Origin of the sequence: Nonomuraea sp. NPDC050643, from assembly GCF_040654715.1 — a bacterium.
Lineage (GTDB): Bacteria > Actinomycetota > Actinomycetes > Streptosporangiales > Streptosporangiaceae > Nonomuraea.
In genome coordinates this window covers 1-57671 of the sequence record NZ_JBFAIM010000079.1, presented here as the reverse complement: position 1 = coordinate 57671, position 57671 = coordinate 1, and the positions used below count along the sequence as shown (strand labels likewise).

Annotated in this window: 51 protein-coding genes and 1 riboswitch (1 of these 52 running past the window's edge); of the genes, 27 read left to right on the top strand and 24 right to left on the bottom strand. The window is 71.3% G+C overall.

What is annotated here, in order from left to right; all coding sequences use genetic code 11:
* Together AB0I15_RS56615 and AB0I15_RS56610 are read left to right on the top strand one after the other, a co-directional pair.
* A protein-coding gene (locus tag AB0I15_RS56615) for an ATP-binding cassette domain-containing protein (protein ID WP_358116650.1) crosses the window boundary here: on the top strand, positions 1-1246 show its 3' portion. Its footprint begins 38 nt before the window's first position; the window shows 1246 of its 1284 coding nt (coding positions 39-1284); its start codon lies off the left edge, out of view; its stop codon occupies positions 1244-1246.
* A 127-nt stretch (positions 1247-1373) separates the two neighbouring features.
* Complete coding sequence (locus AB0I15_RS56610) at positions 1374-1997, top strand: NAD(P)H-dependent oxidoreductase (protein WP_358116648.1); 624 nt, start codon at positions 1374-1376, stop codon at positions 1995-1997.
* 108 nt (positions 1998-2105) lie between these two features.
* Here AB0I15_RS56610 and AB0I15_RS56605 read toward each other — a convergent pair whose 3' ends face one another.
* The 7 genes from AB0I15_RS56605 to AB0I15_RS56575 form a co-directional block, all read right to left on the bottom strand.
* On the bottom strand, positions 2106-3293 hold the full coding sequence (locus tag AB0I15_RS56605) for a hypothetical protein (protein WP_358116645.1): 1188 nt from the start codon (positions 3291-3293) through the stop codon (positions 2106-2108).
* Between the two features lie 426 nt (positions 3294-3719).
* Positions 3720-5042 carry an acyltransferase gene (locus AB0I15_RS56600; protein WP_358116643.1) on the bottom strand — a complete coding sequence of 441 codons (1323 nt, stop codon included), beginning with the start codon at positions 5040-5042 and terminating at the stop codon, positions 3720-3722.
* 183 nt (positions 5043-5225) lie between these two features.
* Positions 5226-6305: a cation diffusion facilitator family transporter gene (locus AB0I15_RS56595; protein ID WP_358116640.1), complete on the bottom strand. Its 1080-nt coding sequence runs from the start codon at positions 6303-6305 to the stop codon at positions 5226-5228.
* A gap of 77 nt (positions 6306-6382) precedes the next feature.
* Positions 6383-7546 (bottom strand): acyl-CoA dehydrogenase family protein, encoded by a 1164-nt coding sequence (locus AB0I15_RS56590; protein WP_358116637.1) that lies wholly within the window; start codon positions 7544-7546, stop codon positions 6383-6385.
* Positions 7547-7559: 13 nt separating this feature from the next.
* A complete protein-coding gene (locus AB0I15_RS56585; RefSeq protein ID WP_358116635.1) occupies positions 7560-8072 on the bottom strand; it encodes a MaoC family dehydratase in 513 nt (170 codons plus the stop codon).
* A 62-nt stretch (positions 8073-8134) separates the two neighbouring features.
* The gene (locus AB0I15_RS56580; protein ID WP_358116634.1) at positions 8135-8743 is read right to left on the bottom strand and encodes an ACT domain-containing protein; all 609 of its coding nucleotides are present in this window, start codon (positions 8741-8743) and stop codon (positions 8135-8137) included.
* A 218-nt stretch (positions 8744-8961) separates the two neighbouring features.
* On the bottom strand, positions 8962-12075 hold the full coding sequence (locus AB0I15_RS56575; RefSeq protein WP_358116631.1) for a cytochrome P450: 3114 nt from the start codon (positions 12073-12075) through the stop codon (positions 8962-8964).
* An 82-nt stretch (positions 12076-12157) separates the two neighbouring features.
* Here AB0I15_RS56575 and AB0I15_RS56570 point away from each other — a divergent pair, with 82 nt between their 5' ends.
* Positions 12158-12694: a WHG domain-containing protein gene (locus AB0I15_RS56570; RefSeq protein WP_358116629.1), complete on the top strand. Its 537-nt coding sequence runs from the start codon at positions 12158-12160 to the stop codon at positions 12692-12694.
* Positions 12695-12745: 51 nt separating this feature from the next.
* On the opposite strand, the gene AB0I15_RS56565 is transcribed toward AB0I15_RS56570, so the two are convergent.
* The 9 genes from AB0I15_RS56565 to AB0I15_RS56525 all read right to left on the bottom strand — a co-directional run bounded on the left by AB0I15_RS56565 (position 12746) and on the right by AB0I15_RS56525 (position 20718).
* Entirely contained in the window at positions 12746-13150 is a 405-nt protein-coding gene (locus tag AB0I15_RS56565) for a VOC family protein (RefSeq protein ID WP_358116628.1), read from the bottom strand.
* A gap of 74 nt (positions 13151-13224) precedes the next feature.
* Entirely contained in the window at positions 13225-13533 is a 309-nt protein-coding gene (locus AB0I15_RS56560; protein ID WP_358116625.1) for a hypothetical protein, read from the bottom strand.
* Between the two features lie 5 nt (positions 13534-13538).
* Positions 13539-14093, bottom strand: a complete 555-nt coding sequence (locus AB0I15_RS56555) for a hypothetical protein (protein ID WP_358116622.1) — start codon at positions 14091-14093, stop codon at positions 13539-13541.
* The gene (locus AB0I15_RS56550) at positions 14033-15163 is read right to left on the bottom strand and encodes a hypothetical protein (RefSeq protein WP_358116620.1); all 1131 of its coding nucleotides are present in this window, start codon (positions 15161-15163) and stop codon (positions 14033-14035) included. The genes AB0I15_RS56555 and AB0I15_RS56550 overlap by 61 nt, the downstream gene beginning before the upstream one ends.
* On the bottom strand, positions 15160-16632 hold the full coding sequence (locus AB0I15_RS56545) for a hypothetical protein (RefSeq protein ID WP_358116619.1): 1473 nt from the start codon (positions 16630-16632) through the stop codon (positions 15160-15162). The genes AB0I15_RS56550 and AB0I15_RS56545 overlap by 4 nt, the downstream gene beginning before the upstream one ends.
* Before the next feature lie 84 nt (positions 16633-16716).
* Positions 16717-17979 (bottom strand): right-handed parallel beta-helix repeat-containing protein, encoded by a 1263-nt coding sequence (locus AB0I15_RS56540; RefSeq protein WP_358116617.1) that lies wholly within the window; start codon positions 17977-17979, stop codon positions 16717-16719.
* Positions 17980-18038: 59 nt separating this feature from the next.
* Positions 18039-19706, bottom strand: a complete 1668-nt coding sequence (locus tag AB0I15_RS56535) for a glycoside hydrolase family 13 protein (RefSeq protein ID WP_358116616.1) — start codon at positions 19704-19706, stop codon at positions 18039-18041.
* 5 nt (positions 19707-19711) lie between these two features.
* A complete protein-coding gene (locus AB0I15_RS56530; RefSeq protein WP_358116614.1) occupies positions 19712-20551 on the bottom strand; it encodes a sugar ABC transporter permease in 840 nt (279 codons plus the stop codon).
* Positions 20548-20718 (bottom strand): hypothetical protein, encoded by a 171-nt coding sequence (locus AB0I15_RS56525; protein WP_358116612.1) that lies wholly within the window; start codon positions 20716-20718, stop codon positions 20548-20550. Before AB0I15_RS56525 ends, AB0I15_RS56530 begins: the two co-directional genes overlap by 4 nt.
* Positions 20719-21002: 284 nt before the next feature.
* Here AB0I15_RS56525 and AB0I15_RS56520 point away from each other — a divergent pair, with 284 nt between their 5' ends.
* Positions 21003-22496 carry a glycoside hydrolase family 13 protein gene (locus tag AB0I15_RS56520; protein WP_358116609.1) on the top strand — a complete coding sequence of 498 codons (1494 nt, stop codon included), beginning with the start codon at positions 21003-21005 and terminating at the stop codon, positions 22494-22496.
* Between the two features lie 64 nt (positions 22497-22560).
* On the top strand, positions 22561-23904 hold the full coding sequence (locus AB0I15_RS56515) for a HAMP domain-containing sensor histidine kinase (protein WP_358116607.1): 1344 nt from the start codon (positions 22561-22563) through the stop codon (positions 23902-23904).
* A gap of 177 nt (positions 23905-24081) precedes the next feature.
* On the opposite strand, the gene AB0I15_RS56510 is transcribed toward AB0I15_RS56515, so the two are convergent.
* Positions 24082-25407, bottom strand: coding sequence for a cation:dicarboxylase symporter family transporter (locus tag AB0I15_RS56510; RefSeq protein WP_358116605.1), 1326 nt, complete (start codon positions 25405-25407; stop codon positions 24082-24084).
* Positions 25408-25554: 147 nt separating this feature from the next.
* Here AB0I15_RS56510 and AB0I15_RS56505 point away from each other — a divergent pair, with 147 nt between their 5' ends.
* From AB0I15_RS56505 to AB0I15_RS56485, 5 genes are all read left to right on the top strand, one after another.
* The gene (locus tag AB0I15_RS56505; RefSeq protein WP_358116604.1) at positions 25555-27021 is read left to right on the top strand and encodes a sensor histidine kinase; all 1467 of its coding nucleotides are present in this window, start codon (positions 25555-25557) and stop codon (positions 27019-27021) included.
* A complete protein-coding gene (locus AB0I15_RS56500; RefSeq protein ID WP_358116603.1) occupies positions 27018-27683 on the top strand; it encodes a response regulator in 666 nt (221 codons plus the stop codon). Before AB0I15_RS56505 ends, AB0I15_RS56500 begins: the two co-directional genes overlap by 4 nt.
* Positions 27684-27756: 73 nt before the next feature.
* Positions 27757-29793 (top strand): N-acetylneuraminate synthase family protein, encoded by a 2037-nt coding sequence (locus tag AB0I15_RS56495; protein ID WP_358116602.1) that lies wholly within the window; start codon positions 27757-27759, stop codon positions 29791-29793.
* A 30-nt stretch (positions 29794-29823) separates the two neighbouring features.
* Positions 29824-30807 carry a glycosyltransferase family 2 protein gene (locus tag AB0I15_RS56490; protein WP_358116599.1) on the top strand — a complete coding sequence of 328 codons (984 nt, stop codon included), beginning with the start codon at positions 29824-29826 and terminating at the stop codon, positions 30805-30807.
* Entirely contained in the window at positions 30804-32039 is a 1236-nt protein-coding gene (locus tag AB0I15_RS56485; RefSeq protein ID WP_358116596.1) for a polysialyltransferase family glycosyltransferase, read from the top strand. Before AB0I15_RS56490 ends, AB0I15_RS56485 begins: the two co-directional genes overlap by 4 nt.
* Here the strand turns inward: AB0I15_RS56485 and AB0I15_RS56480 are convergent.
* Positions 32023-33195: a DUF6716 putative glycosyltransferase gene (locus AB0I15_RS56480; RefSeq protein WP_358116668.1), complete on the bottom strand. Its 1173-nt coding sequence runs from the start codon at positions 33193-33195 to the stop codon at positions 32023-32025. The two genes, AB0I15_RS56485 and AB0I15_RS56480, sit on opposite strands and share 17 nt — an antisense overlap.
* 2 nt (positions 33196-33197) lie before the next feature.
* Complete coding sequence (locus AB0I15_RS56475; RefSeq protein ID WP_358116593.1) at positions 33198-34142, bottom strand: hypothetical protein; 945 nt, start codon at positions 34140-34142, stop codon at positions 33198-33200.
* A gap of 97 nt (positions 34143-34239) precedes the next feature.
* On the opposite strand from AB0I15_RS56475, the gene AB0I15_RS56470 reads away from it, so the two are divergent.
* On the top strand, positions 34240-35061 hold the full coding sequence (locus AB0I15_RS56470; protein ID WP_358116591.1) for an aldo/keto reductase: 822 nt from the start codon (positions 34240-34242) through the stop codon (positions 35059-35061).
* A 474-nt stretch (positions 35062-35535) separates the two neighbouring features.
* A riboswitch (cyclic di-AMP (ydaO/yuaA leader) is annotated at positions 35536-35672 on the top strand.
* Positions 35673-35684: 12 nt separating this feature from the next.
* Positions 35685-36398, top strand: coding sequence for a CHAP domain-containing protein (locus AB0I15_RS56465; RefSeq protein WP_358116588.1), 714 nt, complete (start codon positions 35685-35687; stop codon positions 36396-36398).
* 266 nt (positions 36399-36664) lie between these two features.
* On the opposite strand, the gene AB0I15_RS56460 is transcribed toward AB0I15_RS56465, so the two are convergent.
* Complete coding sequence (locus tag AB0I15_RS56460) at positions 36665-37477, bottom strand: alpha/beta hydrolase (RefSeq protein ID WP_358116586.1); 813 nt, start codon at positions 37475-37477, stop codon at positions 36665-36667.
* A gap of 59 nt (positions 37478-37536) precedes the next feature.
* Here AB0I15_RS56460 and AB0I15_RS56455 point away from each other — a divergent pair, with 59 nt between their 5' ends.
* Complete coding sequence (locus AB0I15_RS56455) at positions 37537-38400, top strand: LysR family transcriptional regulator (RefSeq protein ID WP_358116584.1); 864 nt, start codon at positions 37537-37539, stop codon at positions 38398-38400.
* Here the strand turns inward: AB0I15_RS56455 and AB0I15_RS56450 are convergent.
* Positions 38390-39892, bottom strand: coding sequence for an MDR family MFS transporter (locus AB0I15_RS56450; protein ID WP_358116581.1), 1503 nt, complete (start codon positions 39890-39892; stop codon positions 38390-38392). The two genes, AB0I15_RS56455 and AB0I15_RS56450, sit on opposite strands and share 11 nt — an antisense overlap.
* A complete protein-coding gene (locus AB0I15_RS56445) occupies positions 39889-40479 on the bottom strand; it encodes an NAD(P)H-dependent oxidoreductase (protein WP_358116579.1) in 591 nt (196 codons plus the stop codon). Before AB0I15_RS56445 ends, AB0I15_RS56450 begins: the two co-directional genes overlap by 4 nt.
* Positions 40480-40591: 112 nt before the next feature.
* Here AB0I15_RS56445 and AB0I15_RS56440 point away from each other — a divergent pair, with 112 nt between their 5' ends.
* The 11 genes from AB0I15_RS56440 to AB0I15_RS56390 all read left to right on the top strand — a co-directional run bounded on the left by AB0I15_RS56440 (position 40592) and on the right by AB0I15_RS56390 (position 51871).
* The gene (locus AB0I15_RS56440; protein ID WP_358116577.1) at positions 40592-41317 is read left to right on the top strand and encodes a TetR/AcrR family transcriptional regulator; all 726 of its coding nucleotides are present in this window, start codon (positions 40592-40594) and stop codon (positions 41315-41317) included.
* A 133-nt stretch (positions 41318-41450) separates the two neighbouring features.
* On the top strand, positions 41451-41885 hold the full coding sequence (locus AB0I15_RS56435; protein WP_358116576.1) for a YciI family protein: 435 nt from the start codon (positions 41451-41453) through the stop codon (positions 41883-41885).
* An 87-nt stretch (positions 41886-41972) separates the two neighbouring features.
* On the top strand, positions 41973-43214 hold the full coding sequence (locus AB0I15_RS56430) for an RNA polymerase sigma factor (RefSeq protein ID WP_358116574.1): 1242 nt from the start codon (positions 41973-41975) through the stop codon (positions 43212-43214).
* A 178-nt stretch (positions 43215-43392) separates the two neighbouring features.
* Positions 43393-43923 carry a hypothetical protein gene (locus tag AB0I15_RS56425; RefSeq protein WP_358116571.1) on the top strand — a complete coding sequence of 177 codons (531 nt, stop codon included), beginning with the start codon at positions 43393-43395 and terminating at the stop codon, positions 43921-43923.
* A 443-nt stretch (positions 43924-44366) separates the two neighbouring features.
* Positions 44367-45704 carry an extracellular solute-binding protein gene (locus AB0I15_RS56420; RefSeq protein ID WP_358116569.1) on the top strand — a complete coding sequence of 446 codons (1338 nt, stop codon included), beginning with the start codon at positions 44367-44369 and terminating at the stop codon, positions 45702-45704.
* Positions 45705-45761: 57 nt separating this feature from the next.
* Positions 45762-46718 (top strand): sugar ABC transporter permease, encoded by a 957-nt coding sequence (locus AB0I15_RS56415; RefSeq protein WP_358116567.1) that lies wholly within the window; start codon positions 45762-45764, stop codon positions 46716-46718.
* Entirely contained in the window at positions 46715-47545 is an 831-nt protein-coding gene (locus tag AB0I15_RS56410) for a carbohydrate ABC transporter permease (protein WP_358116565.1), read from the top strand. Before AB0I15_RS56415 ends, AB0I15_RS56410 begins: the two co-directional genes overlap by 4 nt.
* A complete protein-coding gene (locus AB0I15_RS56405; RefSeq protein WP_358116564.1) occupies positions 47542-48951 on the top strand; it encodes a GH1 family beta-glucosidase in 1410 nt (469 codons plus the stop codon). Before AB0I15_RS56410 ends, AB0I15_RS56405 begins: the two co-directional genes overlap by 4 nt.
* Positions 48932-49930, top strand: coding sequence for a LacI family DNA-binding transcriptional regulator (locus tag AB0I15_RS56400; protein ID WP_358116562.1), 999 nt, complete (start codon positions 48932-48934; stop codon positions 49928-49930). The genes AB0I15_RS56405 and AB0I15_RS56400 overlap by 20 nt, the downstream gene beginning before the upstream one ends.
* A 60-nt stretch (positions 49931-49990) precedes the next feature.
* Positions 49991-50818, top strand: coding sequence for an aldose epimerase (locus tag AB0I15_RS56395; RefSeq protein WP_358116560.1), 828 nt, complete (start codon positions 49991-49993; stop codon positions 50816-50818).
* A 57-nt stretch (positions 50819-50875) separates the two neighbouring features.
* Positions 50876-51871 carry an aminoglycoside phosphotransferase family protein gene (locus tag AB0I15_RS56390; RefSeq protein WP_358116559.1) on the top strand — a complete coding sequence of 332 codons (996 nt, stop codon included), beginning with the start codon at positions 50876-50878 and terminating at the stop codon, positions 51869-51871.
* Here AB0I15_RS56390 and AB0I15_RS56385 read toward each other — a convergent pair.
* Positions 51815-54043 (bottom strand): M64 family metallopeptidase, encoded by a 2229-nt coding sequence (locus tag AB0I15_RS56385; protein WP_358116556.1) that lies wholly within the window; start codon positions 54041-54043, stop codon positions 51815-51817. The genes AB0I15_RS56390 and AB0I15_RS56385 overlap by 57 nt on opposite strands.
* Before the next feature lie 47 nt (positions 54044-54090).
* Entirely contained in the window at positions 54091-55011 is a 921-nt protein-coding gene (locus AB0I15_RS56380) for an anti-sigma factor (RefSeq protein WP_358116554.1), read from the bottom strand.
* 119 nt (positions 55012-55130) lie between these two features.
* On the opposite strand from AB0I15_RS56380, the gene AB0I15_RS56375 reads away from it, so the two are divergent.
* The 3 genes from AB0I15_RS56375 to AB0I15_RS56365 all read left to right on the top strand — a co-directional run.
* The gene (locus tag AB0I15_RS56375; RefSeq protein ID WP_358116551.1) at positions 55131-55316 is read left to right on the top strand and encodes an FAD-dependent monooxygenase; all 186 of its coding nucleotides are present in this window, start codon (positions 55131-55133) and stop codon (positions 55314-55316) included.
* 32 nt (positions 55317-55348) lie between these two features.
* Positions 55349-56149: an FAD-dependent monooxygenase gene (locus AB0I15_RS56370; protein ID WP_358116548.1), complete on the top strand. Its 801-nt coding sequence runs from the start codon at positions 55349-55351 to the stop codon at positions 56147-56149.
* Between the two features lie 91 nt (positions 56150-56240).
* The coding region (locus AB0I15_RS56365) for a class II 3-deoxy-7-phosphoheptulonate synthase (protein WP_358116545.1) at positions 56241-57671 on the top strand (1431 nt) is incomplete at its 3' end.

Sequence of the window (57671 nt, the reverse complement as noted above, 5' to 3'; positions counted from 1 at the left end):
TCCGGGCGACTACCTGGCAGTCGACCGGCTGAGCCTGCGGGCTGAAGACGGCGAGTTCCTCGTCCTTCTCGGTCCCTCAGGATGCGGGAAATCCACGCTGCTCCGCATGATCGCAGGTCTGGAGGAGATCACCGAAGGGGACCTCTGGCTCGACGGCCAGATGGCCAACCACCTGGCCCCACGTGACCGTGACGTGGCCATGGTCTTCCAGAACGGCGCGCTCTACCCCCACAGGACCGTACGCGGGAACATCGCCTTCCCCCTCGAGATCGCCAAGTCGGACCCCGCGCTGGTGCGCGAGCGGGTGACCGAGCTGTCCAAGGCCCTGCACATCGACGAGACGCTCGACCGCCGCCCGGGCACGCTCTCCGGCGGCCAGCGCCAGCGCGTGGCGATGGGCCGGGCGATCGTCCGGCAGCCGAAGCTGTTCCTCATGGACGAGCCGCTGTCGAACCTGGACGCCGGCATGCGCACCGAACTGCGCATGGAGATCTCGGCGCTGGTCAGGTCGCTCGGGGTCACCACCATTTACGTGACACACGACCAAGTGGAGGCGCTGACGCTGGCGGACCGGATCGCGATCCTGAATCGCGGAGTCCTGCAGGACGTCGGCACTCCGGCCCAGATTTACAACGATCCAGCGACCGCGTTCGTGGCCGCGTTCCTCAATTCTCAGCAGTTGAACCTGCTGGCGGCCACCGTCAGGACGCCGCAGAACCAGTACGTGATGCTCGACTTCGGCCCGCACCGGGTCATGCTGCCGTGGAGCGATCCCAGGGCTTACGCCATTTCCCAGCACACGGGCGGACAGGTCCTCGTGGGACTGCGGCCGGACGGGCTGGCTCCGGTGCCGGAGACGTACGAGGGGCCGTCGTTCTTCGGGCGGGTGCGGGCGCTGGAGTACCACGGGCATGAGTGGCTGGCGTACCTGGAGTGCGGGATACCGCCCGTGCCCGTACCCGAGCCGCCGGACCCGCGCGGGCGTGTCAACGGCGACAAGAAGGGCACGGGCAAGGTGTCGGGGCTGGTGCGGCGGCTGTTCTCGCAGCGCAAGGAGGAGCACCAGGAGCAGGAGCGGGTGGGGCAGCACCCGAACAGTGGCGTCCACCGCCGCTCGGACCTCATCATCCGGCTGGGCAACCGGCCGGTCTGGCGCGCGGGCGACGCCTGCAAGGTGGCCGTGGACCTGTCCCGCATCATGATCTTCACCCTGGACGGCGCCCGCATCGACCCCCCGCGCCGCTAGCCACCTTCCAGACCCTCCGGCCGGGCGCCATCACGGGCACCCGGCCTTTCTCATGCCCTTGACCAACCGGACCGCAGTCCGTATCTTCTAAACGGACCACAGTCCGGAAGCCGAAGGGTTCGAGCACATGAGCAGACTGCTGCACATCTCCGCCTCACCGCGCGGAGCCGAGTCGATCTCGCTGGGGATCGCCACCACGTTCACCGAGGAGTACGAGGCCACGCACCCGGCCTCCCCGATCGACCGGTTCGACCTGTGGGACGGGACGCTGCCGGAGTTCGGCCCCGCCGCCGCTGCCGCCAAGATGACCGTGTTCGGGGGCGGCACACCGGAGGGCGAGCAGGCCGAGGCGTGGGCGGCGGCCGTGCGGACGTTCGAGCGCTTCGACGCCTATGACCGGTACCTGTTCAGCGTGCCGATGTGGAACGCGGGGGTGCCGTACAAGCTCAAGCAGTTCATCGACGTGGTCAGCCAGCCGGCCATGGTCTTCGGCGTGCACCCGGAGACCGGCTACAGCCACCTGCTGACCGGCAAGCGCGCCGCCGTCATCTACACGAGCGCGGTCTGGGGACCGGGGGTGGGGCCGGAGTTCGGGCGCGACTTCCAGTCGACGTACTTCGACGACTGGCTGCGCTGGGCCGGCATCACGGACGTCCAGGAGGTCCGCCACCACCCGACGCTCACGGGGTCGTACGAGCATGAGCGTAAGCGGGCGGACGAGCGGGCCCGCGAGATCGCCAGAACGTTCTAGACGCGCGGGCCCGCGAGGACGGCGGGGTCGAACAAGGGCTTGGTACGAAGGAACGCTACCGCCCCTTCCACGGGCCCGTCGGCGATCCGGGGAAGCCGGTCGCGCCGGTCACGGAGCCGGGGTCCAGCGGGGGCCGTCGGGGGTGTCCTCGACGAGGACGCCGCCCCGGAGCATGGCCGAGCGCAGGGCGTCCGCCACGTCGTAGCACCCCTCCCCCCGCAGGTCCGCCCGCAGCGTGAGCAGGGGCTCGACCAGGGACGGCAGGGCCTGGGAGCGCTGGGTGGCCGTGGCGGCCAGGTCGCCGAGGCGGGCGATCAGGTGGCGCATCAGCTCCCTGGCCTGCTCCACCCCGCCCGCGTCCTCCTCCGTGTCGGCGGCCCACTTGACGATCTCGGCCTCCAGGTCGAGCACCGCCTGCGCCGCCGCCACCAGGTCGGGCCTGGCCACCGCCGATGTGAAGAGCTCCTCGCACGCCTGGACGGACTCCTCCAGGGTCACCTCGGCGGGAGCCGCCTCCGGCTCGGGCGGCGGCGGGACCGGGGTGCCCGTGACGCCTTCGGCGAGACGGCGGAGGCCGGCGAGGGTCGTACGGGTGCCCGCCGGCAGCACCGTCCGCGCGCCCGGCCGGCGCACCGTCAGGCCGCCACGCCCCGTCACGTGCACCGACTCGGCCCGCAGGTCGATGACCAGCGCCGTGTGCTCGTCGAGGCCGAGGACCGCCGTGCCGGGCGGCAGCTCTCGCTCCATCCGCGACAGCCGGCGCTCGCCCAGGTAGCAGAAGCGGGTGTCGTGGGTGCCGCCCTCGGCGTTGTCGAAGTGCGGGATCAGCACCGTCTGCAGCCCGAGCGGCTCCAGCAGGTCGATGCCCTCGCGCCAGTGCGGCTCCGCGCCCACCTTGTAGATCTCGTACACCGGCACGGTGGCCAGCCCCGCCGTGCAGGCCGCCGCCGAGGCCAGCACGGTCACTCCCTCGCGCGCCCGGATCCGGGCCCGCAGGTCGCCGGCCACGCCGGAGCCCGCCCACCGGTCCAGCGCGTAGGTGGGGCTGCCCGGACCCGAGAACACCCAGTCGGCGCCCGTGATCCCGGGCGCCACCTCGACATCCAGGCCGACGCTGTGGGCGAAATACCGGCAGGCGCGGGCCGAGATGTCGGCACGGTTCTCCTGGAAGGCATAGGGGGTGTCCAGCAGCACGGCTCGCGCTCCGGGGCGCAGGGTCCGCGCCGCGGCACGGTGGATCTCGACCATGGTCGGGCTCGTCTCGCCCGACCCCATCAGCACCAGCAAACCGGGCATCGTCTGTCGGCCTCTCTCTCGCACGCCATCGACTACAACCCGGCCCGCCGGTGTGAACAAGAGGGGGAGACATATGCGCGAGGGACGTACCTGCATATGATTGGCAGTAAGTTGTTGGCGGTGACGGGAAGACATGTGGTCTCGGTTGAGACGCTCATGCTACGGGTGGGCAATGACGATCGCTGGGCGTACCGCCATGCCATTACCCAGCCAGGACGTGGCGAAAGCCCGGACGAGGCCGCGCGCAGGCTCGGCGGCGTCGCGGCGGGCGATCAGGACACGGTCGTGCACTCCACGAGCTGGAGACATGAGCCGGACGGGACGATCGTCCTGACGTACGCGGTGTGTCCCGATCCGTCGCCCTGGCTGCCCGCGGTCGAGGTCCCCGTGCTGGAGATCGCCCGGGGGCGGGCCCCGGCGACGCCGTCACCTGAGCGGGTCGCCCTGGCCAACGTGGTCGCGCACGCCGTCAGGCATCTGGCGTTCCTCCTGGCGGAGGACCCCGTCGTGGCCCGCGTCCTGTCCCGGCACCCGGCCGTCGCCGCGCTCCTCGAGGAGCGCGCCGGCGCCCCGGTCTGAGAGCCGCCGGGCCAGACGCCGGCCCAGGTCCTGCGCGGGTTTCTCGACATAGCGGTACGACAGCGCGCTGACGGCCAGCACCACGGCGACGGCCAGCGCCGCCATCCCCACCTGGTACGGCAGATCCGCCCGCCGCAGATCCCCGGTGATCTCCACGAAGTACTTCAGCACCGGATGGTGCACCAGGTACAGCGAATAGCTGATCAGCCCGAACCACACCAGCACCCGGGGCAGCCGCCTCCCGCGCAGCGCCATCCCGCCCGCGAACGTGACCCCGGCCAGCGCGATCGTCGTCAGCCACACGTCGGCCCGCACCCACCACCAGCCGCTCTCGATGGCCCACAGGGGCGAGATCCCCACCAGGGCCGTCGCGACCGCCACCGGCCACAGGGAGCCGGTGCCGCGTTCCCACCGGTGGATCGCCGTGCCCGCGAACATCACGGCCAGCACCGCCGCCCCCAGCCACGGCACCCGGCTGCTCAGCAGCAGCAACACCAGCCCCATCAGGCCGAGCACGCACGCCGCCGCCGTACGGAACCGCCCCAGCACCACGCACCCGAGCCCGACGACGAACACCGCGCACGACACGTACGCCGGCCACCCGCCGACCAGCACCGCCCCCGGCGCGATCAGCCCGACCACCACGGCCGCCACCGCGAACAGCACGGACAGCAGCCCGCTGCGGTCGTGCCCCCGCGTCAGGAACAGCGCCGTGACCAGCAGGTAGAACACCATCTCGTACGAGAGCGTCCACATCGTGTCGGCCACCCCGCCGACGCTGACGACGTCGAGCAGCATGGTCGCGTGCGCCGCCACCGCGCTCCCGTCCCGCGGGACGGCCTCGCGCACCGGGACCCACCAGGCGAGCGCCAGCACGAGGACGATCACGGCCAGGTAGAGGGGGTACAGGCGGAAGAAGCGGCTGATCCAGAACGCGCGCACGTCGCCGTGGCGTTCCAGGGAGGTCGGGATGATGTAGCCGCTGACCAGGAAGAACACCAGGATGCCGTAGACGCCCAGATTGAACCAGTAGGGCCTGAGGGCCGGCAGGAACCAGGGCAGCAGGTGCTCGGCCACCACGGCGAGGGCGCCGATGCCGCGCAGGGCGTCGAGCCAGGCGAGCCTGGCCACGGGTGCGGGCTTGGCGGGCTGCGGGGTGGCGGCGGACACCCGGCCCAACCTACCCGTTCCCGGCCTCCTGATGCCGCCGGACCGGGCACCCCGCCCAGCCATCTCACGGCCCTCCCGCCGCCCCTGCCGGTCCCGTTCACGGCTTTGCCGGGCAGGCCAGGCCGTCGTCCCAGGTCGAGCCCGCGAGAGGCGACGCGCGCGGGCTCGCGAACGAGGGAATTGTCAGGGAGTGCGGTGGGTGGAGAGGGTGGCGTGGTGGTCGGCGCCGGCGGGTCCGTGCGGGTCGGTGTGGACGGTGGCGGCGCGCAACCGGGGCAGTTCGTGGATGAGCCGGTGTTCGGCCTCCACCGCCACCTTGTGCGCGTCGACGACCGACATGCCGTGATCGACCAGGATCTCCACCTCGGCGTGCAGCGCGTGGCCGATCCACCGCAGCCGTACGGACCCCACCCCGCGCACCCCGTCCACCGTGGCCAGGATGCGTTCGGCCTCGTCCACCAGGGCGGGGTCGACGGCGTCCATCAGCCGGTGGTAGATCTCACGCGCCGCGTCGCGCAGGACGAAGCAGATGGCCACCGTGATCAGCAGGCCGACGATCGGGTCCGCGACGGGGAAGCCGAGCGCCGCGCCCCCGGCCCCGAGGAGGACGGCCAGCGAGGTGAAGCCGTCGGTCCTGGCGTGCAGGCCGTCGGCCACCAGCGCGGCCGAGCCGATCTCCCTGCCCACCTTGATCCGGTAGCGGGCCACCCATTCGTTGCCCGCGAACCCGATCACCGCCGCCGCGGCCACCCACCCCACCGCCTGGATCTCCTGGGGGTCCAGCAGCCGCCGGACGGCCTCATATCCGGCCAGGGCCGCCGAGACGGCGATGAGCACGACGATGACGATGCCCGCGAGGTCCTCCGCCCGGCCGTAGCCGTAGGTGAAGCGGCGGGTGGCCGCGCGGCGGCCGACGGAGAACGCGATCGCCAGCGGCACGGCGGTGAGCGCGTCCGCGAGGTTGTGCAGCGTGTCGCCGAGCAGCGCGACCGAGCCCGACGCCACGACGACCACCGCCTGGACGGCGGCGGTGAGCATCAGGACGGCGAACGAGACGGCCAGCACGCGCATGCCCCTGCTGCTGGACTCCAGGGCGCTGTCGGTCTTGTCGTTGGTGTCGTGACCGTGGGGCGCGACGGCGTGCGCGACCCGGCCCAGAAACGCCTTGATCCCACTTCTGCGAGCCGGATGCCCGTGCTCATGACCGTGCCCATGACCGTGCCCGGCGGGCTGCGTAGGGGTGGATTCCCGCTGGTCGGACATGGCATCCCTCGCTCGCGCGCAGTTCGTCCCTTCCCACCAGTGTCGCAGCCCCCACCAGGACCACGGCGGCCGGTCGGCTACCAGCCGACCTTGCCCTTGCCGGAGATGAGCGAGCGGGCGATCACCATGCGCTGGACGTCGTTGGTGCCCTCCCCGATCGCCATCAGGGGCGCGTCCCGGTAGAGACGCTCGACCACGAACTCCTGCGAGTACCCGTACCCGCCGTGGATCCGCATCGACTCGAGGGAGGCCTTGAGCGCCACCTCCGAGGCGAAGTACTTGGCCATGCCCGCCTCCATGTCCACCCGCTTGCCCCCGTCGGCCTGCGACGCCGCCCAGTACGTGAGCAGCCTGGCGGCCTGGATCTCGGTGGCCAGGTCGGCGAGCTTGAGCTGGACGGCCTGGAAGTCGGCGATCGGCTGCCCGAAGGCCGTGCGCTCGCGCGAGTAGCTCAGCGCCGCGTCGTAGGCCGCCTGCGCCACGCCGACCGCGCGGGCGGCGATGTTGATGCGGCCGATCTCCAGCCCGCCGAGCACCTGCTGCATGCCCCGCCCCTCGACGCCGCCGAGCAGGCAGTCGACCGGCACGCGCACCGCGTCGAGCACCACCTCGCACGTCTCGGTGCCCTTGTAGCCGAGCTTGGGCAGGTCGCGGCTGACGCTGAAGCCGGGCGACGACGGGTCCACGAGCAGCACCGACATGCCCTTGTGGGCCGGCTCGGCGATCGAGGTCTTGACGAGCACGGGCAGCGGGTCGGCGTGGCGGGCGTTGGTGATCCAGGTCTTGGTGCCGGTCACGACGTAGTGGTCGCCGGCACGTACCGCGCGGGTCTGGATGCCCTGCAGGTCGGTGCCCGCGCCGGGCTCGGTCAGCGCGATCGCGGTGCGCCGGGCGCCGGTGGCCAGGTCTCGGAGGTGGCGGCGCTTCTGCTCTTCGGTGCCGTGCCGGGCGATCATCCAGCAGGCCAGCGAATGGGACCCGATCGTGCCCGCCACGCCCATCCAGCCCCGCGCGATCTCCTCGAAGACCAGCGCGAACGAGACCATGTCCGCCTCCATGCCGCCGTACTCCTCGGGCACGGACAGGCCGAACAGCCCCATCTGCTTCATCTTGTCGATGATCTCGGCCGGGTAGCGTCCCGAGTGCTCCCACTCGGTGGCGACCGGCAGGATCTCCTTCTCCACGAACGCGCGCAGGGTCTCGCGGAACGCCTTCTGCTCGTCGGTCAACTCGAAGTCCATGTGCCTCCATTCCTCAGAGCGGGCCGTTCTTGGCCTGGGGGAAGTAGCCCTTGTCGTGGGGGGCGTCGCGCCGGTAGACCATGACGGTCCGCGTCCAGGACATGATCTCGTCGCCGTCCTGGTTGAGCCCGCGCGTGTAGCAGGTGACGATCCCGGCGTACGGGCGCGACTTCGACTCCCGTTTCGCGGTCACCTTCGACTCGGCGTAGACGGTGTCGCCCACGAAGACCGGATGGGTGAGCCGGATGTCCTCCCAGCCCAGGTTCATGATGGCCGTCTGGCTGACGTCGATGACGGACAGCCCGAGCACGATGGCCACGGTCAGCCCGGAGTTCACGATGATCTTGCCGGTGGGGGCCTTGGCGGCGAAGTGGGCGTTGAAGTGGTTCTGGTTCGTGTTCATCGTGAGCAGCGTGAACCAGGTGTTGTCCGCCTCGCTGATCGTGCGTCCCATGGGGTGCTGGTAGACGTCCCCGACGACGAAGTCCTCGTAGTAGCGGCCGATGCCGGGCTCGTGAACGGTCACGGGCTGCTCCTGTTCACACGATCAGACCGTTCACGTTAGTGACCAGATGATTGTTCGGTCAATCACCCATGGGCGCGGGCCGCCAGTTTCGAGACCACGTCCACGATGCGGGCGGCGCGCTCCACCTCGGCGCGGTGGAACAGCGGCCCCTCCTCGCGGGCCACCACCACGTGCAGCCCGGCCGCCACCACGGGCAGCAGCATCAGCCGCAGCTTCTCGGCGTCCACGCAGATGGCCCTGGGCGGCGGCTCGGGCAGGTTGAGCTTGTCGGGGGCCGCCATCGAGGCATGCCGTACGGCGCCGTCGGCCACCGCCACCGACCACTCGGCCCCGCACAGGGCGGGCAGCGCGTCCACCAGCGTGGCGAACCCCCGGGCGGGCTCGGCGGCCACGTGCATGAGCAGGTCGTAGTCGGGCGCGGACCCCGGCACGTCCTTGGTGGACCAGACCCCCTCGATCCGCACGCCCGGCACGGCCGACAGCCGGTCGGTCGCCTCCCCCGCCGTCACGAGCCCGGGCCAGGAGACGGTGAAGTCGTCAACCGCCCGCCCGGCCTCGCGTTCGAGCACGGTGACCTGCAGAATGTCGGCGCCAAGCGCGCCCAGCGCCTTGGCCACCTGCCCCAGACCGCCCGGCCGGTCCGGCAGCGACACCCTCAAACGCAGCAGCATAACCGCCCCCTTTCCCGAGGCTCCACAGTGCCGTGGAAAGGTTTCCAGCATGTTCCACGGATATGTCGCACATGCTGCGGTTATATCCCAGGATGAAGGGTTAAGTCCGGATTGTCGACAACGGGCTGTTGCGGTTTTCCCCAGGTCATCGTGCGGTCTGTCCCAATGTCCGTACCCGTCTCCGGACCCTCCCCCTCATCGGGCCCCCTTCGACCCAGCTAGGCGAACACGTCCTGCTGGTAGCGCCCCGCGGCCTCCAGCCCGGCCAGCCAGGCGGCCCCGTCCTCACCCGTCCGGTCCCGGTGCAGATCGAGCAGCGCCTGCCGGACGGCGGGGGCCATCCGCAGGCCGTCGCCGCAGACGTACACGTGGGCGCCCTGTTCGAGCAGCTCCCACACCGCGTCGGCGCGGGCGGCCACGGCGTCCTGGACGAACCGGTACGGGTGCCCCGCCACGGCCGAGTACGCGTGGGTCACGTTCACCCCGTCGGCCGCGCCCCAGGAGGCCAGCTCGTCGGCGTACAGCAGGTCGTGCTCGGGGTGGCGGCAGCCGGTGAACACCTCGGCCCGCCCGGTCGCGCCGGCCAGCGCGCGCTCCTCGAGAAAGCCGCGCAGCGGGGCGAACCCGGTGCCGGGGCCGACGAGGATCACCGGCGTGGCCGGGTCCCGCGGCAGCCGGAACGGCGGGGCGGGCACCCGGACGTAGCCGTAGAACGCCTCGCCCTCCTTCAGGCCCGCCAGGTAGGCCGAGCACATGCCCTGGTAGGTGCCGGCGCCGGACCAGGCCGGGCCCTCGACGAGGCCGACGGTGAGCCGGACCAGGCCGGGGCCGGCCAGCGGCGAGGAGGAGACGGAGTAGTAGCGCGGCTTGATCGGCCCGGCCATCTCCAGGAACGCCGGCAACGGCAGCTCGATCGCCGGGAAGCGCTCGAGCAGGGCCAGCGGGGACACGCGCTTGGCCAGGATCTCGTCGGCGTAGTTCGCGGTCAGCTCGGCGAGCCGGCCCGTGGTCCACGGGCAGGCGGTGTGCGCGGCCAGGGCCTCCAGGTCGGACCGGGTGGTCACCTCCTGCAGCTCGGCGAACTCGGTCAGCAGCAGACCGGCCGTGACGGGCGTGTCCACAGGCAGATGGGTGGCGCCGGCGGCGCGCAGCCGTACGACCTGGTCGCGGGGGACGCGCAGGCAGCGCAGCGCCCACTCCACCAGCTCCGGGTCGTTCTTGGCGAAGACGGCCACGTGGTCGCCGGCCGAGTACGTCACGCCCTCGGGCAGCCGGGCCACGATGGAGCGCGCGCCGGGGCGGGGCGCCTCGATCGAGAAGTCCCAGAGGCCCTCGGGGTCGCCGGTCAGCTCCTCGTTGGACACGACGGTCAGCGGGAAGGCCCGCTCGGAGACGACTGAGGGCCGCACCTCGGCCTCGGTGAGCACCTCCATCTCGTAACGCGGCCCGGCGCTCGCCGCGGACGCGCTGTACTCCTCGGCCAGCGCCGCCCACAGCCGGGACGTCCACAGGGTCACGTCGCCGTCGAAGTCGCCGTCCGTGTCGGCCTCGCCCCGCTCGATGAGCGGCACGGCCCCGGCGGCGGTCAGCTTCTCGAACGCCCGCCGCGGAAAGTCCTGGTACGTCGGCCACTGCGTGTTCCCGCAGCCCAGCACGGCCAGCCGCACCCCGGACAGGTCGGGCAGGCCCTCCAGGGCGTCGAAGCGCTGGGCGTTGTCGGGGGCCTTGCCGTTGTAGGAGGAGGCGACCACGACGAGCAGGCCCGCGGCGGGCGGGGTCAGCTCGTCGAGCGTGGTCAGCGTGGTGGCGAAGCCGGACCGGCCGGCCCGCTCGGCCAGGCGCTCGGCGATGTCGGCGCTGGTGCCGAGGTTGGAGCCGTACGCGACGGTGAGCGGGACGCCGGTGACGGCGATGTCGTGCTGCTCACTCTCCTGCTCCGGCTGCTCGGTCACCACGGCCCGCTCGTGGGCGCGCCGCTCGCGGACCCTGAGCGTGAACCCGTCGGGCTTGAGCGTCAGCATCTGCTTGATCTTCATCCGGTACACGTTCGGGTCCGACAGCGCGAAGCGCCGCAGGATCATCGCCAGCGCCAGCCGGGCCTCGGTGAGCGCGAACTGGCGACCGATGCAGGCCCGTTCGCCGTTGCCGAACGGCTTGTACGCGCCCGGGTGGTGGTCCTTCTTGTTCTCCGGCAGCCAGCGGTCGATGTCGAACTCCTCCGGCCGCTCCCACGCCTTGGGGCTGCGGTGCAGGGTCGGCAGCAGCACCAGGACGGCCTGGCCTTGGGGGATGGGGAAACGTCCGCCGAGCAGGGTGTCCTCGATGGCGTTCACGGCGAAGGCGGGGATCGGGGACCAGACCCGCAGCGTCTCCTCCAGGATGCGCGGGATGACGTCCAGCTTCATGATCTGCTCGTACGTCGGCGGCTCGTCGCCCGGCAGCAGCCGGTCCACCTCGTCGTACGCGCGGGCCAGGGTGTGCGGCTCGCGCAGCAGGTTGTACAGCGCGAAGGAGAGCAGGCCGCTGGTGGTCTCGTGGCCGGCGATGAGGAAGGTGAGCACCTGGTTGCGGATGTTCTCGTCCGACAGGCGGCCGCCGGTCTGCGGGTCGGACGCCTCCAGCATCAGCCCCAGCAGGTCCTTGGTGCCGCCACCGCCCTCGGCCCGGCGCTGCCTGATCACGTCGTCGACGAGCGCCTGCATGGTGGCGATGTCGCGCCGGTAGCCCGCCTCCTGCTTGCGCCGCAGCTTGGTGACGAACGGCAACTGCTGGTTGCGCAGCATGGCCTCGGTCAGCGCGCCGCCCATGGCCTGCAGGAACGGGTGCAGCTCGGGCGCGTCGAAGGAGTTGAACCGGTAGCCGAAGCCGGTGAGCGAGATCGTGTCCAGCGTCAGCCGCGTCATGTCGTCGGCGACGGGCAGGTCCTCCCCCTGGCGACCCGCCCACGACTCGACGAGCTGCTCGCCGACCTCCAGGAACTGCGGATAGTAGGCCTTCATCGAGCGCTGGCTGAAGGCCGGCATCAGGATGCGGTGCGCCTGGCCCCAGACCGGCTCGTGCAGCTCGGCCGTGAACAGGCCGTCGCCGGCGAAGTCACGCACGATGGACAGCGGCGGGTTGATGCGCTTGATGAACCTGCTCTCGTCGCACACCTCCGCGACCAGGTCCGGGTCGTACGCCACCACGATGCTGCGCCCGGCGATCTCGAGCTGGAAGAGGCCCTCCTCGTAGCGGGTGGCCACCTCCGCGAAGTGCTCGATCGGCGCATGCGCGGGGATCTGCAGGGTGTTGCCCAGGATCGGCAGGCCCTGCGGGGCGGGGATCCGTGCCATGAGTGCTCCTTACGTAGCCATACACCGTATGGCGGACGCTACCATACGGCGTATGGCAGTGAGCGCGCGCAGGGGTGCACCCTTGAGCCTCGAAGAGATCAGCTCCACGGCGACGCGTCTGATGGACGAAGGCGGCGTGGAGGGCCTGTCCATGCGCAAGCTGGCGGCCGAGCTGGACGTCAACCCGATGTCGCTCTATCACCACGTGAAGAGCAAGGAGGCGCTGATCGAGCTGATCTGCGCCACGACGGCCGCGCGCATGCACCTGCCGCCCGACGACGGCTCGCCCTGGCAGGAGCAGGTCAGGGCCATGGCACTGTCCTACCGGGACCACGCGCGAGCGCATCCGGCCATGTGGACCTACGTCCACAACCATCCGGAGGCCATCGCGGACCGCAAGCTGGCGCTCTGGCAGGCCCTCTATCGCATCCTGCGCCTGGCCGGGGTGCCCGAGCCGGAGCTGCGGCGGACGAGCGACGTGCTGCACGCGTTCGTGACGGGCTTCGTCATCGCCGAGACACAGGGGCATCTGCCCGACGGCCAGGAGGAGATCGACCGCACCTTCGACACGGCGATCGAGCTGATCGTCCACGGCCTGGCGGGACTGTCGTCCGGCTGACCGCCGGGCCCGGGATGAGCGATCCTCCCCGGCCCCGCGGTCAGTCCGGGCTCACTCATCGCCGGGAGCCTCCTGCAGGATCCAGCCGTTGCCGTCGAGGTCGTTGAAGAAGACGAACGAGTTCCACCGGCCGCCCCTGCCGTCGGCCAGGGTGCCGTCCTGCTCGTAGTGCCGCACGTCGCTGACCTCGACGCCGCGCCCGGCCAGCTCGGCCCTGGCGGCGTCGACGTCGGCCACCACGAGCTGCAGCCCCTGCACGGCGCCCGGGGAGGTGCCCGTGGGCGCCCCGATGACGACCGAGCAGGCGGACCCGCGCGGGGTGAGCTGCACGACGCGTACGCCGGGGCTGATCTGGGTGTCGTGGTCCACGACGAATCCGAGCTGCTCGCTGTAGAAGTGCTTCGCGCGCTCCACGTCCGCCACCGGCACGGGTATCACTTCGAGTCTCCCATCCACGGTCCGCTCCCTTTCCTTGGGTCGTCGTGAACGCGTCGATCGGCCGGCCCCGAATTCGACACCCGGATCGGCGTTCAGTCGGGGTCGGTGGCCTCCCAGACCGCCTCGAACGTCTCCGGCGTGATCTCGGTCAGCTCCCAGATCTCCAGCGGCTGGTCGGACAAGAACCCGTGCTCGTCCTGCAGCCGCCGCCACCAGTAGCGGCGGGCCGCCCGGTCGGCGCCCACCTCGACCTGCCGGACCGCCCAGTGCTCGCCGTCGCCCTCGACGCTCTCGAACAGCCAGGCCCGCCCGTCCTCGTCGCCCATGTGCCAGTAGTGCCGGGCGGATTCGGAGTCGGCGAGCTGCCGCACCAGCGGCCGGCGGAGGTCGTCTTCAAGCACGCCGTTCACTCTAGGGCGTCGAGGGCCCGCAGGCCCCAGCGCCTCCTGATACGGCACAGCGCGTCTCTGGCCTGGTGGTCGGCGCTGCCGATGCGGCTGCCCGCCCTGGCCAGCGTGGTGAAGGAATGCTCGCGCAGCGCCTCCTGGATGCGTGGCGCGTCCAGCCCCGGAGAGAAGACGCCCAGGACCGTGTCGAGGAAGAACAGCCGGTTGGCGATGGTCAGGTCGGTGACCTGCTCCCCCAGCTCGCGCAGGCGACCGTACTCGATCCGCGGCTCCTCCTGGAGGAGCCCGAGCACGCCGGGCGGGATCCGGCCGTCGCCGCTGCCGGCGATCCTGGCCAGCTCGCGGGCCACGAGCCGGCGCGCCGTGGCGGGCAACTCCTCGGCGTACGGCCGCTCGGCGAACAGGATCGCCGCCCTGGCGATGCGCAGCAGGTCGCGCGGGATGCCGCCGGCCAGCGCGTTGAACAGGCCCGTGAACGCCGCCGGCAGCCCGATCACCCGGGAGGCCAGCAGCCGGCCGGCGTCCTCCTGGCCCAGCGGCTCGACCCTGACCACCTCGTCTGCAGATATCCGATCTGCCGCAGGTGCTGGCCCGCCGGCCGGCGCAGGGGGCGGGGGCCGTCCTCGATCACGCGCTTGCACAGCTCGGCGAACAGGTGCAGGGCGAAGTCGCGGCGCTCGTACAGGACGGGGGCGACCACGACGACGCTCAGCCGCACCGGATCCTCGCAGTACGTCGTCAGCAGCTCGGTCTTGCCGACCCCGCGCGGCCCGGACAGGGCGATGCTGCCGTCGTCCATGCCCTCGGCCGCCACGGTGAGCCGCCGCTCGGCGGGCGTGCTGACGTGGCCCTCGCCACGGGCCCGCTTCAGGCTGAGCGTGCCCTGGACCGAGAGCCGGGTCGAGGTCGGGCGCTCGGCCGCGGCCTCGATGTGCGGGCGCAGGAGCTGCCGCATGGTCTCGACCACCGCCTCGCGCCCCAGCCGGCGCAGCACCGCGAGCTGCTCCCGGTCTCTGGCGGCGGCGCGCGGACGCGCCAGGCTCAGCCACCACGTGCGCACGGGGGCGGTGAACGCCAGGGCCCACGCGCCGGCCGCCGGCAGGAGGGCGAGCGCCGCCCAGCCGGGGCCCGCCGGGTAGGTCAGGAAGGTCAGCCCGCCCGTCGTGACCAGGCCGGCCAGCGCGGCGGCGGCCAGGAACGCCGCGTCCGGCGGGCCGCCGCTGCCGGGGTCGGGCGGCGACAGCAGCCACGCCGCCCCGAGCACCACCAGCGCCGCCGCGAGCAGCACGAGCAGCGCGAGTCCCGCGGCCGGCAGCGGCGAGCCGCCGCCGGAGGTCAGGCCCGTCCCGCTCACGGTGGTGCGGCCGTAGAGCAGGCACGCGGCGGCGGTGACGCCCGCGCACGCCAGCAGGACGGCCGCGCGGGCCGCGCCCAGCCACCGTCCGCCGGCGGGCACCCGGGCCGCGACCCTCCGGTAGTCGTCGCCGAGGCCGCTCATCAGGGAGTCGCGCTCGCGCTCCAGCGTGGCGCGCAGTTCGCCGACGGACGGCTGCGCGCCCTGGGCGTGCGCCTCCTTCAGGGTGGCCGCCACCGCCGCGTCGCGCGCCTCGTCGAAGACGTTCATGAGACGCGGAACGGCTTCCAGTCCTTCGGCGGGTCCTTCAGCTCGTCCTCGCCGAGTTGCTTGATGGGGATGACCCGGCCCACGGCCCGGCCCCCGGCCTGGCTGGGGAAGCCGAGCCCACCCGAGGCGCCGCGCACGGCGTAGGCCAGCACGAGGTTGCCGAACTGGGGCGCCACGTCGGCCGGCGTGGGCACCGCCGGTCCCAGCCGGGCGGCGGCGGCCAGGGCGGCGAGCGCGTCGTGGTGCGCGATGGCCATGCCGTCGTTCAGCTCTTTCGTGGCGAAGCCCTGCCGCTGGTAGGCCGTGGCGAAGTCGGCGAATCCGGCGGGCGGCTCGGACGTCTGCCTCTCCCAGCTCGCCGCGTCGGCGGAGGTGGCGTAGATGACGGTGACGTTGCCGTTCTTCAGCACCTGGCGGTAGATGTCGGTGGAGGCGAACCCGGTCGCCGCGGCCAGCACGGTCAGCGGGACGTTCTTGCACTGCCGGTTCTCCAGCGCATGGGCGAAGTAGACGAAGTCGGCGCCGCGCCCGGCGTACAGGACGGTGTCGAGGGGATTCTCCCGGAAATTGACGGCGGTGCAGAGATTGGTGACCACGGCGGCGAAGAGATTGGTGGCGGCCGGCTGGTCGAGGGTGGCGCCCACATACGAAAGGTCGGGGAATTTCAGGTATCCACGGAGTTCCTTGCCGAATGCCGTGAACAGCGAATTGGTATACGGATCGCGATTGCGATCGTAGACCACGATGGCCGATTTGAGGGTTTTGCGGGCGTCCAGATAGTGCCGTAACGCCTGCGCGTATTGCAGATTGCTGGGCGAAACACTCCAGAAATTGGGCAGGCCGGTCAGGCTGTCGGCCGAGGTGATGGCGCTGACCATCGGGATGCCCGCGGCGCCGAGCCGCCGGACCATCGTCTCGGTGTTCGGCACGCTGGAGCCGAGCCCGACCACGCCCACGAGCGGGTGCCGCTCCTCCGAAACGCCCAGCACCTTGCCGGACAGCCGGTCGCCGACGTCTTGCCTGCTGCCCTGGTTGGCGAGCAGCAACTGCAGCCCGACCTGCTTGTAGTCGCCGAAGTTGGTCGTGGTGTTGGCCCGCACCAGCGCGGTGTAGGAGCCCTGGAGCGCGTGCTCGATCTGCTCCAGGGTGATGGCCGAGGACGCGCCCGCGGAGACGGTGAGCGGCATCAGCAGGACGGCCTTGACGTAGGGGCCGGCCTGGGCGACCCGCTGGTTTTCGCGCTGGATCTTCTCCTGGATCCGGTTGATCCGGTTGATGATGGCCTTGCGGCCCGCGTCGGGTTCTTCGGCGGCGTCGTTGAAGAAGACGCCGCCGTCGCTCACGCCGAGCAACTCCTCGTGCGGCGCGCCGCTCCGCCACGTTTGCGCGCTGTTGTCGATGACGGTCCACACCACGCGCACGGTCGCGGCGAGCACCGCCACGAGGGCCACGATAATCGCGACGCGCACCGTGGATTTTCTCGGAGTCGGAGAGCCCACGTCGTCAATTCCCGCTCATGCCCAAGCGGCATGAGCGAGAAAAAGGCGTGCCCGTCAGTATTGGTAGGCGCCGGCGTCCGGAGTGGCGGGCAGGGGCTTGCCGGCGGCGTCTTTGGCGAAGGATTTGCCGCCGTACCACTGCGGGCCGAGGGGCACGCCGCGGTCGAGCGCCGGGGAGCCGGGACGCAGGCGCAGGTCCGTACGGGAGACGAACTTGGGGTCGGCCATCACGGACTTCGGCCCGAGCTTGAACCTGGCCTTGCGGCCCTTGTAGACGCTGCCCGCCTCGTCGGCGCCCTTGCCGTCCTCCCAGCCGGACTCGCCGCCGACCACGATCGCGTTGTTGCGCAACTTCAGGATCGAGGGCGAGCAGCCGTCGTGGCAGGACCAGCCGATGGTGTTCCTGGCCGGCAGGTAGACCGAGTTGTGCGCGGCGATCGTGCCCTTGACGGGGCCCACGATGTGACGGGGGCCGCGGGTGATGAGGAAGGAGCCGCGGCTGTGGGAGGAGGTGACGACGTTGAAGGCGAAGACGTTGCCGGTGGCGGTGCTGCCCTTCTTCGCGCCGAGCTCGGTGAACGTCTCGTTGTTCCTGGAGGTGTTGTGGGTGACCACGTTGCGGTCGCCGCCGAAGATCTCGACGGCGGCGCCGTCCATGCCGTAGTCGGCGCTCTTGGCGAAGCTGCCGGAGATGGTGTTGCCGGTGACCACGTTGTCGTCGCCGTTGAGGAGCACGCCGAAGGCGCCGGAGTCGTTGTCGCCGCCGTCGTCGTTGACGCTCATCTTGTTGTTGTCGGTCAGGACGCTGTCGCGGACGGTGTTGCGGGAGCCGGACGGCGTGACGTGCACGCCGGCGATGTTGCGGTCGGCCTGTACGCCGATCAGCTCGTTGGAGTCGCCGCCGACCTCGAACCCGGCCCAGCGGCAGCCGGAGGCGCGCAGGCCGCTGACGCGCCAGTGGTTGCCGTTGACCACCACGCAGTCGTTCTCACCGCCGCTGATCCTGGCGAGGGCGCCGGTGCCATAGGCCTGGACGACGATGGGCTTGGCGGCGGTGCCCTTGGCGGCCAGCGTGAGCGGGCCGGTGAAGCGGCTGCCGCGCTTGAAGCTGACGGTGTCGCCCGGCTTGAGCTCGGCGGCGTTGACGTTGTCGAGCGACTTCCAGGCGGTGGCGGCGCTGGTTCCGGCCGCGCCGTCGTCTCCCGCCTTCGAGTCGACGTAGTAGGTGGTGCCCGCTTGAGCGCCGCTCTGGGCGAGGGCGGCGGACGGCACGGCAGGCAGGAACGAGGCCAGAACGGCTACGGAGAGCAACCTCATGCGGGCACACCACTATCTAGTTGAATACTGAATTCTGGGCAGAGGCAACCGTAGCGTGGTCAACGCGTGAGACGCCAGAGACGCAACGAAGGTCCATCACCCGGGATGACGTCGCCGTCCTGGGCGTGGTATAGGGCGGTGGCGTGGGCGCCGATCGGCAGCGGCTCGCCGGGCGCGCGGCGTACGCACACGAGGATCGACTCCTCGTACGTCTCGCGCGCGAAGACCAGGCAGTCCGCGTCGGCGTGCAGCCAGCGCAGGCCGCCGCGACGCAGGGCGGGCTCGGCCCGGCGCAGCCCGAGCAGCTCGCGGTGGCCGGCCAGCGTCTCAAGGTCCTGGTCGTGGGGCCGGTTCCAGGGCATCGGGGTGCGGGAGTGCTCGCCGTTCACGCCGGTCAGGCCGAACTCGCTGCCGGCGAAGACCATGGGCGTGCCCGGCAGCGTGGCCTGCAGGCCCAGCGCGAGCAGGTGGCGCTCGCGCGAGCCGGTGACGGTGCGTACGCGAGGCGAGTCGTGGGAGTCGAGCAGGTGCCAGGAGTGCACGAGCGAGCGCCACGACATCCGCGAGCCGAACGCCCGGAACGTGGCCAGCGTGGCCGTGCCGTCGCGCTCGGGCACGCCGCCCGGCACGCCGAGGAAGTGCTCCAGGTCCAGCTCGGGACCGCGCAGCCAGGCCCAGACGGGCCGGGTGAAGCCGCCGTAGTTCATGGTGCCGTGCCAGCCGTCGCGGTCGAGGTCGGCCGAGGCGTCGTGGTTGTGCTCGGCGATGAGGGCGGCCTCGGGCCCGAGCTCGGCCCGCAGCAGGGCGGCGACCTCGTGGTTGTGGTCGTCGCCCGCGCGCCTGCCGGTCATGTTGGCCACGTCGACGCGCCAGCCGTCGAGCGGGCCGAGCCACTTCTTCAGCACCGCCCGCATGCTCGAACGCACGAGCTCGCTGCCCCAGTTGAGCTTGGGCAGCGTCTTGACACCCCACCAGGACTCGTAGTCGCCGGTGTCGGGGTCGAAGTAGAACATCTCGCGTTCGACGGCGTTGACGTCGGACACGGCGGCGGTGAACCACTCGTGCGTGTCGCCGCAGTGGTTGGTGGTGAGGTCGCCGAGCAGCCGCATGCCGCGCCCGTGCAGCGCGGCCGACAAGCGGTGCAGGGCCGCGTCGCCGCCGAGCAGCGGGTCGACGTGCTCGAAGGTGGAGGCGTTGTAGCGGTGGTTGGAGCGGGCCGGGAAGATCGGCGTCAGGTAGACGGTGTCGGCGCCGAGGCTCTGGATGTGGTCGAGCCGCCGGACGACGCCGTCGAGGTCGCCGCCGTAGAGCTGCCGCGAGGTGCCGGGGCCGCTGGGGATGACGGGGTCGCGGTCCCAGTCGCGCGGCAGCGCCCAGTCGGGCAGGTCGGGCAGGTCGCGCGCGGCGGTCCCGGCCGCGGTCAGCCACGCCTGGCCGCCGCGGGTGTGCAGCAGGAAGCGGTACGGGGTGACGGGGTTGACCGCGGTGATCTCGGCTCGCCACCAGACGTCGGTGCCGCCGTACCCGCCCGCGTCCCGGCGGGTGCCGTCCACGGCCGCCGGGAGGTAGCGCGGCTCGCCGTCGTGCACGTTGCGCACGTGCACGCCCGTGACGCCGGCGGCCGGCGGCGCCCGCAGCCAGAGCGTCACCCGTGAGCCGAGCGCGGGCGCCTGGTCGGAGACGTACAGAGCCGAGCCGTCGTGGTGCGGCTCCCCCAGATAACGCAATGCACCTATCCCTTGACGGCTCCGGCGGTCAGGCCGGAGACGATGTGCTTCTGCAACCAGAGGAACACACCGACGGTCGGAATGGCGGTGAGCAGCGTGGCCGCGGCGAACATGCCGAAGTTCGCGTTGCGGTGGTCGCCGGCGATCATGCCGTACATGCCGACGGCGAGGGTCTTGCTCTCGGGGTCGCGCAGGAACACGTTGGCCATGAGGAACTCGCTCATCGTGCCGATGAAGGCCAGCAGCGCGGTGACCGCCAGGATGGGCGTGACCAGCGGCATGATGATCCGCCAGAAGATCTGCGCGTGCGTGGCCCCGTCCACGGTGGCGGCCTCGTCCAGCTCTTTGGGCACGGTGTCGAGGAAGCCCTTCATCAGCCAGGTGTTCACGCCGAGCGCGCCGCCGAGGTAGAGCAGCACCAGGCCCCACACGGTGTTGAAGCCGAAGGCCGGGTAGCGCTCGGTGACCTCGGTGAAGATCATGAAGATCGTCACGATGGCCAGGAACTGCGGGAACATCTGGATGAGCAGCAGCGCCAGCAGCCCGGCGCGGCGGCCGGCGAAGCGCATGCGGCTGAAGGCGTACGCGGCGAACATCGACAGCAGCAGGCTCGCGAACGAGGCCATCAGCGCGATGAACACCGAGTTGAAGAACCACCGGCCGAACGGGTAGGTGTCGGAGGTCAGCAGGTTGACGAGGTTGTTCAGGCTCGCGCCCGACGGCAGCAGGTCGGTGGAGGCCAGCGTGCCCATGGGGTTGATCGCGGCGGAGACCACGAGCACGATCGGGAACAGCGCGAACGCGCACATCACGAGCACGAAGACGTGCCGGAGCGCCATCCTCATGAGTAGACCTCCTCCTGCCTGCGGGTGCGGCGGAACGCGACGGCCGAGATGAGCGCCACGATCGCGAAGATGAACACCGAGATCGCCGCCGCGAACCCGAACTGCGCGCCGCCCGCGCCGAAGGCCAGCCTGAACGTGTAGGTGATGAGCAGGTCGGTGGCCCCCACCTGGGGGCTGCCGGCGGGGAACGGCCCGTGCGCCGCCGCCGAAGAAGTAGGCCGAACGTTTCCGGGACGTTAGCGGCTCTTTGCAAGAATTGGAAGAACTTGCGAAAGAGATTTACCCGATCACCACCCCGCCCCGGCCCCCTGACCTCGCGACTACCTCGATTCCCCGGCTTTCGGGAAGATTTGCAACTTTCCGAAACTTGCGCTTGACCATGATGGGCGATCGCGACATCCTTCACCAGGACATCACCCGACATCTCGGGCCATCAGCGGGAAGGACACCCATGCTCGGCAACGACGACTGGTGGCGTGACGCCGTCGTTTACCAGGTCTATCCGCGCAGTTTCGCCGACGCCGACGGCGACGGCACGGGAGACCTCGAGGGCGTGCGCGTCCGCCTGGACTACCTCGCCGAGCTGGGCGTGGACGCCATCTGGCTGAGCCCGTTCTACACCTCGCCGATGGCCGACGGCGGCTACGACGTGGCCGACTACCGGGACGTGGACCCCATGTTCGGCTCGCTGGCCGACTTCGACGCGCTCGTCGCCGACGCGCACGCCAAGGGCGTCCGGGTCATCGTGGACCTGGTCCCGAACCACTCCTCCGACCAGCACGCCTGGTTCAAGGCCGGGCTGCGCGACCGGTACGTCTTCCGCGACCGCCCCAACGACTGGGAGTCGATCTTCGGCGGCCCGGCGTGGACGCAGGTCGAGGACGGGCAGTGGTACCTGCACCTGTTCGCGCCCGAGCAGCCCGACCTCAACTGGGACAACCCGGAGGTGCGCGCCGAGTTCCGCGACATCCTGCGCTTCTGGCTCGACCGGGGCGTGGACGGCTTCCGGATCGACGTGGCGCACGGCATGGTCAAGGCCGACGGCCTGCCCGACGTGGGGCAGAAGGACGGCCCGCAGGCCGAGATGCTCGGTGACGAGCAGGTGCCCTACTTCGACCAGGACGGCGTGCACGACATCTACCGCGAGTGGCGGCCGATCCTCGACTCCTACCCGGGCGGCCGGATGGCCGTGGCCGAGGCGTGGGTGTCGTCGCCGGAGCGGCTGGCCCGCTATGTGGGCCCGGACGAGCTGCACCAGGCGTTCAACTTCGAGTTCATGATGGCCGACTTCCACGCCAAGTCGTTCCGTACCGTGATCGAGAAGTCGCTGAAGGAGGCCGAGCTGGTCGGCGCGCCCACCACGTGGGTGCTGTCGAACCACGACAAGCCCCGCCACGTCACCCGCCACGGCGGCCTGGCCCGCGCCCGCGCGGCCACGCTGCTCATGCTGGCCCTGCCCGGCTCGGCCTACCTCTACAACGGCGAGGAGCTGGGGCTGCCCGAGGTGCTCGACCTGCCCGACGAGCTGCGCCAGGACCCGGCGTTCCGGCGCCGCGGCCAGAGCCGCGACGGCTGCCGGGTGCCGATCCCGTGGACCGCCTCGGGCGACATGGGCTGGCGGAACCCGTGGCTGCCGATGCCCGCCGCGTGGACGGCGCTGTCGGCCGAGGCCCAGGAGAACGACCCCGCCTCCACGCTGAACCTCTACCGCGCGGCGCTCAGGCTGCGCAAGGCGCACCCAGCCCTCGGCGGCGGCACGCTGACCTGGCTCGACTCTCCCAAGGACGTGCTGGCCATCGAGCGCGACCCCGGGCTGGTGGTGATGCTCAACACGGGCGAGGAGCCGGTGGCCCTCGGCGTGGCCGGGCACACGCTGCTGTCCAGCGGCCCGCTGCCCGGCGACGGCACGCTCCCGCCGGACACCACGGTCTGGCTGCAACGCTGACGATTGGGCGAACCTTTCCCTTAACCCGACAAATCATGGCGATCACCCTCGGTAACCTCAGGGGGTGGCACCCTGGTGGGCCAGGTCCCTGCGCGCACGCGTCACGCTCATCGCGACGGCCGTAGCCGCCCTCGTGCTGATCCCCGTGGGCATCGGCGGGGTGACCGTGTCGAGGTCCCTGGTCGCGGCCAGCGTGTTCGCCGACACCCGGAACACCGCCGAACGGATCGCGTACGAGATGCGCGGCGGCACGCTGCCCATGGGCGCCGCCATCCCGGTGACCGACCCGACCGTGGACCTGATCCAGGTCGTCGGGCCCGACGGGCGCTTCCTGGCCGCCAGCGACGGGGCCAGGAACCTGCCGCCGCTCTCCGACGTGCGTCCCACGTCGGAGGACCAGGTCGTCAGCACGACGAACTGCCTGCCGACCGAGTGCGTGTACCTGTCGGCGGTCAAGGTGACGATGTCGGCCGACTCGCCCATCGTCTACGCGGGCCGCAGCACGCCCAGCGTGCTCGACACCCGCGCCCTCGAGACCATCGTGTTCTCGGAGATCGCCCTCCTCGTCGCGCTGGCCGCGTGGGCGACGTGGCTGGTGACCGGCCGGGCGCTGCGGCCGGTGGCGACCCTGCGGGCCGAGCTGGACGCCGTGCACGCCGGCGACCTGAGCCACCGCGTCGCGCAGCCGCCGGGTGACGACGAGGTGGCCCAGCTCGCCCGTTCCGTCAACAGCACGCTGGCCCGCCTGGAACGCTCGGCCGAGCAACAGCGCCAGTTCGCCTCCGACGCCTCGCACGAGCTGCGCACGCCCATCGCCGGGCTGCGCGCCCAGCTCGAGAGCGCCCAGCTCTATCCGGAGGAGACCGACGTGCGGGCGCTGGTGGAGGGCGCGCTGCGCGACACCGACCGGCTGGAGGCCATCATCACGGACCTGCTGCTGCTGGCCCGGATCGGCTCCCGGGTGGACGTGGCCAGGGAGCGCATCGACCTGGCCGGGCTCGTCCGCCAGGAGCTGGCCGTGCGCAACGACAAGGTGCCCGTGCGGGCCGAACTGGCCGAGGGCGTGGCGGTCGAGGGCGTACGGGTCCAGCTCGCCAGGGTGCTGACGAACCTGCTCGACAACGCCCAGCGGCACGCCGAGAGCCGCGTCCTGGTCACGGTGACCTTGGAGGGCGGCGAGACGGCCGTGCTGGCGGTCGAGAACGACGGCGTGGAGATCTCCGCGGAGGACCGCGATCGCATCTTCGAGCGCTTCACCCGCCTGGACGCCGCCCGCAGCCGCGACACCGGCGGCACGGGGCTGGGCCTGGCCATCGCGCGGGACGTGGCGATGGCGCACCGCGGCCAGATCTGCGTGGAGGACTGCGAGGGTGGCGCCCGATTCGTCCTGCGCCTTCCGGCGGTCTGAAGCGGGCGGGGCGTCCGGGGTCGGGCCCGCCGGCGCGGAGAACGTGCGCGAGGTGGCCCACCGCCACGCCCCCGGGGCCGCGTGGTGGCCAACGCTGGTTCACGCCGCGGCCCGGCGGGGAGATCGCCGCCTTCTTCGGCGACTTCGAGCTCACCCCGCCGGGCCTGGCCGCGATCCCTAGGCGGGCGACATCTCCTTCTCCCGTTCGGCCTGGGGCTCATCGTCGTCGTCCAGCAGCGTGGCCTCGTCGAACGGAGCCTGCCCGGCCAGCACCTGGCCGGCGCGTTCCCGGTCGAACTCGCCGGTCCAGGTGCCGACCAGCACGGTGGCCACGGCGTTGCCGGCGAAGTTCGTCAGCGCGCGGGCCTCGGACATGAAGCGGTCGATGCCCACGATGAGGCCGACGCCGTCGACCAGCTCCGGCCGGTGCGCCTGCAGGCCGCCGGCCAGCGTGGCCAGGCCGGCGCCCGTCACGCCCGCCGCGCCCTTGGACGCGATCATCATGAACAGCAGCAGCGCGAGCTGCTCGCCGAACTCCAGCGGCGACCCGGTGGCCGTGGCGATGAACAGCGTGGCCATCGTCAGGTAGATCGCGGTGCCGTCGAGGTTGAAGGAGTAGCCGGTCGGCACCGTGATGCCGGCCACGGTCTTGCTCACGCCCAGGTGCTCCATCTTGGCGATGAGCCGGGGCAGGGCCGTCTCGGACGACGAGGTGGACAGGATGAGCAGGAACTCGCGGCCCAGGTAGCGCAGCAGCGACCACAGGTTGATCCGGGCGACCAGCCACAGGACCGTGCCGAGCACGACGCCGACGAACAGCACGCAGGTCACGTAGAAGGCGATCATGATGATCGCCAGGCTCTTGAGCGCCTCGATGCCGGTGGCGCCCACCACGGCGGCGATCGCGCCGAACGCGCCCACCGGAGCGGCCCACATGATCATGGCGAGGATCCGGAACACGAGCCGCTGCAGGTGCTCCACCCCGCGCAGGATCGGCGCGCCCTTGGGGCCCATCGCCTGCAGCGCGAACCCGGTCAGCAGCGCCACGAGCAGCGCCTGCAGCACCGAGCCGTCGGTCAGCGCCGAGACCACCGTCTCGGGGATGATGCCCAGCACGAAGTCGACCGTGCTGGACGCCTCGCCCTTGGCCGCCTCGGCCACCGCGGCCTGCCGGGCGGTGTCGGAGATCTGCAGCCCCGCGCCCGGGTCGATGAGGTTGCCCACGACCAGGCCGATCACCAGCGCGACCGTGGACATGGCGATGAAGTACCCTAGGGCCAGCCCGCCCACCTTGCCGACCTGGGCCGCCTGCCGGACCGACCCGACTCCGAGCACGATCGTGCAGAAGATGATGGGGCCGATCACCATCTGGATCAGGGCCACGAACCCGGTGCCGAGGGGCTTGAGCTCCTTGCCGACGTCGGGCCAGATGAACCCGACCATGATGCCGAGCAGGACCGCCACGATGACGGCCAGGTACAGATAACGGGTGCGATCACGCATAGGGGGGTCTCCGGCGGTTTTTGAGGGACCTTCTCGTTGTGCGACTATGCGCCTCACACGTGATGCAGGTCACCATTGCGTAAGTTTCGTTCACGGGAGATGTCAGACGGGGGGTGCCGGATGCGGAGCTGGAGCCTGGCGGGACAGATGCTGGTCCTGCAGCTGCTCGTGGTCGTCGTCACGGTGGCGGGCGGCGCGGCGCTCGCGCTGGTGCAGGCCCACGAGCTGCTCACCGAGGAGGCCGACCGCACGGCCGTCGCCGTCGCGGTCAGCGTGGCGGCCTCCCCCGACGTGCTGGACGCCATCGACGACGCGGACCCGAGCGCGCGGCTGCAGCCGTACGCGGAGCGGGTGCGCCTGGCCACGGGGGTCGACTTCGTCACCATCATGAAGCCGGACGGCACCCGCTACACCCACCCGAACCGGGCCGAGATCGGCAAGCGGTTCCGCGGGCACACCGAGCGGGCGCTGGCGGGCGAGACGTTCACCGAGACCTACACCGGCACGCTCGGCCCGTCCGAGCGGGCGGTGACGCCGGTCGTGGCCGGCGGCCGGATACCGGCGCTGGTCAGCGCCGGCATCACGGTCGACAAGATCAGCGCCAGACTGCGCGACCAGCTCGCCTGGGCCGGGCTGCTCGTGGCGGTCGCACTCTCCCTGGGCGCGGCCGGGACGTGGCTGGTGACCGCGCGGCTGCGCCGCCAGACGCACGGCCTGGGCCCGGTCGAGCTGGGCCGCATCCACGAGCACCACGACGCCGTCCTGCACGCGGTCAGGGAGGGCCTGCTGCTGGTCGGCAGGGACGGCACGCTGACGCTGTGCAACGACGCGGCCCGGCTGCTGCTCGGCCTGCCCGCCGACGCCGAGGGCCGGCACGTGGGCGAGCTGGGCCTGGCGGAGGTGCTCGCCGACGACGAGGAGCGGGTCCACCTGGTCGGCGAACGGGTGCTCGCGGTCAACAGCGCGGCCAGCCGGCTGGGCACGGTCGTCACCGTACGCGACCACACCGAGCTGCAGGCGCTGACCGGCCAGCTCGACGCCGAGCGCGGCTTCGCCGACTCGCTGCGCTCGGCCGCGCACGAGGCGGCCAACCGGCTGCACACGGTCATCACGCTGGTGGAGCTGGGCCGTACCGAGCAGGCGGTGGCCCTGGGCACGGCCGAGCTGCGGGCCGCGCAGGAGCTGACCGACCGGGTGGTGGGCGCGGTCCGCGAGCCGGTGCTGGCGGCGCTGCTGCTGGGCAAGACCGCCGAGGCGGCCGAGCGCGGCGGCGAGCTGGTCCTCACCCAGGACAGCGAGCTCGACGACCTGGGCCTCGACCCGCGCGAGCTGGTCACGATCGTGGGCAACCTGATCGACAACGCCATCGACGCGGCCACCCGCGTGGAGGTGCACCTGCGCGCCGACGAGGCGGGCGTCCTGATCCGGGTGTCCGACGACGGGCCGGGGCCGGCCGACACGGCGGCGTTCGAGAAGGGCTGGACGACCAAGGGCGACGGGCGCGGGCTCGGGCTGGCCCTGGTGGGGCAGGCGGTGCGGCGGCTGGGCGGCAGCATCGAGGTGGCGGGCTCGGCGTTCACCGTCCGCCTGCCCGTGCCGGAGCCGGCGCGATGATCTCCGTACTGGTGGTCGAGGACGAGGAGATCACCGCCGAGGCCAACCGCATCTACGTCGAGCGCGTGCCCGGCTTCGAGGTGGCCGGGGTGGTCAGGTCGGGCGGCGAGGCGCTGCGGTTCCTGCGCCGCCGGCCCGTCGACCTCATCCTGCTCGACCTGTACCTGCCCGACATGCACGGCCTGGAGGTGTGCCGGGCGGTGCGCGCTGGCGGCCTCATGTGCGACGTCATCGCCGTCACCTCCGCGCGCGACCTGGCCATGGTCCGTTCAGCGGTGTCGCTCGGAATCTCCCAATACCTGCTCAAACCGTTCACGTACGCGACACTCGCCGAGAAGCTCACGCGTTACGCCCGGTTCAAGGAGGAGGCGGGGCTGGCCGTCGGGCAGGGCGACGTGGACCGGGTGCTCGGCACCCTGCGCGGCAGCTCGGAGCTGCCCAAAGGCATGGCCAAGGACACCCTCGACAGCGTGGCCGCGCAGCTTCGCGAGCACCCGCACGGGATGGCCGCGCAGGGTGTGGCGGACGCGATCGGAGTGTCCCGTGTGACGGCCCGCCGCTACCTGGAATACCTGGTCGAAAGGGGTACGGCGGTCCGCATTCCCCAGTACGGCGGAGTGGGCCGGCCAGAGTTGCTCTACCGGATCCCCATGGAAAGTTAATGACGGTGACGCTGGCCGTTCAATCCAGCCCTCTAGCTTCTGGGTGCAATCCGATGCACTGAGGAGACACACCTTGCGAGTCCTGGCCGTAGTTCCCGCCCGCGGAGGTTCGGCGGGCGTACCCCTGAAGAACCTCGCCCTGGTCGGGGGCGTCCCGCTGGTCACCAGGGCGGTGCGCGCGTCCCTGCGCGCCGAGCTCGTGGACCAGGTCGTGGTCAGCACCGACCACGACGGGATCGCCGAGACCGCCAGGCAGGCGGGCGCGATCGTGGTGCAGCGCCCCGAGGAGCTGAGCGGCGCCACCGCCTCCAGCGAGTCCGCCGTGCTGCACGCGCTGGACACGCTCGGTGAGGACCCCGAGGTCGTCGTGCTCGTGCAGTGCACGAGCGCGTTCATCGACCCCGAGAACCTCTCCGCCGCGGTGCGCATGGTGCTCGACGGCGAGGCCGACTCCGTGGTGTCCGGCCTGCCGACGCATGAGTTCCTCTGGACCGCGGCCGGGGGCGGGATCAACCACGACCCGGCCGTCCGGCAGCGCCGGCAGGACCGTGAGCCCCAGTTCCGCGAGAACGGCGCCTTCTACGTCATGCGCACCGCGGGCCTGCGCGCGCACGGCCACCGCTTCTTCGGCGAGGTCGCCGTGCAGCCGGTGCCGGCGCAGCACGCCATGGAGATCGACAACCCGGAGGACCTGGAGCTCGTACGCGCGCTCGCCCCGTTCGTGGACACGCCCGAGCCGATCGACGTGGACGCCGTCATCACCGACTTCGACGGCGTGCACACCGACGACCGCGCCTACGTCGACTCCGACGGCCGCGAGATGGTGCTGGTCAGCCGCTCCGACGGGATGGGCGTCTCGCTGCTGAAGCGCTCCGGCGTGAAGGTGCTGATCATGTCCACCGAGCACAACCCGGTGGTGGCCGCCCGCGCCCGCAAGCTGGGCGTGCCCGTGCTGCAGGGCCTGGCGGAGAAGCGCACCGTGCTGCGCGACTGGCTCACCATCGAGGGCCTCGACCCGGCCCGCGTGGCCTACGTCGGCAACGACGTCAACGACCTGGGCCCGATGGGCGAGGTCGGCTGGCCCATCGCCACGCCCGACGCCCACCCGCGCGTGCGCGCCGCCGCCCGCGTGGTGCTGACCAGCGCCGGCGGGTCCGGCGCGGTGCGCGAGCTGTGCGACCGCGTCGTCGCCGCCCGGCCCGAGCCGCCGGTCGCCGAGATCCGCGTCCGGCCGCACTTCGGCCCCGTGGCGATCGGTGACGTCCTGGTCGGCCACGGCGAGCCCGTGTACGTCATCGGCGAGATCGGCATCAACCACAACGGCGACCTCGACCTGGCCAGGCAGCTCATCGACGTGGCGGCCGAGGCCGGCTGCCAGGCGGTCAAGTTCCAGAAGCGCACTCCCGCGATCTGCGTGCCCGAGGAGCAGAAGGGCCAGATCCGGCAGACGCCGTGGGGCGAGATGACCTACCTGGAGTACAAGGAGCGGACCGAGTTCGGCCGCGACGAGTACCGCCAGATCGCGAAATACTGTGACGAGCGCGGGCTGCACTGGTTCGCCTCGCCGTGGGACGTGCCCTCCGTGGAGTTCCTGGAGGAGATGGACGTCCTGGTGCACAAGGTGGCCTCGGCCAGCGTCGCCGACCACGAGCTGCTGCGCGTCCTGGCCGCCACCGGCAAGCCGATCATCCTGTCGACCGGCATGTCCACGCTGTCGGAGATCGACCAGGCCGTCGAGATCCTCGGCACCGGCAAGCTGATCATGATGCACGCGACGTCCACGTACCCGCTGCCTCCCGAGGAGGCGAACCTGCGCACGATCACCACGCTCAAGGAGCGCTACGGCGTCCCCGTCGGCTACTCCGGCCACGAGCGCGGCCTGCAGATCTCGCTGGCGGCGGTCACGCTCGGCGCGGTCTGCGTGGAGCGGCACATCACGCTCGACCGCACCATGTGGGGCTCCGACCACGCGGCCTCGCTGGAGCCCTCCGGCCTCGAACACCTGGTACGCGACATCCGCATCATCGAGCAGGCCATGGGCGACGGCGTCAAGCGCGTCTTCCCCGGCGAGGAGGCCCCGAAGGCCCGCCTGCGCCGGGTGACCGTCTAGACCGTCCGTACCCCCCAGGAGAATCCCACATTGATCACGCTCTCGGTCGTCGTGCCGGTGCTGAACGGCGAGCGGTACATCGCCGACGCGCTCACCTCGCTCTGCCGCAACGCCCGGCGCGACTTCGAGTTCATCGTCGTGAACGACGGGTCCACGGACGCCACAGGGGACATCGCGGACGACTTCGTCCGCGAGCTCCCCGGGCTCACCGTGTTGCGCAACCCCTCCCCCGTCGGGCTGGCGGACGCGCGCAACACGGGCCTGTCGGCCGCGACCGGCCGGTACGTCACGTTCATGGACGCCGACGACTGGCTCGCCCCCGGCTACCTGACACGGCTCGTCGAGGCCATCGACGGGCTCGGCTGCGACTTCGTGCGCGCCGACCACGTCCAGGTGGAGGGCCGTAAACGGGTCGTGCACCGCGCACCGCTGGCGCGGCGGGGCGCGGTGCTCGATCCTCGCGACGCCATCCTGCCCGCGGGCATGCGGACCATGGTCGACTACCCGTACGCGTGGGCCGGCATCTACCGGCGCTCCCTGCGCGACCTGCTGCACTTCCCCGGGTCGCTGCACACCGCCGAGGACCGGCCGTGGATCTGGCGGCTGCACCGCGAGGCCGCCACGTTCGCGGTGGTGTCGCTGGCCGGGCTGTTCTACCGGCGGCTCGTGTCCGGGTCGCTGACGCAGGTCGGCGACGAGCGCCAGCTCCACTTCTTCGACGCGTTCGAGCTGGTCTTCAAGGACCTCGAGCCGGAGTTCCTGCCCAAGGCGGCGCGGAACTTCTGCGCGCTGCTCGCCCACCACCTGGAGATCGCCGACCGGTTCACACCGGCGCTGCGCGCCCGCTTCGAGGAGCGGGGCGCGCAGATGGTGCGGAGCCTGCCGCCGCGGCTGGTGGCCGAGTCGGTGGCGCGGATGTCCGTCGAACGCGAGACCACGCTGCGCGCCCTCGTGCCCGATCTGCCCCCCAGCCCGCACGTCCGGGTCCGCCGCGACCGGGAGGAGACATCGTGAAGGTCTTCTACGCCTCGACGCTGTTCGGAGCGATGTCGCTGGCGGCCGCCATCGACGACGGCCGCTTCGGTGACGGCCGCCGCGTGCTCATCGTCTCGAACAACGCGGCCATCCCCGAGGTGGCCATGCCGCTGGACAAGACGCCCGGCTTCGCCGTGCTGCGCTCCCGCTTCGACGAGATCCACTCGTGGAACGAGCTCATCGCGCCGCTGCACCCGTCGGACTGGCGGGCGCGGGTCATCGAGGTGCCCATGACCGAGCGCCTCATCCGCTCCCACTGGGGGCTGGACCAGGTCGAGGAACTGGTGCTGGAGTCGATCGCGGTGCCTCCGGCCCGGACGATCGCCGGGCTCGTCCGCGACTGCCCCATCACGGTCTACTCCGACGGGCTCATGAGCTACGGCCCCACCCGCGACCCGCTGCCCGCGGAGATCTTCCGCCGCATCACCCGGCTCATCCACCTGGACCTGGTGCCGGGGCTGACGCCGCTGCTGCTCAGCGAGTACGGCGTCGCCCCCGAGATCCTGCCCGACGAGCGCTTCCTGTCGATCGTGCACGAGGTCACCGCCACCGCCCCCGACACGCTTCCCGGGCAGGCGATCATCCTCGGCCAGTACCTGTCGGCGCTGGAGATCGTCACGCCGGAGGAGGAGGCCGGGCTGCACGAGACCATGCTCAAGGCGCTGGCCGCCCGCGGGCACACCAGCGTCGTGTTCAAGCCGCACCCGGCCGCCGGGCGGCGGCACGCCCAGCTCCTGCGCGCCGCGGCCGGGCCCCTGGGCGTCAAGCTCGCGGTGGCCGGGGAGAGCGTGCCGGCCGAGGTGTGCTTCGCGGCGCTGCGGCCGGAGCTGGTCGTGGGCTGCTTCTCCACGGGGCTGGTCACGGCCCGGCGCTACTTCGGGCTGAAGGTGGCCTCGTACGGGACCGAGCTGGTGCTCGAGCGGCTGGCGCCGTACGAGAACAGCAACCGGATCCCCGTCACGATCGTGGACGCGCTGCTGCCCCGGTTGTCGGCCGAAGGCCACATCGACCAGCCGCCCGCCGTGGACCTGCCCGGCCTCGTGCGCTCGGTCGGCTACTGCATGCAGGCCGACACGTATCCGGAGCTGCGGCCGGCGAGCATCACGTTCGACCCGCGCTATTTCAAGCGCAAGCGCCTGGAGACGCTGGGCTTCGCCGACAAGCCCAGCGCCCTGTCCAGGATCCGCAGGAAGATCAGGTCAGCGATCTGAGATAGCGGCGCATGCGGCGCTTGGCCCGGTATCCCACCCGCAGCATCTTCGGCGGGACCTCCACGCGGAGCCGGGCCCTGCGCCGCGCCGCGGCGTGCTCGGGCCCGTCGAGCAGCGACCTCGCGGCCGCCCGCGGCCGGGCGATCACCAGCCCGGCCAGCAGCCCCGCCCAGTCGTTCCGCTCGGCCGGGTGGAAGTAGTTGGCCGCGCACCACGCTTGCGACGCCGTACGGAAGCCGCCCTCGGCCAGCTCCTCCAGCGTGCCCAGCAGGTCGCTGCCCTCGAACACCAGGTTGATCATCTCGGCGCTGACGCCGAAGTCGCTCAGCACCAGCGACGGCACGTCCAGCGCGATCGCCTCCAGCGCCGCCGTCGAGCTCACCGTGACGAACCCGGCCGCCCGCGCGAGCTGGTCGTGCATCGACCCCGCCTCGAACGCCAGCCGGCCCGGCTCGCCCATCTCCCGCCACAGCCGCTGGTAGTGGTGGCGCTCGTTGTGCGTCTGCCGCTCGTCCTCCAGCGCGCGCAGCTTGACCACCACGTCCAGGTCGGGCCTGCGCCCGGCCAGCTCGGCCAGCGCGAGCAGGACGCGCTCGCGCTGCTCCCGCTCGCGCGGCACCTTGGCCTGCGTGGCGAACACCACCCGGTTGCCGCCCTGGGCGACGCTCTCGGGGCGCAGGAACGGCAGCCTGGCCAGGCCCACCGCCCCGCCCCCGCCGAGCCGGGCCGCGATCGAGGAGAACTCGGCCGCCTCGCGCTCGCTGTGCACCACGAACAGGTCGCAGCCGCTGCGGAACACCCACGCCTTCTCCGTGGCCGGGACGGAGATGCCCGGCAGCCCGCTGACGAACACCGGCCGCGGGCGCAGCCCGTCGAGCACCTCGGCCACGAGCACGTCCACGACCGGCCCCGTACAGGCCAGGAGGATCACGTCGGGCCGCGTGCGCTCGGCCAGCCGCCGCACGGACCGCGCCGACAGCACCGGCGGGGGTTCCCCCTCGCCCGTCCGCTCTTTCACCGCCGCGGCGATCTGCTCGGGTGAGGGCGCGATCGGCGTACGCACCACGACCAGCTCCGTCACACAGCCCGCGGGCAGGTCACCGAGCAGGCAGGCCGCCCATTTCAGATACGAGTCGGAGTCGGCGACCGCCAACACTTTCAACTGGACACTCCGGTCAGATGCAAGCGCAGGGCGGGAGCCGCCCTGCTGGTCCACCAGTCTTCGGGAACATCCACGGGCTCGACGGCGACACCGCGCGGGCTGAGCAGCACCCGCAGCGAGGTGATCGCGGTCGAGGGAAGACTGAGCACGCGCTGGCCGGCGTCCAGGCCGCGCAGCGTCAGCTCGGCGGGCGCCCCGCCGTCGTGGACGGTGATGCCGGGACGCTCCCGGATCAGCGCCACGTCCACGGGGTCCTCGCGGCGGTGCGGGTAGTAGGCGAGCGGCTCGCGCGCGGCCAGCTCGGTCAGCCAGCGCAGGTAGTGGTCGCGGTGGACCAGGCCGTTGCGCACGAGCGAGGTGCCGAGCACGACCGTGCGCTCGGCCGGGCCCTCGGCGCTGGGCGGCTGGGCGCGCAGCCAGGCGAAGTCGTGGCGGACGAGGTCGATGCCGGCGCGGCGGACGCCCTCCGCCAGCTTGTCGTCCACGGGCAGGGCGGTGAAGACCGACACGTCGCTCAGGCGCAGCCGCAGCGCGGCGGCCAGCCCCAGCGCGGCGCGCAGCCTGGTCGGCTTGGCGCGGGCGCGCAGCAGCGGCCGGAACGGCCCCGCGGCGAGCAGCTCCAGCAGCCGGAGCGTGGCCAGCCCGTCGTCCACGATGACGATGCGGCCGGGGCTGGAGGTGAGCCAGCGGAGCTGGACCTTGCCGGAGAAGGCGTCACCGATGGCCTGGACGCGCCGGGGCATGCTCTCGCGGGGCTCGGCCAGCTCCAGGCCGTCCGGCAGCCCGAGGGCGCGCAGTTCGCGGCGGGTCGCCTTCAGTGGCCGCAGGCCTGCCCGGGGCACGACGACGGACACCGGGCCGAGGAGCCCGGCATGATGGGCTTCGACGGCGCACAGCATCTGGAGCGGCGACTCCACCCAGGCCGACGCCTGTTTGACCACTCCTGCCCTCCCAGCCGGGTGATAGCCCGTTCACGACCGCTTCAAGCTAGCCCCGCCGCCTTAAGCGCTCAGAAACTGGGCGTGAACAATGGAGGGTATGAATTCGCTCATGCTCAACACGGACGGCGTGCAGATCCCGCAGCTCGGGTACGGCGTCTGGCAGGTTCCGGCCGACGAGGCCGAGCAGGCCGTGCGGACGGCGCTGAAGACCGGCTACCGGCACGTCGACACCGCGGCCGCCTATGACAACGAGGAGGGCGTGGGGCGGGCCGTACGCGAGAGCGGGCTGCCGCGCGAGAAGGTGTTCGTCACCACGAAGCTGTGGAACGGCGACCACGGCCGCGCCGAGGCCGCCTTCGACGAGAGCCTGGCCCGCCTGGGGCTCGACTACGTAGATCTTTACCTCATGCACTGGCCCGTGCCGAAGCAGGACAAGTACGTGCAGGCGTGGAAGGCCATGGAGAAGATCTACCGCGACGGGCGGGCCAAGGCCATCGGCGTCTCCAACTTCACGGTCGAGACGCTCACCCGGCTCATGAACGAGACGGACATCACGCCGTCCATCAACCAGATCGAGCTGCACCCGTACCTGCAGCAGCGGGAGATGCGGCGCTTCCACGAGGCCAACGGCATCCTCACGGAGGCGTGGAGCCCGCTGGGCCAGGGCAAGGGGCTGCTGGACGACCCGGCGCTGAAGGTGCTGTCGGACAAGCACGGCAAGACGCCGGCGCAGATCGTGCTGCGGTGGCAGTTGCAGGTCGGCAACGTCGTCATCCCCAAGTCCGTGACGCCGTCGCGGATCGCCGAGAACATCGACGTGTTCGGCTTCATCCTGGACACCGAGGACCTCGCGGCCATCGGGGCGATGAACAAGGGCCGGCGCTTCGGGCCGGATCCGGACACCTTCAACATGACGTGACGAGGATCCCCGGCGGGCGGGCTCCGCTACGAGCGGCCGCCCGCCGGCGCCCCAGGGAATGAACCCAGAGCGGCCCGTGTTGTCCCCTACCTCGGCCGCCAGGACGCTTTCATGGCGATCACATTGCCCGGGAATTACCCTGGTCAGGCCGGTGTTGTAGCCAGTCGACGCGGACGGAAGCCGCGGACCCCGCGAACGTGGGGCTCCGGTGGCGGATCCCCGGCCACGAACGGATCGGGCACACACCGAACCGCGTCATCCCGGCCGGCAGGCGGAACGAATTTCTCGATCTTGCCTCTTGACGAATCCCTTGCCATGACAGGGGTTCCGGCCGACGCTCACAGGCACGTCGCCTAGCTGGGCTTTTATGGATTTGTAATCCTCTTGCCTCATGTATTACCTTATGGGGCATCTTGAGACATACATCCGGTTTGTCCGGCTATGTCTGACCATCGCACGACACATCACAGGATCGTCCTGTGACCGCTGAATCCGCCTCCGGGCGGAACCGGGGACCCAGTCCTTTGGGGTGAATCGGCACTTCGGTGCCGTAGGGCAGCTTCCACGCCCGAACCCGTCAGCTAACCCGGTAAGCGGCATGGAAGCAAGGAGTAACCCCCTCGATGGCCAAGCATCCTATTACCGCTGCACCCAAGGTCAACATCGCTCGCGCCGTTCTCGGCGCCACCATCATCGCCTCGGCCCTCGGCGGCCACGCCGCCACCGCCAACGCCGACACCCCGACCGGAGTCGCCGCGGCCACCGCCGCGAAGCACCCGACCGCCGCGATCGCCGCCCACAAGGCCGGCGCCAGCACCGACCACTCCGAAGAGACCAAGGTCAACGTCACCGCCAGTCAGGTACTCGCCCTGGCCAAGGCCCAGGTGGGCACCTCCGAGAACGCCAGCGGCGGCGGCACCAAGTTCCAGCAGTGGTACGCCAACTCGCAGCGCGCCGCCGAGACCGTGGCCCGCGACGGCGGCAACCGCGCCGCGTACCTGAACGCCGCCTGGTGCTCGATGTTCGTCTCCTGGGTCGGTGAGCAGACCGGCGCCCGCCCGCAGGTGGGCTGGGACGCCTACACCGTCGCCCACGCCAAGTGGTTCGCGGCCAACAACCGCTTCGGCACCCTCGCCAAGCCCGGCGCCGTCGTCTTCTTCTCGTGGAGCGGCAGCAAGGACATCAGCGACATCCAGCACGTCGGGTTCGTCGTGAAGGACAACCAGAACGGCACCATCTCCACCGTCGAGGGCAACACCGGCAACGGCAAGGTCGAGGAGCGCACCCGGCCCAAGTCGCAGGTCGTCGGCTACGGCTACCCCGAGTACGCCGCCTGACGAGGACGGCCCGAGAGGGCCCCTGCCTTTCCACAAGCGCGCGTCTCCCCACAAGGGAGGCGCGCGCTTGTCGCATTTCCCAACACGACACCGGCGGCCTGGCTCTGGAACGTCATGGCCGTCGGCTGGTCACCGTCCGCTGACGGGTTGAGCGCCGGTAAAGTCACGGTCACGGCCTGACGGACACGTACGCGGGTCAGCGTGCCCCTCCTGCGACGTTCCTTTCGCGGGCAAGGCGCCGGCGTAAGGCCCGTTCAGGGGCTGGGTCAGCTGAGGAAGAAGTTCGCCAGTGCGCCGGCGACCCCGGCCGGGTCGTTCTCCATCGGGATGTGACCGGCCCCCGGGATCCGGACGAGCGTGGTGTTCGGCATCTCGGCCGTGAACCGCTCGGCGTGGCGTACCTCCTGGAACGTGTCGTCCTCCCCCCAGACCAGCAGCTTCGGCGTCTCGTCGGCGCGCAGCGCGGGGACGAGGTCGAGCGTGTAGCGGCTGTCGGCCGCGCCGGCCAGGGCCATCCAGGACCGGCAGACCCGCGCGTCGGTCCACGGGTCGAGGTAGTCGGCCAGCTCGGCCTCCGTCGCCGGTCGGGCCAGGGCCGTCGTGACCGCCGTACGGCGCGCGGCCAGCACGTCCTCGACCGTCGTCGCCGCCACCACGGCCGGGTCGCGGAAGCGGGCCACCCCCGGCACCGGCCACGAGTCGTACGTGACCGAGTTGACCAGCGCCAGCCTGCGCACCTTCAGCGCGTCACCCACCAGCAGGTGCTGCGCGACCGCGCCGCCGATGTCGTGCCCGGCCACGGCGAGCGGCACGTCCGCGCCCAGCGCCGCCGCGAACCTGGCCACCCAGGCCGCCAGCGCGGGCACGGTGGCCGTTTCCGGGGTCAGCTCCCCCTCCGAACGCCCCAGCCCGGGCAGGTCCACCGCCACCGGCCGCAGCCCGGCCGCCGCCAGGTCGCCGAGCACCGGCCGCCACACCCGGCTCCAGTAGGTGCCGTGCAGCAGCAGCACCATCGGGCCTCGATCGCCCGCCGTCAGATATCCGGCCCGCAGCCCGTCCACTTCGATCGTCTTCCGCATGGCCATAACCATGATGTTCTTGAGAGGGCCCGGTCAAATATCATCTAGGGTATGGCGGTATGACATTAGCGCAGCTCCGGGTGCTGATCGCGGTCGCCGAGCGCGGCGGTTTCACGGCGGCGGCCGAGGAGAGCGGCATGTCCCAGCCCGCCGTCAGCCGCGCCATCGCCACGCTGGAGCGCGAGCTGGGCGCGGCCCTGTTCGTACGCCACCGCGACGGCATCGCCCTCACCGAGGCCGGCCGCCGCGCCCTCACCCGGGCCCGCGAGGCGCTGCGCCACTTCGACCTCATCCGCGCCGACGTGGCCGCCGCCAGCGGCCAGATCACCGGCGAGCTGCGCTTGGCCAGCCTCCCCAGCGCCACGGGCACGCTCGTGGCCAGGCTCCTGCGCGCGTTCACCGACCGCTACCCCCAGGTCCGGGTACGCCTGTTCGAAGGCGTCGACGACGACATCCGCGAATGGCTGCACCGGGGCGCCGCCGAGGTCGGCGTGGTCACCCTGCCCGCCCCCGGCCTGCACACCGCGCACCTGAGCACCCACGACATGCTGGCCGTCATGCCCGCCGGGCACCCGCTGGCCGCCCGGAAGGCCGTGCGCCTGGCCGACCTGGCCGGGCGGCCGTTCATCCTCACCACGGCCGGCTGCCGGCCGCTGATCATGAGCGCCGCCCAGGCCGCCCAGGTGCCGCTCGACATCGCCTTCGAGGCCGGCGGCCCGGCCGCGATCCTGGAGATGGTGGCGGCCGGGCTGGGGGTCAGCATCGTGCCCGCCCTGGGCCTGCCCGCCGACCTGGGCGCGGTCGTCACCCGGCCGCTCGATCCGGGCATGACCCGCTCGCTGGCCCTGGCCGTGGCGTCGGTGCACGATTGTGCCCCGACAGCCCGGGCGTTCCTGGACGAGCTCGCCGCCTTTACGCTGTAGATTTCTCAGCGGCGGGGGCCTCCGCGCGCAGCGGCACCTCCCGTACGAACCAGGCGGCGGCGAAGGCGAGGGCGGCCAGGACCGCCGACCCGGCCAGCACCCCCTGCAGCCCCGCGCTGACCGCCTCGCGCACCGCGTCCCGCACGGCCCCGGTCATCGCCGGCATCAGCTCGGGGGTGAGCCCGCCGCCCTCCGTCAGCCGCGTCGCCGCCTCGGACCCGAGTGAGGCGCCGAGCCCGGCCTCCATGCGGGCGCCGTAGACGGCGCCGAGCAGGGAGATGCCCAGGGAGCCGCCGATGGTGCGCAGCAGGGTGACGGTGCCGCTGGCCGCGCCCATGTCGCGGGGGTCGGCGCTGTTCAGGGTGAGCAGCATCGTGCTCTGCGTCAGCAGCCCGATGCCCACCCCGGCGATCGCCGTGAGCCCGGAGACCAGGACGACGCCGGTCCCGACGCCCAGCACGGTGAGCACCAGCACCCCCGCCACCAGCACACCGCCGCCGAGGATCGGATACACGCGGTAGCGCCCGTCGCGGCTGATGAGGCGGCCGGTCACGAGCTGCGCCGCGAGCATGCCGAACAGGAGCGGCAGCAGCAGCATCCCGCCGGCCGTCGGCGTGACGCCCTGGACGAACTGCAGGTACTGCGGCAGGTACGCGGTCACGGCCATCATCACGGCCCCGGCCAGGAAGCTGAGCACCTGGGCGAGCGTGAAGTTCCTGTCATGGAAGAGCCGGGGCGGGATGACGGGCTCCTCGGCCCGCCGCTCGGCCCTGACGAAGGCGGCCAGGCACCCGGCCGCGACCACGCCCAGGCCCAGGATCTGCGGGGACGTCCAGGGGTACGTGACACCGCCCCAGCTCGTCAGCAGCGTCAGCGCCAGGATCGCGGCGGTCAGGAGCACCGCCCCGAGGTAGTCGATCCGGGCTCTGACCCGCTCCCCCGCGAGCCGGATCCCGAACCCCACCACGAGCAGCGCCACGGCCCCGACGGGGACGTTCACGTAGAACGTCCACCGCCAGCTCAGGTGGTCGGTCAGCAGGCCGCCGAGCAGCGGCCCGCCGATGAACGCGACCGGCATCATGGCCCCGACCATCGATTGCACCTTGCCGCTCTCGCGGGGCGGCACCAGCACGCCGATGATCGACAGGGCACCGACCATCAGGCCGCCCGCGCCGAGCCCCTGTACCGCGCGGAAGGCGATGAGCTGGCCGATGTCCTGCGACAGCCCGGCGAGCATGGACCCCACCAGGAAGATCACGATCGCGGTCATGAACGTGCCCTTGCGGCCGTACAGGTCGCCGAGCTTGCCCCAGATGGGCGTGGTGGCCGCCGTGGCCAGCAGGTACGCGGTCACGACCCAGGACAGGTGGTTCAGCCCGCCCAGCTCGCCGGTGATGGTGGGCAGGGCGGTGCCGACGATGAGGCCGTCCAGCATGGCCAGGAACATGCCGAGCATCAGCCCGAAGACGCCGACGTACAGCGAACGGCTCATGGCGTGTACGGGCGGGCGGCCCTGGCCTCGCGCAGGGTCTGCCCCCACCACGCGAGCTGGTCGAGCATGGCCTTGGCCGCCGCGTCGCCGCCCGCGCCGGCGGTGGTGCCGTCGGAGCTTATCTGGGCCCAGGGCGCCTGCAGGCCGACGGCGTCCCGCACGGTCACGGCGTGCAGCTCGGCCAGCACGAGCCGGAGCTGCTCGACCGCCCGCAGCCCCGCCGAGAAGCCGCCGTAGGCCACGAAGCCGACCGGCTTGGCGTGCCACTCGCGGCCGTGCCAGTCGATGGCGTTCTTCAGCGAGGCGGGGAAGCTGCGGTTGTACTCCGGGGTGACGATCACGAAGGCGTCGGCCCGCGCCATCCTCGGGGACACGGCCTCCAGCAGCCTGATCGCCTCCTGCGATTCCGGCGGCTGCCCGAGCACCGGGAACACGGTGGGCAGCGGCGTCTCGACCAGGTCGATGACGTCGGCGGTCATGTCCTCGCGGTGGTCGAGGTGGGCGCGGATCCAGTTCGCGACGGCGGGGCCGAAGCGGCCGTCCCTGGTGCTGCCGAGCAGGACGGCGACGCGCAATGGGGTGGTCACGGGAAACTCCAATGTGTACAACGTATCGATGCGAATACAACGTACACATCACTGTGTACGTTGTCTACTTCTGATACGTTGTACACGACATCGCGCCCAGGAGGACGACTTGATGGCCGCTCAGAAGGACGGGGCTCCGCTGTGGGAGCGCCTCGAACGTCCCGCGCCGACGCCCCGCCAGACCCTGTCGCCGCAGCGGATCGCCACCACGGCCGTGGCCGTCGCGGACGCCGAGGGGCTCGACGCCATCACCATGCGCCGCCTGGCCACGGAGCTGGGAGTGGCGCCGATGGCCGCCTACCGCTACGTGTCGGGCAAGGACGAGCTGCTCGAGCTGATGGTCGACCACGTCTACGCCGAGCTGGAGCTGCCTCCCGCCACGGCCGGCTGGCGCGAGACGCTGCGGGCCATCGCCGTGCGGACGCGGGAGCTGATGCTGCACCACCTCTGGCTCGGCCAGCTCCCGCCGAGCGCGATGCTCGCCCTCACCCCGAACCGCACGGCGGTCTCGGAATGCTCGCTGCGCGCCATGACCGGGGAGGGCCTCGACCCCGACACCGCGATGGCCATGGCCACCACCGTCAGCTCCTTCATCCACGGGATGACCGGCTCGGAGATCGCGATGCGGCAGGTCATGGCCGGTCAGGGCTGGTCCGACGAGCAGCAGGTGTACACGAGCCTGGCGCCGCAGCTCACCTACCTGCTCGGCACCGGCCGCTACCCCTCCTTCTCGCGCTACATCCACGAGGGCCGGTGCAAGAACGATCCGGGCTGGCAGTTCGAGACCGGCCTCGAGTACGTTCTGGACGGCATAGCCGCCCGGATCTCGGCGTCGTGAAAATCTTCCCGGCCGTGTCGATCCGGGCCGCGGCCGTTCGACGCGTTGGCGTGACCGGCCACACGGCCGGCAGCACAGTCGGCAACACAGTCGGCAACACAGTCGGCAGCACGGAACGAAGGAGACGACACCGATGAAGTTCATGATCGTGGGCAAGGCCAACGCGGAGACCGAGGCCGGGGTGCTGCCCAGCCAGGAGCTCGTGGACAACATGCACGCCTACAACGAGTCGCTGGCCAAGGCGGGGGTGCTGCTGGCGGGCGAGGGCCTCTACCCCAGCTCGCAGGGCGCCCAGATCGCCTACAGCGGGGGCAGGGCGAGCGTGATCGACGGGCCGTTCGCGGAGGCCAAGGAGCTCATCGCCGGGTTCTGGCTGATCCAGGTCAAGTCGCGGGAAGAGGCCATCGAGTGGGCCCTGCGCGTGCCGGTGCCGCCGGGGCACGACGGGATCGGGCTGGACGTGTGGCGGGTGTTCGACGCCTCGGACGTACCGGACGACTCGCTGCCCGCCGAGGAGCGCGCGCACGAGGAGGCCATGCGCGAACGCCTGCGCGTCGACGAACCCTGACGAGCCGCGACTGGCGGCGGGTGGCGATGACGAGGCGGCGGCTGGTGCGGGTTGCGATGACGAGGCGGCGGCTGGTCTCATAGGCCGGTGACGGCTACCGACACCCATCGCGCGATCGAGGCGGTCTGGCGGATCGAGGCGGCCCGGCTCATCGCCGGGCTCGCCGGGATGACGCGCGACGTCGGCCTCGCCGAGGAGCTGGCACAGGACGCGCTGGTCGCGGCCCTGGAGCAGTGGCCGGAGTCCGGGGTGCCGCGCAATCCGGGCGCCTGGCTGATGACCGTCTCCAAGCGCCGTGCCATCGACCTGTTCCGCCGCAACGAACGCCTCCAGCACCACCTCACCGAGCTCGGCCACCGCCTCGACACCGAGGAGGAGCAACCCGAGATCGACGAGATCGAGGACGACCTGCTGCGGCTGGTCTTCACGGCCTGCCACCCGGCGCTGTCGGTGGAGGCGCGGGTGGCGATGACGCTGCGCGTGCTCGGCGGCCTGACCACGGACGAGATCGCGCGGGCGTTCCTGGTCTCGGAGCCCACCGTGGCCCAGCGCGTCGTCCGCGCCAAGCGCACCCTCGCCGACAAGAAGATCCCCTTCGAGGTCCCGCAGGGCGCGGAGCTGGCCGGCCGCCTGTCCTCGGTGCTGGAGGTCATCTACCTGATCTTCAACGAGGGCTACTCGGCCACCGCGGGCGACGACTGGATGCGTCCCGGCCTGTGCGAGGACGCCCTGCGCCTGGGCCGCGTCCTGGCGGGCCTGATGCCCAAGGAGCCGGAGGTGCACGGCCTGGTGGCCCTGATGGAGATCCAGGCGTCGAGGTCGGCGGCCCGGGTGGGGCCGTCGGGCGAGCCGATCCTCCTGCTGGAGCAGGACCGGGCCCGCTGGGACCGCCTCCTCATCGGCCGCGGCCTGACCGCCCTCGACCGTGCCGAGTCCCTCGGCGGCACCCCGGGCCCCTACACCCTCCAGGCCGCCATCGCCGCCTGCCACGCCAGGGCCGTCACCCCGCAGGACACCGACTGGGTCCGGATCGCGACGCTGTACGAGGCCCTGGCCAGGCTGTCGCGCTCGCCCGTCGTCGAGCTCAACCGCGCCGTGGCCCTGTCGATGGCCTACGGGCCCGCGGTCGGGCTGGAGCTCCTCGACCAGATCGTGGACGAGCCGGCGCTGAAGGACTATCACCTGCTGCCGAGCGTACGCGGGGACCTGCTGTTCAAGCTGGGGCGGATGGCGGAGGCGCGGGCGGAGTTCGGGCGGGCGGCGGAAATGACCCGCAACGCCCGCGAACGCGCCCTCCTGGAGGAACGCGCCGCCGCCTGCGGCCCTTGATCCGGTAGGCCCCCGCGAACGCCGACCACCGTCCCGCCATCCGGCGGGAGAGCCTCTGGTCGCCGGTGCGCGCGCCGCAGGTCAGGGCGCGAGGGGAGCTTATGACGGACTTATGACGGCCGGGTCCTACGCTGCGGGCGTCCATTCAGTCGAGGCCCCTCGAAGGGAGCCCTGCACCATGGTCGTCATCAAGCGCATTCTCGTCGCCGCCGCGGTCGCCCTCGCCACGATCCTCGGTGCGAGCGGCCCCGCCAACGCCGCCCCCGACCCCGACGACTTCCGGAACATGGGCAACGGAATCTGGTGCCCGCTCCCCTGGCTCGAGACCGGGTACGGCCCGCTCAGTTGGTGCACCGAGATCGCCGGCGACTACGGCGGCACCGGCTGGTACGGGCCCAGCAACGAGGGCCTCCCGACCTGGGCCAACGACTTCCCCATCAGCTCCGCGTTCGCGTGCGTGTCGAAGGCCCAGGAGGCCGGCGGCGGCGTACAGGGGATCTCCAAGACCGTCGGAACCCTGAACGCGGGCGCGTTCGGCCAGATCCGGCCCGGGAACCTCTACAGCTACTTCGGGTTCCAGCCGATCGGCCGCCCCGGGCACACCACGGGGCCCTTCGGCGACCGCCAGTTCCACTCCGTGGGCGACTGGCTGCACGCGAACCGGGACTTCACGCCGAGCACGGTGGACATCTGCTACCGGATCTACTGAGACCGGTTGAGCCCCGCCGGAACCGGGGCTCCGCTCGCCCCCGGCCGCCTCCCGCGTGAGGGCCGCCGGGGGCGAGCTCGCGCGCCGGCCGTGCCCCTGGCCGATCGCCGCGCGGAAAGATTTTTGGGAGCGCTCACATTCCGCGGGTTCCGGGGCGTCTCCGGCCTTCGAGCCTGGGTCGGCGTCGGGTGACATGCCCTTGATGCGACACAAAAGATGTCTCTTGTGGTGGGAGCGCTCCCAATCAGCTCTTTGGGGTGTTTAGGATGAAAAATCCCGTTCCAATGTTATAAACCGCACCATTGGTAACGGTTACGTTTCGCGGGATTGACGTGCAGACCCCGTAAGTGCACCCTTTGTGGGAGCGCTCCCAAAGACTCCCACCGCGGCGGAGCGCGTGCCGCGGTGCACTTCCCCACCATTCACCCGAGAAGGGGTCCACCATGATGATCAGCAAGCGTCGCGGCGGTCTTGCCGCGGCCTCGGCCCTGGCCGCGGCGGCGCTCGCCGTCGCGTCCTGTGGTTCCGGCGGTACGCCGGCAGCCAGCGCTCCCGCCTCCTCCGCGGCGGCGGAGCCGGTCACGATCCGTGTGCAGACCTTCGGCGGCGGCACCAACTTCGGCTACAAGAACGCCATCACCAAGTGGAACGCCGAGCACAAGGACATCCAGATCAAGGAAGAGCACCTGACCGACCAGTTCGAGCAGCAGTACTGGCCCCAGATGATCCAGTGGCTGACCTCGGGCAACGGCGCGGGCGACGTGGTCGGCATCGACGAGGGCGGCATGGGCCTGGCCAAGGCGCGCTCCGAATGGTGGGCCGATCTGAAGGAGTACGGCCTGGAGTCCCGCAAGGCCGACTTCCCCGCCTGGAAGTGGGAGAACGGCGTCAGCGCCGACGGCAAGCTGTTCGGCCTGGGCACCGACATCGGCGGCATGAGCCTGTGCTACCGCACGGACCTGTTCAAGAAGGCCGGGCTGCCCACGGACCGCGAGAAGGTCGGCGCGCTGTGGCCGACGTGGGACGAGTTCATGAAGGTCGGCCAGCAGTTCCAGTCGAAGGTCAAGGACACCAAGTGGGCTGACGGCACCAACACGCTGTACCAGGTGGTCCTGTACCAGGAGGCGGCCAAGAACGGCAACGTCAGCTACTTCGACCAGAGCAACAACCTGATCGTCGACAAGAACCCGGCCGTCAAGACGGCCTTCGACTTCGCCTCGAAGATGAGCCAGCAGGGCCTGACCGCCAAGCTGCGCAACTTCACCGACGAGTGGGCGGCGGGCACCCAGAAGGGCGCGTTCGCCACGGTCGGCTGCCCGTCCTGGATGCTCGGCGTGGTCAGCGGCAACGCCGGCGACGCGGGCAAGGGGCAGTGGGACGTGGCCGCGGTGCCCGGTGGCGGCGGCAACTGGGGCGGCTCCTGGCTGGCCGTGCCCAAGCAGTCGAAGCACCCGAAGGAGGCGGCCATGGTCGCCGACTACCTGACGCAGGCGCAGACCGAGGCGAGCATCTTCACCGACTTCGGGAACATGCCGAGCAACACCAAGGCGCAGCAGGACCCGGCGGTGCAGGGCGCGAAGAACGAGTTCTTCAACGACGCCCCCATCGGCGAGATCTTCGCCAAGTCCGCCTCGAGCCTCCAGCCGGTCTTCCTCGGCGTGAAGCACGCCCAGGTCAAGAACGCCATCGAGTCGGTCGTCCAGGGCATGGACGACGGCTCCGTCCCGCACGACAAGGCCTGGCAGCAGCTGGTCGACGACGCGGTGAAGGCCGCGGGCTGATCTCCCCGCCCGGCCCGCGAGAAGCGGGCCGGGCATGTTGCCGCTGAAAGGTCTGTTATGAGCCTCGACACCCTTCCGCGGGCGGCGCGCAGCACCCATCGCCGTGACCGTCCGCCCGGCCACCGCTGGCGTTCCCGGCTGGACGTCAAAGCGATGCCGTACGCCCTGGTGTCCCCCTACTTTCTCCTGTTCGCCGCCTTCGGGCTCTTCCCGCTGGCCTTCACGCTCTACTACTCGCTCTACGACTACGACCTGTCCGGGACCACGGAATGGGCGGGCCTGGGCAACTACACCGCGCTGCTGGCGGACGACGACTTCTGGCGTGCCGTGGTCAACACCGTGGGCATGTTCGTCATCGCCACCGTCCCCCAGATGCTGCTGGCGTTGTTCCTGGCCAACGCGCTGAACAAGCGTTTCCGGTTCCGCCTGGCGATCCGGATGAGCGTGCTGCTGCCGCTCGTCACGTCGGTGGTCGCGGTCGCGGTGGTGTTCACGCAGCTCTACGCCCGCGACTGGGGGCTGGTCAACTACGTCCTCGGCCTGTTCGGGGTCGAGAACACGAACTGGCGGGCCGAGCGCATCCCGTCCTGGATCGCGATCGCCACCATGGTCGACTGGCGCTGGACGGGCTACAACGCGATCATCTTCCTGGCCGGCATGCAGACGATCCCGCGCGACCTGTACGAGGCCGCCGCGATCGACGGCGCCTCCCGGCGCAGGCAGTTCTGGCAGATCACGCTGCCGATGCTGCGCCCCACCATGATCTTCGTGGTGCTCAACTCCACGATCGGCGGCCTGACGCTGTTCTCGGAGCCGACGACGTTCTACAACGGCAACGTCGACGGCGGGTCGCAGGGCCAGTTCCAGACGGTGGCCATGTTCATCGTCAAGCAGGGCTTCCGCGAGTTCGACTACGGCTACGCCGCCGCGGCCGCCTGGCTGCTGTTCCTGCTCATCCTCATCGGCGCGGCGATCAACTTCCTGTTCGTGCGCAGGATCGGAGGCACGAAGTGACCAACTGGTCTCCGACCACCCTCACCAGGGTCATGCTGGGCCTGGCCGTGTTCCTGTCGGCGTTCCCGCTGTACTGGATGCTGGTCATCGCCTCGCGCACGAACGCCGACGCGGTGGCGGTGCCGCCGCCGTTCCTGCCGGGCGGGAACCTGGGCGAGAACATCGTCGCGGTGCTCAACAACGAGGACGCCAAGTTCCTGCTGGGCCTGACGAACTCGTTCATCGTGGCGAGCGTCGTCACCGTCTCGGTCGTCATCATCTCGACGCTGGCCGGTTTCTCGTTCGCGAACCTGAACTTCAAGGGCCGGAACCTGCTGCTGGTGCTGGTGCTGCTGACCATGGCGGTGCCCCTGCAGCAGATGGGCGTGGTGCCGCTCTACCGGCTCATGGTGAGCCTGGAGTGGACGGGCACGCTGAAGGCGGTCATCCTGCCGTACCTGCTCAACGGGTTCGGCGTGTTCCTGATGACGCAGTACACGCGGCAGGCCGTGCCGATGGAGCTGGTCGAGGCCGCCCGGGTGGACGGCGCCGCCACGCTGCGCATCTGGTGGAACGTCGTACTGCCCGCGGTGCGCCCCGGCATGGCCGTGCTCGGCATCAACACCTTCATGCTCATGTGGAACGACTTCATGTGGCCGCTGATCGTGCTGACCCCGGACAACCCCACCGTGCAGATCGCGATCACCTCGCTCAACGCGCGGTTCTCCACGAACTATACGTTGATCTTCGCGGGGACGGCGTTGTCCATCATTCCGCTCATCGCAGTATTCGTTGCTTTCGGCCGCCAGATCGTGGGCGGCCTCATGGAAGGTGCGGTCAAGGCGTGACGACACAAGAGGAACAGACGCGTGCCGGGCTGCGCTTCCCCGCGGGGTTCGCGTGGGGCGCGGCGACCTCGGCGTACCAGATCGAAGGGGCCGTCTCCGACGACGGGCGCGGCGCCTCCATCTGGGACACGTTCACCAGGACGCCGGGCCGGGTCGTCAACGGCCACCACGCGGACGTGGCCATCGACCACTACCACCGGTACAGGGAAGACGTCGCCATCATGGCGGAGCTGGGCCTGTCGGCCTATCGCTTCTCGGTCTCCTGGCCGCGCATCCAGCCGACCGGCTCCGGCAAGGTCAACCAGAAGGGGCTCGACTTCTACAAGCGGCTCACCGACGAGCTGCGCGGGCACGGCATCGATCCGTGGCTGACCCTCTACCACTGGGACCTGCCCCAGGAGCTGGAGGACAAGGGCGGCTGGCCCAACCGCGACGTGGCGTACTGCTTCGCCGACTACGCCGCGACCGTCCACGAGGCGCTGAAGGACCACGTGCACACCTTCAGCACCGTCAACGAGCCGTGGTGCGCCGCGTTCCTCGGCTACGCCTCGGGTGAGCACGCCCCGGGCAGGCGTGAGCCGCAGAACGCGATCAGGGGCGCGCATCACCTCAACCTGGCGCACGGGCTGGCCGTGCAGGCGATGGGCGCCCGGCGCGTCGGCGGCTGCGTCAACCTGTACGCCGTCACCCCCGCCACCGACAGCGTCGCCGATCTGGACGCGGCCCGGCGCATCGACGGCCTGCAGAACCGGTTCTTCCTGGACGCCCTGATGCTGGGCCGCTACCCGCAGGACGTCCTCGACGACCTGCCGGTCGAGACCGACTTCATCAAGCCCGACGACATGAAGATCATCAGCGCGCCCATCGACGTGCTGCTCGTCAACTACTACAGCCGCTTCACGGTCTCGGGAGAACCGGGCGGCAGGCAGTCGGCGGCGGCGGCCCCCACGGAGACGGGTTCGCCGTGGGTCGGCAGCGAGCACGTGTCGTTCGTCAACGGGGGCCGCCCGGTGACGGCGATGGGCTGGGAGATCGACGAGAGCGGCCTGGTGGAGGTCCTCACCCGGGTGGCGCGGGACTATCCGCGCATCCCGATGGTGGTCTCGGAGAACGGCGCCGCCTTCGACGACGTCCTCGCCGGCGGGCGGATCCACGACCGGGAGCGGCGGGCGTACGTGGAGGCGCATCTCGGCGCCTGCAAGGAGGCCATCGACGCGGGCGTGCCCCTCGAGGGCTATTTCGCCTGGTCACTGATGGACAACTTCGAGTGGGCCTGGGGATACGGCAAGCGGTTCGGCCTGGTTCGGGTGGACTTCGAGACGCAGGAGCGGCTGCTCAAGGACAGCGCGCTCTGGTACTCGGAGATCATCCGGCAGAATAGGCGCCATGAACCGACCGACTCTTGAGGCAGTCGCGGCTCGGGCCGGGGTGGGCCGGGGCACGGTGTCGAGAGTCATCAATGGCTCGCCGAACGTCAGCGCCAAGGCCCGCGAGGCCGTTGAGCTGGCCATCCGTGAGCTGGGCTACGTGCCCAACCGTGCGGCGCGGGCGCTGGTCACGCGCCGCACGGACACCGTGGCACTGGTGGTGTCCGAGTCCCAGTTCCGGGTCTTCGACGAGCCGTACTTCGCGGGAACCATCCGCGGCATCGGCTCGGCGCTGGCCGAGACGGGGTTGCAGCTCATCCTGGCGATGGCGCGCACCCCTGAGGAGCACGCACGGCTCGAGCACTACCTGACAGGGCAGCACGTCGACGGCGTGCTGCTGCTGTCGCTCCACGGTGCGGACCCACTGCCGGGCAGGCTGGAGGCGATGGGCGTGCCGACCGTGCTGGGCGGCCGGCCCGTCGGCCTCGACCCCTACAGCTACGTGGACATGGACAACAGGGCAGGAGCCCGGCAGGCGGTCAAACACCTGCTGGGCCTCGGCCGCACCGGGATCGCCACGATCGCCGGGTCCCAGGACATGGGTGTGGGCGTCGACCGCCTGTCCGGCTACCGCGACGCGCTGCTGCCTTCGGGCCTGCCGGAGCTGGTGGCCTATGGTGACTTCTCGGAGCACAGCGGCGCGATGGCCATGGCCGAGCTGCTGCGCACCCACCCCGATCTCGACGCGGTCTTCGCCGCGTCCGACCCGATGGCCCTGGGCGCGATGCGCGTGCTCAAGGCCGAGGGCCGGTCGATCCCGCGCGACGTCGCGGTGATCGGGTTCGACGACTCCAAGGCCGCGCTGCACGCCGACCCGCCGCTGACCACCGTGCACCAGCCGACCGAGGCCATGGGCCGGCAGATGGCGCAGTTGCTCGTGGCCCGCATCAACGGTGAGGAGCTGCGCCAGCCGGTCGTGATCCTCGACACGCACCTGGTGCGCCGGGAAACCGCCTGACCGGGCATTATCCTGGCGAGACTCCGGGTGCCCCGGAGCCGACACGAAGGGACCCCGGCCGTGCCCAAGCTCGCCGCCGACGGCTACACCGCCCAGATCAGCCGGCGCGGGGCCGGGATCTGCATGCTCAGGCACGGCGACCGGGATCTGCTCACGAGCTGGCCCGAGGACGGGCCGGCCCCCTTCTACGCGGCCACGATCCTGGCCCCGTGGCCCAACCGGGTGGCCTTCGCGCGCTACGTGTTCGCGGGGCACACCCATGTCCTGCCGGTCAACGAGCCGGAGCGCGGCCACGCGCTGCACGGGCTGGTGGCCGAGGCCGACTGGCGGATCACCGACGCCCGCGACGACCTTGTACGCCTGGAGCACACCATCCCCGTCTCCCCCGGCTACCCGTCCTCGCTCGACCTGCGGGTGGAGCACCGGCTCGGCGGCGGCGGCCTGACGACGACGGTGACCGCCCGCAACGTCGGCGGGCACGCGGCCCCCTACGGCTGCGGCACGCATCCCTGGCTGCTCGGCGACGTGCTGGAGCTGCACGCGGCGCAGGTCCTGGAGACCGACGGCGACCTGCTGCCGGTGCGCCTGGCCGACGTGCCCGGCACCCCCTACGACTTCGCCACGCCGCGCCAGGTCGGCGGCCAGGTCATCGACAACGCCTACACCGGCCTGCGGCGCGGGGAGGCGCGGGCCGGCGGCGTGCGGGTCTCGTGGGACCCGGACGTACTGCCATGGGTCCAGGTGTGCACCAGCCACCAGCTCGGCTACGAGGGCCTGGCGGTGGAGCCGATGACGTGCCCGCCCGACGCCTTCAACTCCCAGGTCGGCCTGGTGGTCCTCAGGCCCGGAGACGAGCACGTGGCAAGCTGGACGATCAGCGCAGTGTGAGCCAGAACCGTCTGTGAGAGAGCCGGCGTCAGCGACCGCCGGTGTGAGAGGACCCGCGTGGACAGCAGAACCAAGCGCCGTTTATCCGAGGCCGAGCTCGACGCGCTGGCCAGGCGCGCGCTGGGCACGGGCGTCACGACCGCGACCGAGCTGACCGACGGCTACGCCAACGCGGTCTGGCGGCTGACGCTCGACGACGGGCGCGAGGTGGTGCTCAAGCTGGCGCCCCCGCCCGACCTCGACCAGCTCAGCTACGAGCGCAACCTGCTGCGCATGGAGGCCGCCGCCTACGAGCTGGCGCTGCAGGCGGGCGTGCCGATGGCGACGCTGCTGCGGGCCGGTTTCGACGATCCGGTGCTGGGCGGCGACTACCTGATGCTGAGCGCCCTGGACGGCGTGTCGTGGAACGACGTCAAGCCCGAGGGCGAGAGCGCGCTGCGCCGGGAGTTGGGCCGCCTGCTGGCCCGGTTCAACACGGTGACGGGCGAGGTGTTCGGCTATCCGCACGCCGGGATCGTGGGCGCGACGTGGCCGGAGGCGTTCCTGGCCATGGTGGGGGCGCTGCTGGGCGACACCGAGCGCTATCCGACGCCGCTGCCGCGCCCGGCCGGGGAGATCCTGGCGGTGTTCGAGGCCGCGTCGCCCGCGCTGGCGGAGGTGACGACGCCCCGGCTGGTGCACTTCGACGTGTGGGCGGGCAACGTCTTCCTCGACCTGAGCGGCCCGCCGCGGATCCAGGCCATCATCGACCACGAGCGGGCCTTCTGGGGCGACCCGATCGCCGAGTTCGTCACCCCGACGATCTTCGGTGAGCTCTCCGAGGACGATCCGCTGCTGGCGGGCTACCGCGAGGTGACGCCGCTGGAGCTCACCCCGTCGGCGCTGACCCGGCTCGACCTCTACCGCGCCTACCTCTACCTGATCTTGTTGGTCGAGAACGGACCCCGGCAGTACCCGGAGGACGAGTACGCCAGGATCCGCGATCTCGCGACCAGGTCACTGGATGACGTGCTGGACCGCCTCGTACGCGCGGCCCCGGGGTCCGGGGGCTAGGCCGACGCACTGGCCCGCGCCCTTGATCGTGTTCGGCACGCCGAGGTCCACCGGCGCGGGGGCGTTGCCCGCGCAGGCGAGCGCGCCCTTGACCGTGGTGCCGGACAGGATCGGCGCCGTGTTGCCGGTGAGCAGCGCGGCGCCGCGCACGTCGGCGCCCACGATCGTGAGCGACGCCGCGCCGGTGACGCTGAGGGCACCGGTGACGCGGGCGCCGAGCAGGTGGAAGGCGGCGGGCTTGACCGCGTTCAGCGCGCCGGTGATCCGGCCGCCGGTGACCACCAGGGAGGCGCCGGGCCTGACGGTGACCGCCCCGGTGACCTGGGCGCCGTCGAGGCAGGTGACGCCGCCGTCGACGGTGAGCGGGCCGCGGTGGGCGCCGGTGACGGTGCGGGTGCAGGCGGGCGGCGGGGCGATGGTGGTGACGGTGAAGCTCCGGGCGCGGCCGTAGTTGCCGGCGGCGTCGATCGAGCGGTACTCGATCGTGTGCCGGCCGCGCGGCAGCTTGCCGTAGACCAGGGAGTCGATCACCGTGCCCTGCTCGGTGAACGTCCAGGGCAGCTCGGAGGAGGTGGGCCAGCCGAAGTAGTTGAACCAGCCGTCGCCGTCCACCCTCGACTCCGAGACCACGTAGCCGTCGCGGTCGTCGGAGCCGGTGAGCCGCATGGAGAACGGGCCGTTGTAGACGTAGGTGTCGCCGGACCTGACGAGCGGCTCGGACAGCTCGTACCGGGTGCCCGGCCCGGTGGCGTCGACCGTCCAGGTCAGGGTGCGCCCGCCGAGGCTGGCGGTGAGCGTGTGCGTGCCCGGCCTGAGGTTCAGCGCGCCGAGGTCGAGGTCGGAGCCGGTGTGCCGCTCGCCGTTCAGGGTCCAGGTGACCTCGGGGACGGCCGCGGCCGGGTGGGTGGTCTCGACGTACACGACGTCGTCGCGGCCGAGGGCGCGGTCGGTGGGGGTGGAGGAGACGAAGGCGGGCTCGACGCCGTCCGGCGGGGTGGTGATCGCGGTGTCCACCGTCCACGTGCGGGTCCTGGTGATGGCCGTCCTGATCGCCGGGTCCCTGACGAAGTCGGTCGGGTCGGCGACGGTGGCCGTGACCGTGTGGGTTCCCGGGGTGAGGCCGAGGGTGCGCAGGTCGAGGGCGTCGCGATCGCCGGGCAGGTCCCGGCCGTCGACGGTCCAGGTGGTGGTCAGCGCGTGGCCCACGGGGCGCATCGGCTCGACCCACAGCACGCGGTCGGCGCCGACCGGCGCGTCCACCGGCGTGGAGTCCTGGACGATCATGGTCTTGGCGGTGATGCGCTGCACCATGACCTCGCGGCTGACCTGGTCGAAGTAGTAGCCGAGCGTCTTCATCATGGAGTGCGCGCTGGGCCGCCAGACGCCGGTGGTGGCGTACAGGCCGCCCTCGTAGCGGCCGATCGGGCCGCCCGACTCGCTGGGCTCGCCCAGCCAGCGCCACCACTTCCCGCGCCGGTCGCGCATCTCCTGCTCGGTCAGCAGCGTGTGGTGGGCGCTCGACGGCTCGGGGCCGGTGTAGGGGCCGCCGGGGACACCGCGCTGGTAGTAGTCGTACTCGTCCTGCAGGCCGCCCAGGGAGTGGCCCAGCTCGTGCGGGCTGATCAGGGCCGACATGCTGTTGCTGCCGGAGGCGGTGGCGTACGTGCCGCCGGCGCCGCCGTACGTGGTGCTGTTGCCCAGGGCGAGGATCTGCCGGTTGCCGGACGTGGTGCCGGTGACCAGGTCGGCGTAGCGGATGGCGGCGGCGTTGTCCATGGTGATCAGGCGCTGGACGCTGGCCGGGTTGCACCGGCCCCAGAAGCCCATGCTGAGCGGCGTCGTCCTGCGCGGCGCGTCGAGGCCGGGGTCGCAACTGATGCCCGACTCCCCCGAGACGATGTCGACGCGGTAGACGTTGATGTAGTTCCGGTACGACTTGAACGGCTCGATCGACCACATGACGTTGAGGTGCCGGTCGGCGTCGGCCCTGAAGTCGGCCTGCTCGGCCTCCGTGTAGCCGTCGCCCATGAGGATGAGGTTGAACCGCTTGGCCGGGGCTCCGGTGACCTGGACGGGCACGACGGTGGCCGAGCCCGGCTCGACGGCGGCCGCTGCCGCCGGGGACACGGGTAACAAGGCGGCGGTCAGTGCCAAGGCCGCAAAGATACGCATGCCATGCACTATCGGGCCGCCCGGCCCGCGCGTCCATCCCGGAACGATCACGTCTCCGGCAGGTCGGTCAGCAGGATGGGCGGCTTCGTGGGCTGGGAGGAACCGCCGGCGGGCTCGACCGTGAGCGCCAGGCGGTCGTCGCGGTCGAGCGGTTCGAGCACCATGGGCGCGGACAGCCCGTCCGGCCGCCGGTCGAGCAGGCCGGCGGGGCGCGCGCCGTCCTCGTTCATCAGCCACAGCGCGTACGTCTCCGACTCGCCCAGGTCGGGCAGGCCCGACGAGGTGAACACCATGCGCCGCTGGGAGCGCGAGATGACGACCATGCCAGTGCCGCCGGAGGTGACGGGCGCACGCACCGTCTCGGCGTCGGGCGCGGCCAGCACGGCGGCCAGTTCCTCGCTCTTGGCGCTCATGTCGCTCAGGTCGCGGCGGGCGTCGAAGGCGACCACGCCGAGCACGACCGCGGCCGCCATGGCCACGGCGGTCAGCCCCGCCAGCACCTTCGAGCGCCCGCGCCGCAGGGGCACCACCGGTGCCACCTGTCCCACCGGTTCCGGCTGCGCCCGAGGCGGCGCCGGCGGCGCCGGGATCCCGCCCGGGAGGTTGAGCGTGGGCGGATCCTGGCGTTCCGGACGGGTGTGGAGCGTGGGGGCGTCGGGCGGCAGGGGGATCGCGGGCGGGCGGGCCTGCGGCGGGCGCCAGACGGTCGGGCTGTCATCACGTGGCTGCTCGATCGGGCCCTCGGGGGACCGCCGCTGGTGCGCGGCGGAGAGAAGACGGCCGCGGAGCCGGGCCGGGGGCGGCTCGGCCACGGCCTCGGCCAGCCTGGCGGCGGTCTCGCGCAGCCGGCGGACCTCCGTCCAGCAGCCCGGGCAGGCGAGGAGGTGCTCCTCGAACAGCACCCACTCGGCGTACGGCAGTGCGTGCACGGCGTAGGCGCCAGAGAGGGTGTGGAGTTCGTCGCTCATTTTCCACTCCCTAGTGTGAGAGGCGGCTCACGCATGTAATACGGCTGCTCGGGCACGCCGGATGCCGGGACTATTGTGCATTTCTGCACACATGGCACAATCTCATTAGGTGATGAATTATGGGATGTGTGATAGCGGGCGGCGGACCCGCCGGAGCGACGCTGGCCCTGATCCTGGCCAGGGCGGGCGTCGAGGTGACCCTGCTGGACAAGCACGGCGACTTCCTGCGCGACTTCCGGGGCGACACGATCCACCCCTCGACGTTGCAGGTGCTCGACGAGCTGGGGCTGGCCGGGAGTTCCTGAAGATCCCCCACCGCAGGGCGTACGAGCTCAGCATGGTCACCGACGCCGGTGACATCAGGCTGGCGAGCCTGCGCGGGCTGCCCGGAAAATACGACTACATCGCTTTCGTCCCTCAGTGGGACTTCCTCCAGCTCATCACGTCGGCCGCGACCCGCTATCCGGGGTTCCGGCTGCTGATGAACGCCGAGGCGTACGACCTGATCCGCGAGGGCGGAGCCGTACGCGGGCTGCGGTACCGGGACGATTCGGGCGAGCACGAGCTCAGGGCGGACCTGACGGTGGCCGCCGACGGACGGCACTCGGCGCTGCGCGAGCGGGCGGGGCTGGTGCCCGAGGATCTCGGCGCGCCCATGGACGTGGTGTGGTTCCGGCTGCCCCGGCACGACACCGACCGGGACGACACGTTCCTGCGGGTCTCCAGCGGCGGCATGATGGTCGCGCTCGACCGGCTGCGCCGCTGGCACCGGCCCGGCTTCCTGTGCGTCGGGGACGCCGCGCACGCCATGTCGCCGGTGTTCGGCGTGGGCATCAACCTGGCCGTGCAGGACGCGGTGGCCGCCGCCAACCTGCTGGCCGGCTCGCTCAGGTCCGGCGCGCCGATCCCGGAGTCGACGCTGCGCCTGCTGCAGCGCAGGCGGATGCCGCCGACCCGGATCACGCAGGCGGCGCAGCGGGTGGTCCAGAACCGGGTCATCGGCCCGGCGCTGAAACGGCGCTTCGATCCGTCCAGGCTGCCGCGCGATCTGACGCGCGTTCCGCTGCTCAACCGGCTGACCCGGCGTTTCCTCGGCCTGGGGGTACGACCGGAGCACGTGAAGGTCAAGGAACTTTGACCTCCCGCTGGTTCGTACGCGTATAACCGCATTCTCACAACGTGGACAAGGGGGTCGGTGGGGCCGAGTCAGTGGAATACCCTCGTATCTCGTGAGCAGCAATCTCCTGGATCTCGATACCTGGCGAGCACTCCCCGCCGCACAGCAGCCCGACTGGCCGGATCATGGCGAGCTCGACAAGGTCGTCGCCGAGCTCGGCGGCCTGCCCCCTTTGGTCTTCGCCGGCGAATGTGACCAGCTCAAGGACCAGCTGGCCGCCGTCGCGCGTGGCGAGGCGTTCGTCCTGCAGGGCGGCGACTGCGCCGAGACGTTCGCGGGCGCGACCGCCGACAACGTGCGGCAGAAGCTGAAGACGTTGCTGCAGATGGCCATCGTGCTGACCTACGCGGGGCGCGTGCCGGTGGTGAAGATCGGCAGGGTCGCGGGGCAGTTCGCCAAGCCGCGCTCCAAGGGCACCGAGGTGCGCGACGGCATCGAGCTGCCCGCCTACCGGGGCGACATGGTCAACGGGTTCGACTTCACCCCCGAGGCCCGCAAGCCGGACCCGTGGCGGCTGCTCAAGGCCTATCACTCCTCGGCCGTGACGCTCAACCTGGCGCGCGCGTTCACCAAGGGCGGCTACGCCGACCTGCGCCAGGTGCACGCCTGGAACCAGGACTTCGTGGCCGAGTCGCCGGCCGGGCGCCGCTACGAGCACCTGGCCAGGGAGATCGACCAGGCGCTGGCGTTCATGCGGGCCTGCGGGGCCGACCCCGAGGAGTTCCACACGGTCGAGTTCTACTCCTCCCACGAGGCGCTCATCCTCGACTACGACCGGGCGCTCACGCGTATCGACTCGCGTACGGGCCTGCCCTACGACGTGTCGGCGCACATGGTCTGGATCGGCGAGCGCACCCGTCAGCTCGACGGCGCGCACGTCGACTTCTTCGCCAGGATCCGCAACCCGATCGGCGTCAAGCTGGGCCCGACGACCACGCCGCAGGAGGCGCTGGCGTTGGTCGAGAAGCTCAACCCGACCAACGAGGCGGGGCGGCTCACGTTCATCACGCGGATGGGCTCCGCCAAGATCCGCGAGCACCTGCCCGCGCTGGTCAAGGAGGTCACGGCCGCCGGGGCCCGGGTGGCGTGGATCTGCGACCCGATGCACGGCAACACGTTCGAGGCGCCCAGCGGGCACAAGACGCGGCGGCTCGACGACGTGCTCGACGAGGTGGCGGGCTTCTTCGAGGTGCACCGCGCGCTCGGCACGCACCCCGGCGGCATCCACATCGAGTTCACCGGCGACGACGTGACGGAGTGCGTGGGCGGCGGCCACGAGATCGGCGAGATGGACCTCGCCACGCGCTACGAGACCGCGTGCGACCCGCGTCTCAACCGCGGCCAGTCGCTCGACCTGGCCTTCCGCGTGGCCGAGCTCTACCGCGGCTGTGTACGAGCTCACGCCACTCGGCCGGGACCTCCAGCCGGCGATGACCGAGCTCGCCCGCTGGGGCATGCGCCTTCTCGGCGAGCAGGGCGACGA

Excerpts from the sequence above, each read along its gene's own strand:
- AB0I15_RS56610 (WP_358116648.1), top strand. The coding sequence starts at position 1,374 with ATGAGCAGACTGCTGCACATCTCCGCCTCACCGCGCGGAGCCGAGTCG.
- AB0I15_RS56605 (WP_358116645.1), bottom strand. The coding sequence starts at position 3,293 with ATGCCCGGTTTGCTGGTGCTGATGGGGTCGGGCGAGACGAGCCCGACC.
- AB0I15_RS56595 (WP_358116640.1), bottom strand. The coding sequence starts at position 6,305 with ATGTCCGACCAGCGGGAATCCACCCCTACGCAGCCCGCCGGGCACGGT.
- AB0I15_RS56590 (WP_358116637.1), bottom strand. The coding sequence starts at position 7,546 with ATGGACTTCGAGTTGACCGACGAGCAGAAGGCGTTCCGCGAGACCCTG.
- AB0I15_RS56580 (WP_358116634.1), bottom strand. The coding sequence starts at position 8,743 with ATGCTGCTGCGTTTGAGGGTGTCGCTGCCGGACCGGCCGGGCGGTCTG.
- AB0I15_RS56575 (WP_358116631.1), bottom strand. The coding sequence starts at position 12,075 with ATGGCACGGATCCCCGCCCCGCAGGGCCTGCCGATCCTGGGCAACACC.
- AB0I15_RS56550 (WP_358116620.1), bottom strand. The coding sequence starts at position 15,163 with ATGAACGTCTTCGACGAGGCGCGCGACGCGGCGGTGGCGGCCACCCTG.
- AB0I15_RS56540 (WP_358116617.1), bottom strand. The coding sequence starts at position 17,979 with ATGAGGTTGCTCTCCGTAGCCGTTCTGGCCTCGTTCCTGCCTGCCGTG.
- AB0I15_RS56530 (WP_358116614.1), bottom strand. The coding sequence starts at position 20,551 with ATGAGGATGGCGCTCCGGCACGTCTTCGTGCTCGTGATGTGCGCGTTC.
- AB0I15_RS56520 (WP_358116609.1), top strand. The coding sequence starts at position 21,003 with ATGCTCGGCAACGACGACTGGTGGCGTGACGCCGTCGTTTACCAGGTC.
- AB0I15_RS56510 (WP_358116605.1), bottom strand. The coding sequence starts at position 25,407 with ATGCGTGATCGCACCCGTTATCTGTACCTGGCCGTCATCGTGGCGGTC.
- AB0I15_RS56505 (WP_358116604.1), top strand. The coding sequence starts at position 25,555 with ATGCTGGTCCTGCAGCTGCTCGTGGTCGTCGTCACGGTGGCGGGCGGC.
- AB0I15_RS56500 (WP_358116603.1), top strand. The coding sequence starts at position 27,018 with ATGATCTCCGTACTGGTGGTCGAGGACGAGGAGATCACCGCCGAGGCC.
- AB0I15_RS56470 (WP_358116591.1), top strand. The coding sequence starts at position 34,240 with ATGAATTCGCTCATGCTCAACACGGACGGCGTGCAGATCCCGCAGCTC.
- AB0I15_RS56465 (WP_358116588.1), top strand. The coding sequence starts at position 35,685 with ATGGCCAAGCATCCTATTACCGCTGCACCCAAGGTCAACATCGCTCGC.
- AB0I15_RS56460 (WP_358116586.1), bottom strand. The coding sequence starts at position 37,477 with ATGCGGAAGACGATCGAAGTGGACGGGCTGCGGGCCGGATATCTGACG.
- AB0I15_RS56455 (WP_358116584.1), top strand. The coding sequence starts at position 37,537 with ATGACATTAGCGCAGCTCCGGGTGCTGATCGCGGTCGCCGAGCGCGGC.
- AB0I15_RS56450 (WP_358116581.1), bottom strand. The coding sequence starts at position 39,892 with ATGAGCCGTTCGCTGTACGTCGGCGTCTTCGGGCTGATGCTCGGCATG.
- AB0I15_RS56440 (WP_358116577.1), top strand. The coding sequence starts at position 40,592 with ATGGCCGCTCAGAAGGACGGGGCTCCGCTGTGGGAGCGCCTCGAACGT.
- AB0I15_RS56435 (WP_358116576.1), top strand. The coding sequence starts at position 41,451 with ATGAAGTTCATGATCGTGGGCAAGGCCAACGCGGAGACCGAGGCCGGG.
- AB0I15_RS56425 (WP_358116571.1), top strand. The coding sequence starts at position 43,393 with ATGGTCGTCATCAAGCGCATTCTCGTCGCCGCCGCGGTCGCCCTCGCC.
- AB0I15_RS56420 (WP_358116569.1), top strand. The coding sequence starts at position 44,367 with ATGATGATCAGCAAGCGTCGCGGCGGTCTTGCCGCGGCCTCGGCCCTG.
- AB0I15_RS56415 (WP_358116567.1), top strand. The coding sequence starts at position 45,762 with ATGAGCCTCGACACCCTTCCGCGGGCGGCGCGCAGCACCCATCGCCGT.
- AB0I15_RS56400 (WP_358116562.1), top strand. The coding sequence starts at position 48,932 with ATGAACCGACCGACTCTTGAGGCAGTCGCGGCTCGGGCCGGGGTGGGC.
- AB0I15_RS56385 (WP_358116556.1), bottom strand. The coding sequence starts at position 54,043 with ATGCGTATCTTTGCGGCCTTGGCACTGACCGCCGCCTTGTTACCCGTG.
- AB0I15_RS56380 (WP_358116554.1), bottom strand. The coding sequence starts at position 55,011 with ATGAGCGACGAACTCCACACCCTCTCTGGCGCCTACGCCGTGCACGCA.
- AB0I15_RS56375 (WP_358116551.1), top strand. The coding sequence starts at position 55,131 with ATGGGATGTGTGATAGCGGGCGGCGGACCCGCCGGAGCGACGCTGGCC.
- AB0I15_RS56370 (WP_358116548.1), top strand. The coding sequence starts at position 55,349 with ATGGTCACCGACGCCGGTGACATCAGGCTGGCGAGCCTGCGCGGGCTG.